The sequence below is a fragment of the Rahnella aquatilis CIP 78.65 = ATCC 33071 genome (genome assembly GCF_000241955.1).
Taxonomy (GTDB): Bacteria; Pseudomonadota; Gammaproteobacteria; order Enterobacterales; family Enterobacteriaceae; genus Rahnella; species Rahnella aquatilis.
The window spans coordinates 399,573-457,243 of record NC_016818.1; the positions used below are offsets into that span (position 1 = coordinate 399,573).

Annotated in this window: 52 protein-coding genes, 7 tRNA genes and 4 rRNA genes (2 of these 63 cut by a window edge); 34 read left to right on the forward strand and 29 right to left on the reverse strand. The window is 51.0% G+C overall.

Annotation, left to right across the window (positions count from 1 at the left end; genetic code table 11):
• From RAHAQ2_RS01855 to RAHAQ2_RS01875, 5 genes are all read left to right on the forward strand, one after another.
• A protein-coding gene (locus RAHAQ2_RS01855; protein WP_002919219.1) for a DNA-directed RNA polymerase subunit alpha crosses the window boundary here: on the forward strand, positions 1-639 show its 3' portion. Its footprint begins 351 nt before the window's first position; 639 of the gene's 990 nt are visible here — the last part of the coding sequence; its start codon lies off the left edge, out of view; the stop codon is at positions 637-639.
• 40 nt (positions 640-679) lie between these two features.
• Positions 680-1,069 (forward strand): 50S ribosomal protein L17, encoded by a 390-nt coding sequence (gene rplQ / locus RAHAQ2_RS01860; RefSeq protein WP_013573706.1) that lies wholly within the window; start codon positions 680-682, stop codon positions 1,067-1,069.
• Positions 1,070-1,244: 175 nt separating this feature from the next.
• Positions 1,245-1,613, forward strand: a complete 369-nt coding sequence (locus RAHAQ2_RS01865; protein ID WP_037040664.1) for a DnaJ family domain-containing protein — start codon at positions 1,245-1,247, stop codon at positions 1,611-1,613.
• A gap of 2 nt (positions 1,614-1,615) precedes the next feature.
• Positions 1,616-2,032, forward strand: coding sequence for a Zn(2+)-responsive transcriptional regulator (gene zntR, locus RAHAQ2_RS01870; protein WP_014333608.1), 417 nt, complete (start codon positions 1,616-1,618; stop codon positions 2,030-2,032).
• 106 nt (positions 2,033-2,138) lie between these two features.
• Positions 2,139-2,339, forward strand: coding sequence for an alternative ribosome-rescue factor A (locus RAHAQ2_RS01875; RefSeq protein WP_014333609.1), 201 nt, complete (start codon positions 2,139-2,141; stop codon positions 2,337-2,339).
• A gap of 24 nt (positions 2,340-2,363) precedes the next feature.
• Here RAHAQ2_RS01875 and mscL read toward each other — a convergent pair whose 3' ends face one another.
• From mscL to def, 5 genes are all read right to left on the reverse strand, one after another.
• On the reverse strand, positions 2,364-2,780 hold the full coding sequence (gene mscL / locus RAHAQ2_RS01880) for a large-conductance mechanosensitive channel protein MscL (protein ID WP_014333610.1): 417 nt from the start codon (positions 2,778-2,780) through the stop codon (positions 2,364-2,366).
• A gap of 112 nt (positions 2,781-2,892) precedes the next feature.
• On the reverse strand, positions 2,893-4,269 hold the full coding sequence (gene trkA, locus RAHAQ2_RS01885; RefSeq protein WP_014333611.1) for a Trk system potassium transporter TrkA: 1,377 nt from the start codon (positions 4,267-4,269) through the stop codon (positions 2,893-2,895).
• A 60-nt stretch (positions 4,270-4,329) separates the two neighbouring features.
• Positions 4,330-5,619 (reverse strand): 16S rRNA (cytosine(967)-C(5))-methyltransferase RsmB, encoded by a 1,290-nt coding sequence (gene rsmB, locus RAHAQ2_RS01890; RefSeq protein ID WP_014333612.1) that lies wholly within the window; start codon positions 5,617-5,619, stop codon positions 4,330-4,332.
• A 75-nt stretch (positions 5,620-5,694) separates the two neighbouring features.
• Positions 5,695-6,654: a methionyl-tRNA formyltransferase gene (gene fmt, locus RAHAQ2_RS01895; RefSeq protein ID WP_193785495.1), complete on the reverse strand. Its 960-nt coding sequence runs from the start codon at positions 6,652-6,654 to the stop codon at positions 5,695-5,697.
• Position 6,655: 1 nt separating this feature from the next.
• Positions 6,656-7,168, reverse strand: a complete 513-nt coding sequence (gene def, locus RAHAQ2_RS01900) for a peptide deformylase (protein ID WP_014333614.1) — start codon at positions 7,166-7,168, stop codon at positions 6,656-6,658.
• Between the two features lie 128 nt (positions 7,169-7,296).
• Here def and dprA point away from each other — a divergent pair, with 128 nt between their 5' ends.
• The 5 genes from dprA to aroE are packed head-to-tail and all read left to right on the forward strand — an operon-like array spanning position 7,297 to position 10,889.
• Positions 7,297-8,466, forward strand: a complete 1,170-nt coding sequence (gene dprA / locus RAHAQ2_RS01905; protein WP_014333615.1) for a DNA-protecting protein DprA — start codon at positions 7,297-7,299, stop codon at positions 8,464-8,466.
• Entirely contained in the window at positions 8,438-8,911 is a 474-nt protein-coding gene (locus tag RAHAQ2_RS01910) for a DUF494 family protein (RefSeq protein ID WP_014333616.1), read from the forward strand. The genes dprA and RAHAQ2_RS01910 overlap by 29 nt, the downstream gene beginning before the upstream one ends.
• A gap of 24 nt (positions 8,912-8,935) precedes the next feature.
• On the forward strand, positions 8,936-9,496 hold the full coding sequence (locus RAHAQ2_RS01915; protein ID WP_014333617.1) for a DNA topoisomerase family protein: 561 nt from the start codon (positions 8,936-8,938) through the stop codon (positions 9,494-9,496).
• Positions 9,489-10,058, forward strand: a complete 570-nt coding sequence (gene tsaC / locus RAHAQ2_RS01920; RefSeq protein ID WP_014333618.1) for an L-threonylcarbamoyladenylate synthase type 1 TsaC — start codon at positions 9,489-9,491, stop codon at positions 10,056-10,058. The genes RAHAQ2_RS01915 and tsaC overlap by 8 nt, the downstream gene beginning before the upstream one ends.
• Positions 10,059-10,061: 3 nt before the next feature.
• The gene (gene aroE / locus RAHAQ2_RS01925; RefSeq protein WP_014333619.1) at positions 10,062-10,889 is read left to right on the forward strand and encodes a shikimate dehydrogenase; all 828 of its coding nucleotides are present in this window, start codon (positions 10,062-10,064) and stop codon (positions 10,887-10,889) included.
• A 51-nt stretch (positions 10,890-10,940) separates the two neighbouring features.
• Here the strand turns inward: aroE and RAHAQ2_RS01930 are convergent, their stop codons facing one another.
• Positions 10,941-11,483: a gamma carbonic anhydrase family protein gene (locus tag RAHAQ2_RS01930; RefSeq protein ID WP_014333620.1), complete on the reverse strand. Its 543-nt coding sequence runs from the start codon at positions 11,481-11,483 to the stop codon at positions 10,941-10,943.
• 522 nt (positions 11,484-12,005) lie between these two features.
• Here RAHAQ2_RS01930 and RAHAQ2_RS01935 point away from each other — a divergent pair.
• From RAHAQ2_RS01935 to rrf (RAHAQ2_RS01965), 7 genes are all read left to right on the forward strand, one after another.
• Positions 12,006-13,548, forward strand: a 16S ribosomal RNA gene (locus tag RAHAQ2_RS01935).
• 71 nt (positions 13,549-13,619) lie between these two features.
• Positions 13,620-13,696 (forward strand) — tRNA-Ile (locus RAHAQ2_RS01940).
• 133 nt (positions 13,697-13,829) lie between these two features.
• A tRNA-Ala gene (locus RAHAQ2_RS01945) sits at positions 13,830-13,905 on the forward strand.
• Positions 13,906-14,114: 209 nt separating this feature from the next.
• A 23S ribosomal RNA gene (locus tag RAHAQ2_RS01950) occupies positions 14,115-17,023 on the forward strand.
• A 137-nt stretch (positions 17,024-17,160) separates the two neighbouring features.
• Positions 17,161-17,276: ribosomal RNA gene (rrf, locus tag RAHAQ2_RS01955) — 5S ribosomal RNA — on the forward strand.
• A gap of 50 nt (positions 17,277-17,326) precedes the next feature.
• Positions 17,327-17,402, forward strand: a tRNA-Thr gene (locus RAHAQ2_RS01960).
• A 36-nt stretch (positions 17,403-17,438) separates the two neighbouring features.
• Positions 17,439-17,554, forward strand: a 5S ribosomal RNA gene (rrf, locus tag RAHAQ2_RS01965).
• Together the 16S, 23S and 5S rRNA genes with 3 tRNA genes alongside form the textbook arrangement of a ribosomal RNA operon.
• 137 nt (positions 17,555-17,691) lie before the next feature.
• Here the strand turns inward: rrf (RAHAQ2_RS01965) and actP are convergent.
• The 3 genes from actP to acs are packed head-to-tail and all read right to left on the reverse strand — an operon-like array spanning position 17,692 to position 21,684.
• Positions 17,692-19,326, reverse strand: a complete 1,635-nt coding sequence (gene actP / locus RAHAQ2_RS01970; protein ID WP_231572473.1) for a cation/acetate symporter ActP — start codon at positions 19,324-19,326, stop codon at positions 17,692-17,694.
• Positions 19,327-19,355: 29 nt separating this feature from the next.
• The gene (locus RAHAQ2_RS01975) at positions 19,356-19,667 is read right to left on the reverse strand and encodes a DUF485 domain-containing protein (protein ID WP_014333622.1); all 312 of its coding nucleotides are present in this window, start codon (positions 19,665-19,667) and stop codon (positions 19,356-19,358) included.
• Between the two features lie 55 nt (positions 19,668-19,722).
• Positions 19,723-21,684 carry an acetate--CoA ligase gene (gene acs, locus RAHAQ2_RS01980; protein ID WP_014333623.1) on the reverse strand — a complete coding sequence of 654 codons (1,962 nt, stop codon included), beginning with the start codon at positions 21,682-21,684 and terminating at the stop codon, positions 19,723-19,725.
• Positions 21,685-22,190: 506 nt separating this feature from the next.
• On the opposite strand from acs, the gene RAHAQ2_RS01985 reads away from it, so the two are divergent.
• From RAHAQ2_RS01985 to RAHAQ2_RS02005, 5 genes are all read left to right on the forward strand, one after another.
• The gene (locus tag RAHAQ2_RS01985; protein ID WP_014333624.1) at positions 22,191-22,769 is read left to right on the forward strand and encodes a fimbrial protein; all 579 of its coding nucleotides are present in this window, start codon (positions 22,191-22,193) and stop codon (positions 22,767-22,769) included.
• A 101-nt stretch (positions 22,770-22,870) separates the two neighbouring features.
• Positions 22,871-25,372 carry a fimbria/pilus outer membrane usher protein gene (locus RAHAQ2_RS01990; RefSeq protein ID WP_014333625.1) on the forward strand — a complete coding sequence of 834 codons (2,502 nt, stop codon included), beginning with the start codon at positions 22,871-22,873 and terminating at the stop codon, positions 25,370-25,372.
• A gap of 89 nt (positions 25,373-25,461) precedes the next feature.
• The gene (locus RAHAQ2_RS01995) at positions 25,462-26,157 is read left to right on the forward strand and encodes a fimbrial biogenesis chaperone (RefSeq protein ID WP_377435450.1); all 696 of its coding nucleotides are present in this window, start codon (positions 25,462-25,464) and stop codon (positions 26,155-26,157) included.
• Positions 26,158-26,166: 9 nt separating this feature from the next.
• Entirely contained in the window at positions 26,167-27,138 is a 972-nt protein-coding gene (locus RAHAQ2_RS02000) for a fimbrial protein (protein ID WP_014333627.1), read from the forward strand.
• A gap of 27 nt (positions 27,139-27,165) precedes the next feature.
• On the forward strand, positions 27,166-27,438 hold the full coding sequence (locus RAHAQ2_RS02005; protein WP_014333628.1) for a helix-turn-helix domain-containing protein: 273 nt from the start codon (positions 27,166-27,168) through the stop codon (positions 27,436-27,438).
• A 25-nt stretch (positions 27,439-27,463) separates the two neighbouring features.
• Here the strand turns inward: RAHAQ2_RS02005 and RAHAQ2_RS02010 are convergent, their stop codons facing one another.
• From RAHAQ2_RS02010 to aspA, 10 genes are all read right to left on the reverse strand, one after another.
• Positions 27,464-28,021: a FidL-like protein gene (locus tag RAHAQ2_RS02010; protein ID WP_014333629.1), complete on the reverse strand. Its 558-nt coding sequence runs from the start codon at positions 28,019-28,021 to the stop codon at positions 27,464-27,466.
• Positions 28,011-28,886: a winged helix-turn-helix domain-containing protein gene (locus RAHAQ2_RS02015; RefSeq protein WP_238532056.1), complete on the reverse strand. Its 876-nt coding sequence runs from the start codon at positions 28,884-28,886 to the stop codon at positions 28,011-28,013. The genes RAHAQ2_RS02010 and RAHAQ2_RS02015 overlap by 11 nt, the downstream gene beginning before the upstream one ends.
• Before the next feature lie 254 nt (positions 28,887-29,140).
• On the reverse strand, positions 29,141-30,166 hold the full coding sequence (locus tag RAHAQ2_RS02020) for a S66 family peptidase (protein WP_014333631.1): 1,026 nt from the start codon (positions 30,164-30,166) through the stop codon (positions 29,141-29,143).
• A 90-nt stretch (positions 30,167-30,256) separates the two neighbouring features.
• A complete protein-coding gene (locus tag RAHAQ2_RS02025) occupies positions 30,257-31,573 on the reverse strand; it encodes an MFS transporter (protein WP_014333632.1) in 1,317 nt (438 codons plus the stop codon).
• The gene (locus RAHAQ2_RS02030; protein WP_014333633.1) at positions 31,566-32,726 is read right to left on the reverse strand and encodes a mandelate racemase/muconate lactonizing enzyme family protein; all 1,161 of its coding nucleotides are present in this window, start codon (positions 32,724-32,726) and stop codon (positions 31,566-31,568) included. The genes RAHAQ2_RS02025 and RAHAQ2_RS02030 overlap by 8 nt, the downstream gene beginning before the upstream one ends.
• A gap of 390 nt (positions 32,727-33,116) precedes the next feature.
• Positions 33,117-33,192: transfer RNA gene (locus tag RAHAQ2_RS02035), tRNA-Phe, on the reverse strand.
• Between the two features lie 129 nt (positions 33,193-33,321).
• Positions 33,322-33,897: a division control transcriptional repressor DicD gene (gene dicD / locus RAHAQ2_RS02040; protein ID WP_014333634.1), complete on the reverse strand. Its 576-nt coding sequence runs from the start codon at positions 33,895-33,897 to the stop codon at positions 33,322-33,324.
• 43 nt (positions 33,898-33,940) lie between these two features.
• Positions 33,941-35,671, reverse strand: a complete 1,731-nt coding sequence (locus tag RAHAQ2_RS02045) for a protein-disulfide reductase DsbD (RefSeq protein WP_014333635.1) — start codon at positions 35,669-35,671, stop codon at positions 33,941-33,943.
• 172 nt (positions 35,672-35,843) lie between these two features.
• A complete protein-coding gene (locus RAHAQ2_RS02050) occupies positions 35,844-37,145 on the reverse strand; it encodes an anaerobic C4-dicarboxylate transporter (RefSeq protein WP_014333636.1) in 1,302 nt (433 codons plus the stop codon).
• Between the two features lie 135 nt (positions 37,146-37,280).
• Positions 37,281-38,717: an aspartate ammonia-lyase gene (gene aspA / locus RAHAQ2_RS02055; protein ID WP_014333637.1), complete on the reverse strand. Its 1,437-nt coding sequence runs from the start codon at positions 38,715-38,717 to the stop codon at positions 37,281-37,283.
• Positions 38,718-39,089: 372 nt separating this feature from the next.
• On the opposite strand from aspA, the gene RAHAQ2_RS02060 reads away from it, so the two are divergent.
• From RAHAQ2_RS02060 to RAHAQ2_RS02075, 4 genes are all read left to right on the forward strand, one after another.
• Positions 39,090-39,581 carry an FxsA family protein gene (locus tag RAHAQ2_RS02060; protein WP_014333639.1) on the forward strand — a complete coding sequence of 164 codons (492 nt, stop codon included), beginning with the start codon at positions 39,090-39,092 and terminating at the stop codon, positions 39,579-39,581.
• Between the two features lie 215 nt (positions 39,582-39,796).
• Positions 39,797-40,090, forward strand: coding sequence for a co-chaperone GroES (locus RAHAQ2_RS02065; RefSeq protein ID WP_009636718.1), 294 nt, complete (start codon positions 39,797-39,799; stop codon positions 40,088-40,090).
• Positions 40,091-40,143: 53 nt separating this feature from the next.
• Positions 40,144-41,790, forward strand: a complete 1,647-nt coding sequence (gene groL / locus RAHAQ2_RS02070; RefSeq protein ID WP_014333640.1) for a chaperonin GroEL — start codon at positions 40,144-40,146, stop codon at positions 41,788-41,790.
• Positions 41,791-42,086: 296 nt separating this feature from the next.
• Positions 42,087-42,431: a DUF4156 domain-containing protein gene (locus tag RAHAQ2_RS02075; protein WP_014333641.1), complete on the forward strand. Its 345-nt coding sequence runs from the start codon at positions 42,087-42,089 to the stop codon at positions 42,429-42,431.
• A 188-nt stretch (positions 42,432-42,619) separates the two neighbouring features.
• Here RAHAQ2_RS02075 and epmB read toward each other — a convergent pair whose 3' ends face one another.
• Entirely contained in the window at positions 42,620-43,648 is a 1,029-nt protein-coding gene (gene epmB / locus RAHAQ2_RS02080) for an EF-P beta-lysylation protein EpmB (RefSeq protein WP_014333642.1), read from the reverse strand.
• 38 nt (positions 43,649-43,686) lie between these two features.
• On the opposite strand from epmB, the gene efp reads away from it, so the two are divergent.
• The 3 genes from efp (at position 43,687) to RAHAQ2_RS02095 (ending at position 44,730) form a co-directional block, all read left to right on the forward strand.
• Positions 43,687-44,253 carry an elongation factor P gene (gene efp / locus RAHAQ2_RS02085; RefSeq protein WP_013573742.1) on the forward strand — a complete coding sequence of 189 codons (567 nt, stop codon included), beginning with the start codon at positions 43,687-43,689 and terminating at the stop codon, positions 44,251-44,253.
• Between the two features lie 95 nt (positions 44,254-44,348).
• Complete coding sequence (locus tag RAHAQ2_RS02090) at positions 44,349-44,477, forward strand: entericidin A/B family lipoprotein (RefSeq protein ID WP_013573743.1); 129 nt, start codon at positions 44,349-44,351, stop codon at positions 44,475-44,477.
• Positions 44,478-44,595: 118 nt separating this feature from the next.
• Positions 44,596-44,730 carry an entericidin A/B family lipoprotein gene (locus tag RAHAQ2_RS02095; protein WP_014333643.1) on the forward strand — a complete coding sequence of 45 codons (135 nt, stop codon included), beginning with the start codon at positions 44,596-44,598 and terminating at the stop codon, positions 44,728-44,730.
• Positions 44,731-44,819: 89 nt separating this feature from the next.
• Here the strand turns inward: RAHAQ2_RS02095 and blc are convergent, their stop codons facing one another.
• From blc to frdA, 5 genes are all read right to left on the reverse strand, one after another.
• Positions 44,820-45,344, reverse strand: a complete 525-nt coding sequence (gene blc, locus RAHAQ2_RS02100) for an outer membrane lipoprotein Blc (protein ID WP_014333644.1) — start codon at positions 45,342-45,344, stop codon at positions 44,820-44,822.
• A 124-nt stretch (positions 45,345-45,468) separates the two neighbouring features.
• Positions 45,469-45,828 (reverse strand): fumarate reductase subunit FrdD, encoded by a 360-nt coding sequence (gene frdD, locus RAHAQ2_RS02105; RefSeq protein ID WP_014333645.1) that lies wholly within the window; start codon positions 45,826-45,828, stop codon positions 45,469-45,471.
• 9 nt (positions 45,829-45,837) lie between these two features.
• Complete coding sequence (gene frdC, locus RAHAQ2_RS02110; RefSeq protein WP_014333646.1) at positions 45,838-46,248, reverse strand: fumarate reductase subunit FrdC; 411 nt, start codon at positions 46,246-46,248, stop codon at positions 45,838-45,840.
• A gap of 11 nt (positions 46,249-46,259) precedes the next feature.
• On the reverse strand, positions 46,260-46,994 hold the full coding sequence (locus RAHAQ2_RS02115) for a succinate dehydrogenase/fumarate reductase iron-sulfur subunit (RefSeq protein ID WP_014333647.1): 735 nt from the start codon (positions 46,992-46,994) through the stop codon (positions 46,260-46,262).
• The gene (frdA, locus tag RAHAQ2_RS02120; RefSeq protein ID WP_014333648.1) at positions 46,987-48,786 is read right to left on the reverse strand and encodes a fumarate reductase (quinol) flavoprotein subunit; all 1,800 of its coding nucleotides are present in this window, start codon (positions 48,784-48,786) and stop codon (positions 46,987-46,989) included. The genes RAHAQ2_RS02115 and frdA overlap by 8 nt, the downstream gene beginning before the upstream one ends.
• A gap of 283 nt (positions 48,787-49,069) precedes the next feature.
• Here frdA and epmA point away from each other — a divergent pair, with 283 nt between their 5' ends.
• A complete protein-coding gene (gene epmA / locus RAHAQ2_RS02125) occupies positions 49,070-50,047 on the forward strand; it encodes an elongation factor P--(R)-beta-lysine ligase (protein WP_014333649.1) in 978 nt (325 codons plus the stop codon).
• Positions 50,048-50,157: 110 nt separating this feature from the next.
• Here epmA and mscM read toward each other — a convergent pair whose 3' ends face one another.
• From mscM to rsgA, 3 genes are all read right to left on the reverse strand, one after another.
• Positions 50,158-53,529, reverse strand: a complete 3,372-nt coding sequence (gene mscM, locus RAHAQ2_RS02130; protein ID WP_014333650.1) for a miniconductance mechanosensitive channel MscM — start codon at positions 53,527-53,529, stop codon at positions 50,158-50,160.
• A gap of 46 nt (positions 53,530-53,575) precedes the next feature.
• Positions 53,576-54,520, reverse strand: a complete 945-nt coding sequence (asd, locus tag RAHAQ2_RS02135; protein ID WP_014333651.1) for an archaetidylserine decarboxylase — start codon at positions 54,518-54,520, stop codon at positions 53,576-53,578.
• 182 nt (positions 54,521-54,702) lie between these two features.
• The gene (rsgA, locus tag RAHAQ2_RS02140; protein ID WP_014333652.1) at positions 54,703-55,740 is read right to left on the reverse strand and encodes a small ribosomal subunit biogenesis GTPase RsgA; all 1,038 of its coding nucleotides are present in this window, start codon (positions 55,738-55,740) and stop codon (positions 54,703-54,705) included.
• Between the two features lie 126 nt (positions 55,741-55,866).
• Here rsgA and orn point away from each other — a divergent pair, with 126 nt between their 5' ends.
• From orn to RAHAQ2_RS02160, 4 genes are all read left to right on the forward strand, one after another.
• On the forward strand, positions 55,867-56,412 hold the full coding sequence (gene orn / locus RAHAQ2_RS02145) for an oligoribonuclease (RefSeq protein WP_014333653.1): 546 nt from the start codon (positions 55,867-55,869) through the stop codon (positions 56,410-56,412).
• Between the two features lie 317 nt (positions 56,413-56,729).
• Positions 56,730-56,805 (forward strand) — tRNA-Gly (locus RAHAQ2_RS02150).
• 59 nt (positions 56,806-56,864) lie between these two features.
• A tRNA-Gly gene (locus tag RAHAQ2_RS02155) sits at positions 56,865-56,940 on the forward strand.
• 60 nt (positions 56,941-57,000) lie between these two features.
• Positions 57,001-57,076, forward strand: a tRNA-Gly gene (locus RAHAQ2_RS02160).
• 314 nt (positions 57,077-57,390) lie between these two features.
• Here the strand turns inward: RAHAQ2_RS02160 and queG are convergent.
• A protein-coding gene (gene queG, locus RAHAQ2_RS02165; RefSeq protein WP_014333654.1) for a tRNA epoxyqueuosine(34) reductase QueG crosses the window boundary here: on the reverse strand, positions 57,391-57,671 show its end. 874 nt of this gene lie beyond the right edge of the window; 281 of the gene's 1,155 nt are visible here — the last part of the coding sequence; its start codon lies off the right edge, out of view; it ends in the stop codon at positions 57,391-57,393.

Sequence of the window (57,671 nt, forward strand, 5' to 3'; positions counted from 1 at the left end):
GATGGTGATGTCGAAATCGTCAAGCCGCAACATGTCATCTGCCACCTGACCGATGAAAACGCTGCAATTAGCATGCGTATCAAAGTTCAGCGCGGTCGTGGTTATGTGCCGGCGTCTGCCCGAATTCATTCGGAAGAAGATGAGCGCCCAATTGGTCGTCTGTTAGTAGACGCATGCTACAGCCCTGTAGAGCGAATTGCCTACAATGTTGAAGCAGCGCGTGTAGAACAACGTACTGATTTGGACAAGCTGGTTATCGAAATGGAAACCAACGGTACGATCGATCCTGAAGAGGCGATCCGTCGTGCGGCAACCATTCTTGCTGAACAACTTGAAGCTTTCGTTGATTTACGTGATGTACGTCAACCGGAAGTCAAAGAAGAGAAGCCGGAATTCGATCCAATCCTGCTGCGCCCTGTTGACGATCTGGAATTGACTGTCCGCTCTGCTAACTGCCTTAAGGCAGAAGCAATCCACTACATCGGTGATCTGGTACAGCGTACCGAGGTTGAGTTACTTAAAACACCTAACCTGGGTAAAAAATCTCTTACTGAGATCAAAGACGTACTTGCGTCCCGTGGTTTGTCTCTGGGCATGCGCCTGGAAAACTGGCCACCAGCAAGTATTGCTGACGAGTAACCGGATCACAGGTTAAGGTTTTACTGAGAAGGATAAGGTCATGCGCCATCGTAAGAGTGGTCGTCAACTGAACCGTAACAGCAGCCACCGACAGGCTATGTTCCGTAACATGGCCGGCTCTTTGGTTCGTCATGAGATCATCAAGACGACCCTGCCGAAAGCGAAAGAGCTGCGTCGCGTTGTTGAGCCGCTGATTACTCTTGCCAAGACCGACAACGTTGCAAATCGTCGTCTGGCATTCGCCCGTACTCGTGATAACGAGATCGTGGCAAAACTGTTTAATGAACTGGGCCCGCGTTTCGCGAGCCGTGCTGGTGGTTACACTCGTATTCTTAAGTGTGGCTTCCGTGCAGGCGACAATGCGCCGATGGCATACATCGAGCTCGTTGATCGTGCAGAGTCAAAAGCAGAAGTAGCAACTGCTGAATAATCTGTAGATGCATGAAAAAACCGGGCTTTTGCCCGGTTTTTTTACATCTGAAATGCACTGTTCTAATCCCTCTTTCTTCTCCAGCTTTAACTATTCTAAATTCCACTATCTTTTACAACACGCGGCTTCCAGCTATGATCTAGAATGGCTTGTCCAATGCGACAAAGGCGAAATCATGTTTCTAATTGATCAATGGGTTGAAAAGCACATCAATGATGCCCAGGAAAAGGGTGAGTTTGAGAACCTTCGGGGAAGTGGACGCCCCCTTATCCTGGATGATGACAGCGCAGTTCCAGATGAGCTCAGAACTTCCTATCGTATCTTGAAAAATGCAGGCTATTTGCCACCTGAGTTGCAGGATCGAAAAGAGGCGATCGAGCTGGATCACTTACTGAACACTTTAGACAGCGATGATCCGAAGTTTCTTCCCGCAGAAAAGCGTCTGAAGGTTTTACAGATGCGCTTACAGCAGGCAGGGATGAACACTGGCTTCCTTCATGGGCATTATGAAAATGCATTGAAGGATAAATTCAGAGGAAAATAGGCATGTATAAAATTGGTGAACTTGCCAGACTGGCAAATGTGTCCACAGATACTGTTCGTTACTATGAAAAACAGGGCATGATGAGTACAGGGGCTCGTAATCTGTCGGGCTATCGCCAGTATGACGAAAGCGATGTGCAGCGTTTACGCTTCATTCGCTATGCCAAATCGACAGGTTTTACACTCGATGCTATCAAGGAGCTACTTTCTATTCGGATTGATCCTTTGCATCATACTTGTCAGGAGTCAAAGTCTATCGTGGATGAACGACTCGCAGAGGTTGAGCATAAATTACAGGAGCTTAATCAGATGCGTGAATCACTACAAAGACTAAGTGCTGCCTGCTGTGGTTCTGCGCATACTAGTGTCAGTTGCTCTATATTAGAAGCATTGGAAGATGGCGCGGGCAAGGTAACATGAGCAGGATTAGCCTTCAGGGGGTTTACAAACCGCTTTCACAGTAATAATTATAGCAGTATGATATGCGCGAATTTTGTTCAACTTTATGAAACCATTTCGAGGATTTATGAGCCACTATAAGCATCAAAAAGGCGTCATTCAAGATAACGCATTACAGGCGCTTCTTCATGATCCACTGTTTAAACAACGTGTTGAGAAAAATGAAAAAGGGAAAGGGAGCTACCGTCGTAAAGAGAAAAATGGGAAGAGGAGTTATCTGGAGGGCAGTGTTGAGTGTTTGTTTGAGTATTCAACACTGCCCTTCTAATCAGTCTTAGTCGAGTGTTATCGATTACAGTTTGGGTGTCTGCTGCTCTTTAAGCAAATCACGAATTTCCGCTAACAGAGTTTCTTCCGCTGTTGGTTTAGGGGGGGCAGCGGGCTTATCTTCCTGCTTACGACGCATTTTATTCATCAAGGTAATTGCACAGAATATGGCCAGTGCAACAATGATGAAATCAAATACGTTCTGAATGAATACCCCATAATGCATGACTACTGCGGGTGCTGCTCCCTGAGCTTCCCTGAGGACAAAGGCGAACTGCTTAAAATCGACTCCGCCAATCAACAAACCCAGTGGTGGCATAATGATATCAGCGACAAATGACGATACTATTTTGCCAAAAGCGGCGCCGATGATAACACCGACTGCCAGGTCGACCACGTTGCCGCGCATGGCAAACTCACGAAACTCTTTCATAAAACTCATAAATACTCCTTGGCAAATTCATTAAATATGTCAAATCAAGTAAAGACTATTTACAGGGTCTCCGCTACAAAAGTCTCCATTAACGTTAAATTCGATAAACAATAGAGGCAATTTATAAGAAGAATGGGCTTGGCTGGAACAGCCGTTCAACATCCCTGACAAACTTCTTATCGGTAATAAACATCACAACGTGGTCACCCTGTTGGATCCTGCTGGTGCCGTTGGCAATAATCACCTCATTACCGCGCACAATAGCCCCAATTGTGGTACCTGGTGGCAGTTTGATTTCTTCCACTGTACGGCCAACCACTTTTGATGTCGTCTCATCGCCATGTGCAATCGCTTCAATGGCTTCAGCGACACCGCGTCTCAGCGATGAAACACTGACGATGTCTGCTTTTCGGACGTGTCCAAGCAACGCTGAAATCGTTGCCTGCTGAGGAGAAATCGCAATATCGATGACACTGCCCTGCACCAAATCGACATATGCACTGCGCTGGATAAGAACCATCGCTTTTTTCGCGCCCATTCTCTTGGCCAGCATTGCCGACATGATATTCGCTTCATCGTCATTAGTAATGGCGATGAATACATCCACTTGTTCAATATGCTCTTCAGCCAGCAATTCCTGATCAGAGGCGTCACCATAGAAGACGATCGTATCTTGCAGTATTTCTGCAAGCTCTGCGGCTCGCTGCTGATCTCGTTCGATGAGTTTTACGCTGTAATTCTTCTCAAGCCGTTGTGCAAGCCCCGCCCCGACATTGCCGCCACCAACGATCATGATTCGTTTGTAAGGCTTTTCGAGCCTCTGAAGCTCGCTCATGACTGCACGGATATGCTGAGAAGCTGCCACAAAGAATACTTCATCACCGGCTTCAATGATGGTTGAGCCCTGTGGTCGAATCGGACGATCCTGGCGGAAAATGGCTGCAACTCGCGTTTCAATGTGCGGCATGTGTTCGCGCATTGAAGAGAGTGCATTACCGACTAAAGGTCCACCATAATAAGCTTTTACTGCTGCAATACTGACTTTTCCTTCTGCGAAATTCACTACCTGTAACGCACCCGGATACTCAATGAGTTTGTAGATATAATCAGTGACCAGTTGCTCTGGGGAAATCAGATGGTCGATAGGCACGGCTTCCGGATGGAAAAGTTTTTCAGATTCGCGGATGTATTCAGTTGAACGGATACGGGCAATGCGGTTTGGTGTGTTAAACAGCGAATAGGCAATCTGGCAGGCGACCATATTGGTTTCATCAGAATTCGTCACGGCTACCAGCATATCGGCATCTTCGGCACCGGCTTCGCGAAGTACGCGAGGGTGAGAACCGTGCCCCTGGACTACGCGCAGGTCAAACTTATCCTGAAGCTGACGCAGTCGGACAGTATTCGTGTCGACAACCGTAATGTCATTGTTTTCACCTACCAGGTTTTCGGCGAGTGTTCCACCAACCTGCCCGGCCCCGAGAATTATTATTTTCATATGACTCTCTGCTTTGCCACGAAGGTATCAGCCTGAGTAAACAGTACTGATACGAGATGATCAGCTTTTGATAAGTTTAGCGTAATAGAATCCATCACCATCTTCAGCATGTGGAAGATTCTGTCGACCCGGTTTTTCCATCGTTCCGGTTTCAACCAGCGTAGCATCCTGATGTGATTCCAGGAATGAAGCTATTTGCTGGCAGTTTTCATCCGGCAAAATCGAGCAGGTTGCGTAAACCATGACACCTTTGCTTTTTAGCCGTGGCCAGACGGCATGAAGGATTTCTTTTTGGAGGCTGGCGAGTTCAGCAATATCACTGTCCCTGCGCAGCCATTTGATGTCAGGATGTCGGCGGATAACACCCGTCGCTGAACAGGGGGCATCAAGAAGAATACGGTCAAAAATGCGATCACCGGCCCAAACCTGTGGCTCGCGGCCATCGCCTTGCTTCACTTCTGCATTAAGTTTCAAACGCTGAAGATTTTCATGAACGCGTTTCAAACGTTGCTCGTCCACATCAACAGCGAGAACATGTGCTTTAGGGGCGGCTTCCAGGATATGAGTAGTTTTCCCACCCGGAGCGCAGCATAAATCGAGGATCAATTCGCCATTTTGTGGATCCAGCAGATCAACACTACCTTGCGCCGAAGCATCCTGAACGGTGATCCAACCTTCAGTGAACCCCGGAAGCAGGCTTACCTGACATGGCGTGATCAGACGTATTGCATCACCATATTCCGGATGGGGAACCGCTTCAATCTGGGATTCATTTAGCAGGTGTAAGTATTCATCGCGTGTGTGATGCAGTCTGTTGACACGCAGCCACATCGGCGGCCTTTGATTATTGGCATCAACGATATTTTCCCAGTCATCGGGGTAAGCTTTCTTCAGGCGGTTAAAAAGCCAGCTCGGGTGAAGGTGACGGCTGTCATTGTTGAGCATGCGTTGAAGCAATTCTTCCTGCTGCCGCTGGAACTGACGCAACACGCCGTTGATCAGGCCTTTTAACTGAGGACGTTTTAGCGCAACGGCACCGTTAACAGTTTCAGCCAGTACGGCGTGTGCCGGAATCCGGGTATGGATCAACTGATACAGACCCACCATCAGTAAGTAATGCAGTGTTCTTTGCTTACCTGTGAGAGGTTTTGCCATCAGTTGCTGCAAGCACCATTCCAGTTGTGGGAGCACGCGAAGCGTACCAAAGCACAGTTCCTGAAGGAGTCCGCGATCTTTTTCTGAGACGTTTTTCTGCAGGCCAGGAAGAACTGTGGACAGGGATAATCCTTTGTCCAAAACCTGGCTGATGGCTTGAGCAGCAATGCTACGGAGATTATAGGCTGTTTTCATAGTCAAAAAAGCTGACCGGAGCCAGCATTATCAAAGAGATAAGGCCCGACGAAATATCGGGCGTAGTCGTTATGGTCAGACTAAACGCGTGCCTTCGATAAACCATTCGCGACGAGAGTTCAGCAAATCCTGTGCGGACATTGCTTTTTTACCTGAGGGTTGCAACTGGGTGATGTTCAGGATGCCATCGGATGTCGCAATCTGAATACCCTTTTTGTCTGCAGCAACAATAGTCCCGGGTGCCGCGCTGTTTTTACCTGGCAAACATTCTGCCTGCCAGACTTTCACCGGCTGTTCTTCAATCATGAAAAAGCTGACAGGCCAGGGATTAAACGCGCGAATGCAGCGTTCCAGTTGTTCGGCTGACAAGTTCCAGTCTAAGCGGGCTTCTTCCTTGCTAAGTTTCTCTGCGTAGGTCACGTCCTCTTCACTTTGCACTTCAGGTTTTACTGTGCCATTCGCCAGTTGCTTAAGGGTTTCAAGCAGACCTTGCGGGCCCAGTTCAGCCAGTTTGTCATAAAGCGAAGCACTGGTATCTGCGGGGGAAATATCACACTCGACTTTATGCAACATGTTACCGGTATCAAGCCCGACATCCATCTGCATGATGGTGATACCCGTTTTTGCGTCACCTGCCCACAGAGAGCGCTGAATCGGAGCTGCGCCCCGCCAGCGTGGCAATAAGGAACCATGCACATTGATGCAGCCCAATTTCGGCATACCAAGCACGGCTTTAGGTAAAATCAGACCGTAAGCGACGACAACCATAACATCAGCTTGCAGCGCCGAAACCAGAGATTGATTTTCTTCGGGGCGCAAAGATTTAGGCTGGAACACCGGGATGTCGTGGGTTTGAGCCAGAACTTTCACCGGGCTTGCGGTCAATTTATTTCCGCGGCCGGCCGGGCGATCAGGCTGAGTAAAAACACCGACAACCTGATGTTCTGATGATAAAAGCGCGTCAAGATGACGCGCTGCAAAGTCGGGTGTACCGGCAAATATGATTCGCAAAGCAGTGTCCTGTGTTACACGAATATTAGTCAGCCCGCGCGTTCAGCTTGGCCATTTTTTCCATTTTCTGGCGAATACGCTGACGTTTCAAGGGAGACAAGTAATCCACGAATAATTTACCTACCAGATGATCCATTTCATGCTGGATACAAATTGCCAGCAAGTCATCGGCTTCAAGCTCGAAGGTTTTACCGTCACGGTCAAGCGCACGGACTTTTACTTTTGCAGCACGTGGCACCAGCGCCCGTTGATCGGGGATCGACAGACACCCTTCTTCAATCCCGGTTTCGCCGCTTTTTTCAAGCAATTCAGGATTAATGAGAACCAGACGCTCATCGCGGTTTTCAGAGACATCAATCACGATGATGCGCTGATGAATGTCGACCTGAGTTGCAGCAAGACCAATCCCTTCCTCTGCATACATGGTTTCAAACATATCATCCACGATCTGCTGGATTTCGGCGTTAACTTCTTTGACCGGTTTTGCAGTTATGCGAAGCCGCTCGTCTGGGAAATGTAATATCTGTAATACGGACATATTTTTCTGGATCTTTATTCAATTGATTGAAGATATATAGACTCTATTCTAGACATTTCCTGCTCCGATTGACAGCATCCTCTGCCAATTGTATTAGTCGCTGAAAGGCCTTGAGAAGGGAATGGATAATGACATTACAGGAAGCATGGATACGTTTGTCGGTGGTTAAACGCCTCGATCCCCAACGCGCCATGGGGATCATTCAAACCTTATTTTACCGGGGGGCTTATTCGTCCTCAGAATTAGCAAACAGCGAGCTTTCTCCCGAACAAATAGCTGATTTTCAGCATATTAATCAGCACTGGTTATCTGCAACACTGAAATGGCTGGAAGGAGAGAATTGTCATCTCATTACTTTTAGCAGTGAGTTTTATTCTCCACTGTTGGCACAAATATCCTCCCCGCCTCTGATTTTGTTTGCAAAGGGGGCCGCTGAATTACTGCTATCGCCGCAAATTGCCATGGTAGGGAGTCGCGATTACACACATTATGGCGAACAATATGCGCAGGTCTTTGCGGGAGGTCTGGTCAGCAGCGGTTTTACTGTGACAAGCGGGCTGGCGATGGGAATTGATGGAATCAGCCATAAGGCAACATTAGACGCTCAGGGTAAGACAATTGCGGTGCTGGGAAGCGGACTGATGAAGTGCTATCCATCCTGTCATCTGAAGCTTGCAGCCCGTATTCTCGAGGAGGGCGGGGCACTGGTGTCTGAACATCTGGTGACAGCACCGCCTTTAGCCGCTAACTTTCCCCGCCGTAACCGGGTTATCAGTGGGTTGAGTGCGGGTGTACTCGTTATCGAAGCTACGCTGCGTAGCGGATCATTGATTACTGCGCGTTATGCACTGGAGCAAGGAAGGGAAGTTTTCGCATTGCCAGGCCCGCTGGGAAGTGCAACCTCCGAAGGAACACACTGGCTGATTCAGCAGGGAGCTTATCTGGTGACTGAGCCTAATGATATCGCCGATCATATAGGGAGCGGGCTGACCTGGTTCCCCAATATCAAAGCAGCAGAATCCTTAAAAAGGCCGCAGGATAGTCGCTCAACTGCGTCAGAGGCGATTATTTGTGCGTCAGATAGCGAAGTTGAATTGCCATTTGCTGATGTGTTGGCTAACGTAGAATATGAGGTGACATCTGTTGACGTCGTCGCCGAACGTGCCGGCCAACCTGTGCCAGAAGTCGTAGGCAAACTACTCGAACTGGAGTTAGCAGGATGGATCGCAGCTGTACCCGGCGGCTATGTCCGAATTAAGAGGGCAAGCCATGTTCGACGTACTAATGTACTTATTTGAAACTTACATTCACAACGAAGCGGAGATGAATGTTGACGAGGATAGGTTAACGGATGACTTGACCGAGGCTGGTTTTCACCGGGCTGATATTCACAATGCGCTGAATTGGCTTGAAAAACTTGCGGATATGCAAGAGGGTGGAACCCCATCTTATATGCTGGATTCTGATCCTTCAGCATTACGTGTTTATACCGATGAGGAAACAAGTCGGCTAGATAGCAGTTGTCGGGGTTTTTTGCTGTTTCTGGAACAAATCAAAGTATTGAATTTCGATACCAGAGAGATGGTTATCGATCGTGTTATGGCTCTGGACGCTGAAGAATTCGATCTTGAGGATCTGAAGTGGGTCGTGCTGATGGTTCTGTTTAATATTCCCGGATATGAAACAGCGTATCAGCAAATGGAAGAGCTATTATTTGAAGTTAATGAAGGTTATCTGCATTAAAAGATAACAGGTAAAACGTAACATATGACAAAAGCAGCACTTTTTGCTGATAAGCAAAATGGATCCTGTCCGGAATGCGGGGCCGATTTGGTGATCCGTAGTGGTCGCCACGGCCCTTTTCTCAGTTGTTCATCCTACCCACAATGTCAGTATATTCGTCCTCTGAAATCACAGGCGGATGGGCATGTTGTAAAAGTCCTGGAAGGACAGGCATGTCCTAAATGTGACTCCACTTTAGTGCTGCGGCAGGGGCGTTACGGCATGTTTATTGGTTGCAGTCAGTACCCTGAATGCGATCATATTGAAGCTATCGATAAACCAGAAGAAACGACTATGGGATGCCCGCAATGTGGAAAGGGGCACCTGTTACAACGCAAATCACGTTTCGGCAAAGTGTTCCATGCCTGTGACCGTTATCCAGATTGTCAGTTTGCCATTAATAATAAACCGGTAGCCGGGGAGTGTGAACACTGCCATTACCCGCTATTGATGGAAAAGAAAACGGCTCAGGGAATGAAGTTATTCTGTGCCAGTAAATTGTGCGGCAAAGCCGTAGAAATAAAAGATAACGAACAAGATGAATAAAGAGACAGAAAAATCATTGAATACAGTGCTTGAGGCATTGCGCGGGCAACATGTTATTGCTTATCCAACGGAAGCGGTTTTTGGTCTGGGATGTGATCCTGATAGCGAACAAGCGGTCGAGGCCTTACTGGCGCTGAAAAAACGTCCGAAAGATAAAGGACTCATTCTGATTGCTGACAATTATCAGCAGCTCCTTCCTTATATCGATGACTCATCATTAACGGAGCAGCAGCTTGCGCATGTCGTTTCATTCTGGCCCGGGCCCGTAACCTGGGTAATGCCTGCAAAATCCTCGACGCCTGATTGGCTGACGGGCCGTTTTACCTCGCTGGCGGTGCGTGTCACAGATCATCCTCTGGTAAAAGAACTCTGCCAAAAATTTGGAAAACCGCTGGTTTCAACCAGTGCCAATTTGAACGGGCAATCTCCTTGCCGTTTGTCTGAAGAAGTCAGGCTCCAGTTTGGAAAAGATTTTCCCGTGCTGGATGGCGATGTGGGAGGAAGAGATAATCCATCTGAAATTCGGGATGCCCTCACTGGCAACCTTATTCGTCAAGGCTAACAAATGAAAGTCACGCCATCTTTCGCGGTATTTGGGAATCCGATCGGCCATAGCAAATCCCCCCGCATTCATGCGCTTTTCGCCCGGCAGACGGGTATCGATCATACATATGGTACGGTTCTGGCCCCGCAGGAAGAGTTTGAAGAGACGCTGCGATCCTTTTTTGATAACGGGGCGCTGGGGGCAAATATTACAGTACCTTTCAAAGAGCGCGCTTTTGCTGAGTCAGATGAACTGACTGAGCGGGCTGCCATGTCTGGTGCTGTGAATACGCTTAAAAAGTTCGAAGATGGGCGATTGCTTGGGGATAACACTGACGGAATCGGCATGTTGAGTGACCTTGAGCGACTGGCGCTTTTAAAGCCGGGAGACCGGGTTCTTTTGATCGGTGCCGGTGGCGCTGCGCGCGGGGTGATACTTCCTTTACTGTCCTATGGCTGTCCGGTTGTTGTTACTAACCGAACATTTGAACGCGCGCTGCACCTGAGCCATATTTTCGAAAAGAAAGGCGATATACGGTCCATTGCTTTAGCTGATCTGGCTGATGAATCTTTCGATCTGATCATTAATGCCACTGCGTCGGGTATCAAAGGTGAGATCCCGATGCTCCCCGAAAGCGTGCTGACGAGGCAGACCCGCGTTTATGACATGTATTATCAGGCGGGTTTAACACCTTTTATCTCTTGGGCGAAAAATAATGGGGTAATTCATTATGCAGACGGGCTGGGGATGTTGGTGGGGCAGGCAGCGCATGCTTTCTATTTGTGGCATGGTGTGATGCCACAAATAGAACCTGTGCTTGAGCAATTAAAGAAAGACTTGCTGGTATGATCGGAAATGCCTGAACAGTCGGATTTGTTTCTGTTCAGGCAATATACTTCTTTACTGTTCCTGTGAAAGATAGAGATCTTTCCATGTCACATAATTATTAGAAGAGTACGTCAGCCCGGCGAGTTCATCAGAAGTCAGCTCTCGGACCTGCTTAACAGGACTTCCTAAATAGAGATAGCCACTTTCGAGTGTCTTCCCTGGTGGAACCAGGCTACCGGCGCCAATCATGACATCGTCTTCGACGATAGCTCCGTCCAGCAATATTGACCCCATCCCGACCAGAACTCTGTTCCCGATCGTGCAACCATGCAGCATCGCCTTATGGCCGACGGTGACATCTTCCCCAATAATAAGAGGATGCCCCTCAGGATTCTGTCGCGACTGGTGGGTAACATGGAGCACACTTCCATCCTGCACGTTGGTCCGACAGCCTATAACCACATTATTAACATCCCCACGTATGACGACCAGCGGCCAGATACTGACGTCATCGGCCAGATCCACATCGCCAATAACCACGCTTGAAGGATCCACCATCACTCGTTCGCCCAATGTTGGTATTAATTCCTGATAAGAACGTAAAGCCTGAGACATCTGAAGCACCCCAAAAGTGAGTTTTAATCTTGGCAATATAGTTCGGGTCGGGGGAAATACCAATTCTGGGGCGATTAGAACGACGTTAAAACCCGCGGATCGGCTGAGATCTCTGCGAAGGGCTCGAAAAATACGCAGTCGATCCTTTTATTGGAAAAAAGGCTTGTGCAAAAAATTCGGATCCCTATAATGCCGCTCCATCGACAGGGAACAACGTGAACAACATCACGAAGTGACCGGGTCGGAAAGATTAAAAACAGTGATGACCGGGTAAAATAAACGGTTGACACTGAATGAGGAAAGCGTAATATACGCCACCTCGAGTTAGCAAGCGAAAGCGCGTAACTCACTGCTCTTTAACAATTTATCAGACAATCTGTGTGGGCACTCACAAGACGATATCAGCCACCTCGGTGGCAAAAAATATCAAGTCTTAGAGTGACCAAGCAGTAATTCATTTAGTTGAATTATTACGAAGTAATCTCTGAGCACCGCTTCACTTGTTGAAGCAAATCGAACTTTTAATTGAAGAGTTTGATCATGGCTCAGATTGAACGCTGGCGGCAGGCCTAACACATGCAAGTCGAGCGGCAGCGGGAAGTAGCTTGCTACTTTGCCGGCGAGCGGCGGACGGGTGAGTAATGTCTGGGAAACTGCCTGATGGAGGGGGATAACTACTGGAAACGGTAGCTAATACCGCATGACCTCGAAAGAGCAAAGTGGGGGATCTTCGGACCTCACGCCATCGGATGTGCCCAGATGGGATTAGCTAGTAGGTGAGGTAATGGCTCACCTAGGCGACGATCCCTAGCTGGTCTGAGAGGATGACCAGCCACACTGGAACTGAGACACGGTCCAGACTCCTACGGGAGGCAGCAGTGGGGAATATTGCACAATGGGCGCAAGCCTGATGCAGCCATGCCGCGTGTGTGAAGAAGGCCTTAGGGTTGTAAAGCACTTTCAGCGAGGAGGAAGGCATCACACTTAATACGTGTGGTGATTGACGTTACTCGCAGAAGAAGCACCGGCTAACTCCGTGCCAGCAGCCGCGGTAATACGGAGGGTGCAAGCGTTAATCGGAATTACTGGGCGTAAAGCGCACGCAGGCGGTTTGTTAAGTCAGATGTGAAATCCCCGCGCTTAACGTGGGAACTGCATTTGAAACTGGCAAGCTAGAGTCTTGTAGAGGGGGGTAGAATTCCAGGTGTAGCGGTGAAATGCGTAGAGATCTGGAGGAATACCGGTGGCGAAGGCGGCCCCCTGGACAAAGACTGACGCTCAGGTGCGAAAGCGTGGGGAGCAAACAGGATTAGATACCCTGGTAGTCCACGCTGTAAACGATGTCGACTTGGAGGTTGTGCCCTTGAGGCGTGGCTTCCGGAGCTAACGCGTTAAGTCGACCGCCTGGGGAGTACGGCCGCAAGGTTAAAACTCAAATGAATTGACGGGGGCCCGCACAAGCGGTGGAGCATGTGGTTTAATTCGATGCAACGCGAAGAACCTTACCTACTCTTGACATCCACGGAATTCGCCAGAGATGGCTTAGTGCCTTCGGGAACCGTGAGACAGGTGCTGCATGGCTGTCGTCAGCTCGTGTTGTGAAATGTTGGGTTAAGTCCCGCAACGAGCGCAACCCTTATCCTTTGTTGCCAGCGAGTAATGTCGGGAACTCAAAGGAGACTGCCGGTGATAAACCGGAGGAAGGTGGGGATGACGTCAAGTCATCATGGCCCTTACGAGTAGGGCTACACACGTGCTACAATGGCATATACAAAGAGAAGCGAACTCGCGAGAGCAAGCGGACCTCATAAAGTATGTCGTAGTCCGGATTGGAGTCTGCAACTCGACTCCATGAAGTCGGAATCGCTAGTAATCGTAGATCAGAATGCTACGGTGAATACGTTCCCGGGCCTTGTACACACCGCCCGTCACACCATGGGAGTGGGTTGCAAAAGAAGTAGGTAGCTTAACCTTCGGGAGGGCGCTTACCACTTTGTGATTCATGACTGGGGTGAAGTCGTAACAAGGTAACCGTAGGGGAACCTGCGGTTGGATCACCTCCTTACCTCAAGATACGCATTGTGCAGTGTCCACACAGATTGTCTGATAGAAAGTAACGAGCAGAAATACCTTAATAGGCTTGTAGCTCAGGTGGTTAGAGCGCACCCCTGATAAGGGTGAGGTCGGTGGTTCAAGTCCACTCAGGCCTACCAATTCGTCCTCATGCTGCGTTGTCGTCACACTCGTTTGCGGTTGCAAACGTCGTATGAACTCCGCCTTGCCTGAGAACAAATTGGCTGACTCATCTTGCTGATGAGTGATTAAGGTATCTGTAAGTGACTGTATGGGGCTATAGCTCAGCTGGGAGAGCGCCTGCCTTGCACGCAGGAGGTCAGCGGTTCGATCCCGCTTAGCTCCACCATTACCGTACAGCCCCTAAATAATACTTCAGAGCGTATTGGAAACAGTATGCTGCGAAGTATTTTGCTCTTTAACAATCCGGAACAAGCTGAAAATTGAAAGTTTACAGCTGAACATCACTCTCCGTAGCAGTACTGAGTGGTGGATTAGTCTGTAACAGAGTCTCTCAAATAATCGCAATGCGACGGTGGAAACACCTTCGGGTTGTGAGGTTAAGCGACTAAGCGTACACGGTGGATGCCTAGGCAGTCAGAGGCGATGAAGGGCGTGCTAATCTGCGAAAAGCGTCGGTAAGGTGATATGAACCGTTATACCCGACGATACCCGAATGGGGAAACCCAGTGTGCTCCGGCACATTATCATTACATGAATACATAGTGTAATGAGGCGAACCGGGGGAACTGAAACATCTAAGTACCCCGAGGAAAAGAAATCAACCGAGATTCCCCCAGTAGCGGCGAGCGAACGGGGAAGAGCCCAGAACCTGAATCAGTTTGTGTGTTAGTGGAAGCGTCTGGAAAGTCGCACGGTACAGGGTGATAGTCCCGTACACAAAAATGCACAGGCTGTGAGTTCGATGAGTAGGGCGGGACACGTGACATCCTGTCTGAATATGGGGGGACCATCCTCCAAGGCTAAATACTCCTGACTGACCGATAGTGAACCAGTACCGTGAGGGAAAGGCGAAAAGAACCCCGGCGAGGGGAGTGAAATAGAACCTGAAACCGTGTACGTACAAGCAGTGGGAGCCTACTTTGTTGGGTGACTGCGTACCTTTTGTATAATGGGTCAGCGACTTATATTTTGTAGCAAGGTTAACCGAATAGGGGAGCCGTAGGGAAACCGAGTCTTAACTGGGCGTCAAGTTGCAAGGTATAGACCCGAAACCCGGTGATCTAGCCATGGGCAGGTTGAAGGTTGGGTAACACTAACTGGAGGACCGAACCGACTAATGTTGAAAAATTAGCGGATGACTTGTGGCTGGGGGTGAAAGGCCAATCAAACCGGGAGATAGCTGGTTCTCCCCGAAAGCTATTTAGGTAGCGCCTCGTGAACTCATCTTCGGGGGTAGAGCACTGTTTCGACTAGGGGGCCATCCCGGCTTACCAACTCGATGCAAACTACGAATACCGAAGAATGTTATCACGGGAGACACACGGCGGGTGCTAACGTCCGTCGTGAAGAGGGAAACAACCCAGACCGCCAGCTAAGGTCCCAAAGTCATGGTTAAGTGGGAAACGATGTGGGAAGGCATAGACAGCCAGGATGTTGGCTTAGAAGCAGCCATCATTTAAAGAAAGCGTAATAGCTCACTGGTCGAGTCGGCCTGCGCGGAAGATGTAACGGGGCTAAACCATGCACCGAAGCTGCGGCAGCGACGCTTATGCGTTGTTGGGTAGGGGAGCGTTCTGTAAGCCGTCGAAGGTGGACTGTGAGGTCTGCTGGAGGTATCAGAAGTGCGAATGCTGACATAAGTAACGATAATGCGGGTGAAAAACCCGCACGCCGGAAGACCAAGGGTTCCTGTCCAACGTTAATCGGGGCAGGGTGAGTCGACCCCTAAGGCGAGGCTGAAAAGCGTAGTCGATGGGAAGCAGGTTAATATTCCTGCACTTGGTGTTACTGCGAAGGGGGGACGGAGAAGGCTAGGCTGGCCGGGCGACGGTTGTCCCGGTTCAAGCGTGTAGGGGGTGTGACCTGGTAAATCCGGTTGCATATTAACCCTGAGGCGTGATAACGAGCCACTACGGTGGTGAAGTAGCTGATGCCATGCTTCCAGGAAAAGCCTCTAAGCTCCAGGTAACACGAAATCGTACCCCAAACCGACACAGGTGGTCAGGTAGAGAATACTCAGGCGCTTGAGAGAACTCGGGTGAAGGAACTAGGCAAAATGGTGCCGTAACTTCGGGAGAAGGCACGCTGGCGCGTAGGTGAAGGGACTTGCTCCCGGAGCTGAAGCCAGTCGAAGATACCAGCTGGCTGCAACTGTTTAATAAAAACACAGCACTGTGCAAACACGAAAGTGGACGTATACGGTGTGACGCCTGCCCGGTGCCGGAAGGTTAATTGATGGGGTCAGCCGCAAGGCGAAGCTCTTGATCGAAGCCCCGGTAAACGGCGGCCGTAACTATAACGGTCCTAAGGTAGCGAAATTCCTTGTCGGGTAAGTTCCGACCTGCACGAATGGCGTAATGATGGCCAGGCTGTCTCCACCCGAGACTCAGTGAAATTGAACTCGCTGTGAAGATGCAGTGTACCCGCGGCAAGACGGAAAGACCCCGTGAACCTTTACTATAGCTTGACACTGAACATTGAGCCTTGATGTGTAGGATAGGTGGGAGGCTTTGAAGCGTGGACGCCAGTCTGCGTGGAGCCAACCTTGAAATACCACCCTTTAATGTTTGATGTTCTAACTCGGCCCCGTAATCCGGGGTGAGGACAGTGTCTGGTGGGTAGTTTGACTGGGGCGGTCTCCTCCTAAAGAGTAACGGAGGAGCACGAAGGTTAGCTAATCACGGTCGGACATCGTGAGGTTAGTGCAATGGCATAAGCTAGCTTGACTGCGAGAGTGACGGCTCGAGCAGGTACGAAAGTAGGTCATAGTGATCCGGTGGTTCTGAATGGAAGGGCCATCGCTCAACGGATAAAAGGTACTCCGGGGATAACAGGCTGATACCGCCCAAGAGTTCATATCGACGGCGGTGTTTGGCACCTCGATGTCGGCTCATCACATCCTGGGGCTGAAGTAGGTCCCAAGGGTATGGCTGTTCGCCATTTAAAGTGGTACGCGAGCTGGGTTTAGAACGTCGTGAGACAGTTCGGTCCCTATCTGCCGTGGGCGTTGGAAGATTGAGAGGGGCTGCTCCTAGTACGAGAGGACCGGAGTGGACGCATCACTGGTGTTCGGGTTGTCATGCCAATGGCATTGCCCGGTAGCTAAATGCGGAAAAGATAAGCGCTGAAAGCATCTAAGCGCGAAACTTGCCTCGAGATGAGTCTTCCCTGTGGCTTTAAGCCACCTGAAGGGACGTTTAAGACTAAGACGTTGATAGGCTGGGTGTGTAAGTGCAGCGATGCATTGAGCTAACCAGTACTAATGACCCGAGAGGCTTAACCTTACAACACCGAAGGTGTTTTTGATTTGAGAGACAGACTCGAGAGAGTAGATTTTCAGCGAATTGTTCCGGTATTGGTTCGTATGGCGGCGTGTGATGAGAAATTATGACACGACGCGGTATGAATGAAACAGAATTTGCCTGGCGGCAGTAGCGCGGTGGTCCCACCTGACCCCATGCCGAACTCAGAAGTGAAACGCCGTAGCGCCGATGGTAGTGTGGGGTCTCCCCATGCGAGAGTAGGGAACTGCCAGGCATCAAATTAGTAAAGTTTACTCTTAAGTGAACTGTTATAAGAATAAGCGTGCTGATATGGCTCAGTTGGTAGAGCGCACCCTTGGTAAGGGTGAGGTCCCCAGTTCGACTCTGGGTATCAGCACCAGTAATAAGCGTAGAGTTCGGTAAATTACAGAATTTGCCTGGCGGCACTAGCGCGGTGGTCCCACCTGACCCCATGCCGAACTCAGAAGTGAAACGCCGTAGCGCCGATGGTAGTGTGGGGTCTCCCCATGCGAGAGTAGGGAACTGCCAGGCATCAAATAAGCCAAAAGCCCTGCACAATGTGCAGGGCTTTTGGCTTTTCTGCGTCGAATGTATTTGTGATTAAACACGTAATATTCAAACTAAAGGCCATCCCTCTGGATGGCCTTTTCTTTTATGCACGCGATATATCAGTGATTTGAGCTTTGGGAAATCCCGATCCCTGTTTGTGACCGTACAAACTGAGGATAGAAGCGTTCCCTTTCTTTCTGTCCTTCAAGTGAGTTGTCTGTAATCGAGAAGAACCAGGTGCCCACAAAAGCAACAATCATTGAGAACAGCGCAGGGTATTCGTAAGGATATATCGGCTTGGCATGCCCTAAGATCTGGACCCAGATAGTTGGCCCGAGGATCATTAATATGACTGCTGTAAGCAATCCGAGCCACCCACCTACCATTGCCCCGCGCGTTGTCAGTTTAGACCAGTACATCGAGAGCAGAATGATGGGGAAATTGCAGCTGGCAGCAATGGAGAACGCTAATCCTACCATGAAGGCAATATTCTGTTTTTCAAAAAGAATACCCAACGCGATGGCAACGATACCAAGGAGGATAACGGTGATCTTTGAAACCCTTAACTCATCTCGTTCTGTCGCTTTGCCGTCTTTGATGACGCTGGCATACAGATCGTGAGATACCGCTGAAGCTCCTGCCAACGTTAGGCCAGCAACAACTGCTAAGATTGTTGCGAAAGCCACGGCAGAGATAAAACCGAGGAAGAAGCTCCCACCAACTGCATCCGCTAAATGCACAGCGGCCATATTATTACCGCCGAGTAAGATGCCGCTGGCATCTTTAAACGCCGGGTTTGAGCTGACAAGAACGATAGCACCGAAACCGATAATGAAGGTCAAAATGTAGAAGTAGCCAATAAAGCCGGTGGCGTAGAACACGCTTTTTCGGGCTTCTTTGGCATCATTAACGGTGAAGAAACGCATCAGGATATGCGGTAAACCTGCTGTACCGAACATCAGTGCGAGTCCCAGAGAAAGCGCTGATATTGGGTCTGAAACTAATCCTCCCGGGCTCATGATCGCAATCCCTTTAGAATGCACTGCAACGGCCTGAGTAAAGAGTGTATTGAAGTTGAAGCCGACGGATCTCATGACCATAATCGCCATGAATGTCGCGCCAGCCAGCAGCAGTATAGCTTTGATGATTTGCACCCAGGTCGTTGCCAGCATCCCGCCAAACAACACGTAGAGCACCATCAGGATCCCAACCAGGATCACTGCGACATGATAGTTAAGCCCAAACAATAGCTGGATTAACTTACCGGCACCGACCATTTGTGCGATCAGATAAAGTGCGACGACCACCAGTGAACCGCAGGCTGAAAGCAGCCGGATTGGTTTTTGTTTCAACCGGTACGATGCGACATCTGCGAAGGTATATTTCCCCAAATTACGCAGGCGTTCGGCAATCAGGAACAAAATGATTGGCCAGCCGATCAGGAAACCGATGGAATAAATCAGGCCGTCATAACCGGATGTATAAACCAGTGCGGAGATACCCAGGAAAGAAGCGGCAGACATGAAATCGCCGGCAATTGCCAGACCGTTTTGCAGGCCTGTAATACGGCCGCCAGCGGTGTAGTAGTCCTGGCGGGAGCGGGTACGCTTTGCTGCCCAATAGGTGATATATAAGGTCGCGCCAACAAACAGCACGAACATTACGATAGCTTCAATGTTAAGAGGCTGACGATTGACTTCCCCGGCGATGCCTTCCGCAGCAAACAAACTGAACGGGAAGGCGAGGGATAACATCAGTAAAGAAAGAGAGCCGCGACGTGCGATCATGGCTTCACCTCGCGGATAATATCTGCCGTCAGGCGGTCAAATTCGCCATTTGCACGAACGACATAAATCCCTGTCAGCACGAATGAAATAACGATCAGCCCCACGCCCACGGGAATACCGCGGGTAATGGTGGCTCCGTCATAAAGAGGTGTTCCCAGCCACTGCGGAACGAACGCAATCAGTAAAATGAAAGCGACATACAGAACCAGCGTGATGCCTGACAGCAGCCAGGCAAAACGACTGCGTTTTTGCACCAGTTCCCTGAAGCGCGGATTACTTACAACTCTCTGATAAATGAGATCATTCATCTCAGTGACTCCTGTGAGGCATTGATAGAGTTCACCGCGCCAGGGCGGTGAAAAATTACGACGGCACTTTCATTGATTGTTTTTCTTCCAGCAATTTATCGACTACGCCCGGATCCGCCAGCGTAGAGGTATCTCCCAGATTGCTTGTGTCGCCGGCTGCAATTTTGCGCAGAATGCGACGCATAATTTTGCCGGAACGGGTTTTTGGCAACGAATCTGTCCAGTGAAGAATGTCAGGCGTGGCAATGGACCCTATCTCTTTACGCACCCAGTTGCGTACTTCGGTATAGAGTTCCGGTGACGGTTCTTCGCCGTGATTCAATGTGATGTAGGCGTAAATAGCCTGACCTTTAATGTTATGCGGAATCCCCACAACGGCGGCTTCTGCAATTTTGGGGTGAGAAACTAATGCTGATTCAATTTCAGCCGTCCCAAGACGATGCCCGGAAATATTGAGCACGTCATCAACGCGGCCGGTAATCCAGTAATAACCGTCTTCATCACGACGGGCACCGTCACCGCTAAAGTACATATTTTTAAACGTAGAGAAATAGGTCTGCTCGAAACGTTCATGATCGCCAAACAGAGTACGTGCCTGACCTGGCCATGAATCGGTGATCACCAGATTGCCTTCACATGCGCCTTCCTGAGGAACGCCTTCGTTATCTACCAGAGCAGGCTGAACACCGAAGAACGGACGTGTTGCCGACCCTGCTTTGAGCTCAGTGGCACCCGGCAGCGGGGTTATCATGAAACCGCCGGTTTCTGTTTGCCACCAGGTGTCGACGATCGGGCATTGGCTGTTACCGATAGTTTTGTAGTACCACTCCCAGGCTTCCGGGTTAATCGGTTCGCCAACCGACCCCATGATCCGCAGTGACGCACGGCTGGTGCCTTCAATAGCTTTATCCCCTTCAGCCATCAGTGCGCGGATCGCCGTAGGCGCGGTATACAGGATATTCACCTTATGCTTATCAATAACCTGTGCCATACGGGCTGGTGTCGGATAATTTGGCACACCCTCAAACATCAGGCTGATGGCTCCGCATGCCAGCGGGCCGTAGAGCAAATAGCTATGGCCCGTTACCCAGCCAACATCGGCCGTGCACCAGTAGATATCGCCATCATGGTAGTCAAAGGTATATTTGAACGTCAGGGCCGCGTAGACCAGATAACCGCCCGTGGTATGCAATACACCTTTCGGTTTACCCGTGGAGCCTGAGGTATAAAGGATAAAAAGCGGATCTTCTGCTTTCATTTCTTCGGGCGGGCAATCTGCAGAAACCCCTTCAATCGCATCATGCCACCAGATGTCACGGCCCTCTTTCCATTCCCCTTGTTTGCCAGTGCGTTTGAAAATGATGGAATGCGTGATGCTGGTGACCGCCGGGTTTTTCAGCGCATCATCCACATTTTGTTTCAGCGGAATGGTACGCCCGGCACGCAGCCCTTCGTCGGCGGTAATCACCAGTTTGGCATTGGAATCGACAATGCGACCGGCCACAGCTTCCGGGGAGAAACCGGCGAAGATAACGGAATGTACTGCGCCGATACGGGCACAGGCCAGCATCGCGACAGCCGCTTCCGGCACCATGGGCATGTAAATGGCGACAACATCCCCTTTTTTAACGCCCAAACCTTTTAAGACATTGGCGAACTGACAAACATCATGATGAAGTTGTTTGTAGGTGACGTATTTATTTTCAGCTTTCGGGTCATCGCCTTCCCAAACCAGCGCGGTCTGATCGCCTTTGTCAGTTAAATGACGATCCAAACAGTTGGCCGCAAGATTCAGAGTGCCATCCTCAAACCAGCGAATATCGACATTCCCCGGCGCAAATGAAGTGTTTTTCACTTTTGTGAAAGGTTTAATCCAGTCGAGCACTTTGGCCTGTTCACCCCAAAATGCGTCAGGATCTTCGACAGACTGTTGATAATACTGCTGATATTTCTCAGGTGTGATCAGGGTTCGTTCTGCCACCGAGGCAGGAATAGGGTGCTTATAAACATGGCTCATGGTTTTTCTCCTTTAATTTGTTAATGATATGTCAATCAAAGGTTAAGTGTAGTTTGCGGTATGGCTTTGTTTGTTTTCTGGGGGGCAGATCACGCAAGCGGAGAAAAAACAGCGGGATATATTCATTTTTCATGCGGAGCAGTCCACATAAGTTCAGGAGGGAGGAGGAAAGCGAGAAAGTTAAAAATCATGATTTTTAATGTAATTAATTGGTTAAAGAAAGCTTAATTCAAGATGAGGTGCGGGGATTTTCTTATCTATTGCGGAACATTTAATATCAAATATTTTAACCTCTGAGTTAATTTACTTTCATAAATCTCAGGTTTAAAGATTAATCTGAGAGTAAAACTCTTAATATTTGCAATTAGCAAATTATTATAACGTTAAATTAAAAATATCAGTATATTGATCTGGTAAGAGAGGGGTGCTCTCTTCGGTACAGCGAAAAATATCGCTTAATAGCTGTTTAATGCTTAATAGCTACCGTTAAATCTCAAGGACTCATTATGTTTAACGCCAAAAAAAAGACACTGATTATTGCTTTATCTGCCTTTATTTCTGCATCGGCTTTTGCGGATGATACAACTCCTCCGACAGGAGCCGATCAGGGTTCAGGCCGTATTCATTTCACCGGGACGGTGATTAATGCACCTTGCTCAATTGCGGCGGGTGATGAAGACATTAATGTAAACATGGGGCAGGTCGCGAATAAGGTGCTCGAAAGCGGCAATAAATACTCTCAGAACGTGAACTACACCATTCATTTACAAGACTGCGATCTGACCGCACAGACTGCGGGCACTGTTGAATATCCGGCGATGTCCAAAGTCGCCGTTTCTTTTGCCGGTACGCCTGACAGCAGTGCCGCAGAACTGCTGGCCAACACCGGCAGCGCGAAAGGCGCAGGCATCCGCCTGATTGACGCCAACGGCGATCTGCTCAAAGTGGGTGACACTTCCAAAGATATCAATCTGGTCACTGGCAATAATGAGCTGGTATTCGCCGCACGCGTGGAAGCCAACTCTCAGCCTGTATCAACCGGTACTATCGTTTCTCAGGCGACTTACGCCCTGAACTATAAATAAATATCGCTGCTATTTAGGGGAGTTTTCTCCCCTTTATTTTTCGGCCGTGCCAGCGCCGGGGATTGGTGTGGATTACTATTTTAGTAAGAAGTGATTTTATTATGTCGTTAGCGATGAATAGAACATCGGCTGAAATAAAAAATGCTCTATGGTTTATTTTCCTTCTGTCGGGATGCTTTATTTCAGTCAGAAGCTTCGCAGTGGAATTTAACGTTAACTTCATTGATTCTGCCGATCGCAATAACGTCGATCTGTCACGATTTCAGGTGGCCGATTATATCGCGCCCGGCGAATACCTGCTGGATGTGGTGCTCAATGGCCGTACGCTCGGCGAACAGAGCGTGATTCACTATATTCCCACTGCAGATAAAAAAAACAGCCGCCTGTGTTTACCGCCCGCACTGGTTGATAAATTCGATCTCACCAAAGACGCACGCGAAAAGCTGACTCTGTGGCATCACGGCGAATGCACGTCTCTCGATCAGCAGCAGGAAGTCACTGCACGTTACGATCAGGCAAAACAAACGCTGAACATCAGCATTCCGCAGGCCTGGCTAATCTTTCACGACCAAAACTGGGTGCCACCTTCGCAGTGGGACGATGGCGTCAACGGCGCATTGCTCGATTACAATCTGCTCGGCAGCAAATACATGCCGCAGTCCGGCGACAGCACCACCAGTTTCAGCAGTTATGGCACCACCGGTTTTAACGTCGGGGCGTGGCGCGCCCGTGCCGATTATCAGTATTCTTCGTCGCGCACATCGGGCATGCCAGCCAGTGACAAATTCACCTGGACGCAGACCTATTTGTACCGCGCGCTGCCTTCTGTTGGCGCACGTCTGACTGGCGGGCAGACTTATTTCAGCTCCGATATTTTCGATTCATTTCGCTTTCTCGGCGTCTCGCTGAACAGCGATCAGCGCATGTTGCCGCCGTCACTGCGCGGGTATGCGCCGCAGGTCACCGGCATCGCCAAAACTAACGCTAAAGTGAGCATCAGTCAGAACGGACGGGTGATTTATCAGACCAATGTGTCACCGGGTCCCTTTGTGGTTCAGGATCTGACCGAAGCGGTACAGGGTGCGCTGGACGTCAAAATCGAAGAAGAAAATGGCAGCGTGACGACTTATCAGGTGACCACCGCAACCATTCCGTTTCTGACCCGAAAAGGCCAGGTACGTTTCAAAACCGCCATGGGTAAACCGACCACCGGTAGCAGCAATCACGTCTTGCAGCCGGGTTTTTACAGCGGGGAAATGTCCTGGGGGGCGCTGAATGATTTCTCGCTTTACGGCGGTCTGATCACCACCACCGGTAACTATCAGGCGCAGGCCATCGGCGTCGGGCAAAACCTGCAAAAACTCGGTGCCGTATCTTTTGATGTCACGCGCTCCTCGGCGACCGTGCCGGTGGCAGGGAAACAAACCGGACTGAGTTACCGCGCCAACTATTCCAAGCGGTTTGACTCGACCGGCAGTCAGATTACGTTTGCCGGATACCGCTTCTCGGAAAAAACGTTTATGTCGTTCAGCCAGTATCTCGACAAGGTGAATGGTGACGGCTATTCCCGCGATGATAAACAAACTTACACCGTGACAGCCAATCAGTATCTGCCATGGCCCGCAATTACGCTTTATCTCTCGGCGACGCACAAGGTCTACTGGAATGAGAGTGCGAGTAATAATTACAGCGTATCGGTCAGCAAGATTTTTGATATCGGCCGCTTTACCGGCATCTCAGCCACCTTTTCCGCCAGCAAGCTGAATTACCGTGATACCGATGAGAACCAGATGTTTCTGTCGCTCAGTTTGCCCCTGTCGTCAGGGCAGCAAATCAGTTACGACGCCCAGCAGGATTCGCAAAGTGGTTTCTCGCAAACGGCGTCGTATTACAACAGCCAGGATCCGAACAATAGCTGGCGTGTGGGTGCGGGCGGGAGCAGCCCGGATCTGCAAAAAGGCAACGGCGTGTTCCGCGCCAACTACCAGCACATGTCGCCGTACGGTCAGCTTGGCGCGAACGGCAGCGTGAAAAATAACGATTACCGCTCGGTGAACGCCAACTGGTACGGCTCGTTTACCGCAACGGCGGCGGGTGCAGCATTGCATCAGAGCAGCGCCGGCAGCGAGCCACGCATGATGGTATCAACCGGCGTGAAAGGCATTCCGATCAGCGATGGCGCGTCAGTGACCAATGATTACGGCATTGCCGTGGTGAACGGCGTATCCAGCTACCAGACCTCCGATATCCGCGTTGATGTGAATAATTTGCCGGACGACGTGGAAGTTTACAGCTCGGTGGTCAGCAAAACCCTGACGGAAGGTGCAATAGGCTTTCGCAAAATCCGCGCCATTAAGGGCGAACGCCTGATGGCGGTAATACGTCTCGCCGATGGCAGCCACCCGCCGCTGGGCGCTGCCGTTACGGACAACAGTTCCGGGTTTGAGGCGGGCCTGATTGGCGACGGTGGTCTGGCGTATCTGGCCGGAGTCTCCGGTGAGAAATCCCTTACCGTCCGCTGGGGAGACGGACAGCAATGTCAGATCCAGGTGCCACCGCAGCCCGTGACATATTCAGGGCAGGTATTGCTGCCTTGCACCTAATAATTAAAAACGATTTCACCAAAACAGATCATGAAAGGAATAACCCGATGAACATGCATTTATTACGGTTTTTGGCGGCATTACTGCTGATGACGGGCGCGGCTTATCCGGCTTGTGCCGCAGTCAACCTTGACCGGACGCGCATCATTTATAACGCCAGTGATAAATCCGTCAGCGTGATGCTGGAAAACCAGAGCAAAGATTTACCGTATCTGGCGCAGGTCTGGCTGGAGAACGCGAAGGGCGAAAAAATCACCTCTCCGCTGGTGGCGTTGCCGCCGATGCAGCGCATTGATGCAGGTCAGAAAAGCCAGATCCGCATCCTGCAATTACCCGAAACCGCTGGTCTGCCGAAAGATCGCGAATCGCTGTTTTATTTTAACGTGCGTGAAGTGCCACCAAAGAGTGACATGGCGAACGTGATGCAGGTGGCGATCCAAAGTCGGGTGAAGCTATTTTTCCGTCCGGCGGAAATCAGGAGTCTGGTGAAAGGCAACTGGCAGGAGCAACTGCAGGTTATCCGTCTCAGTGACGGATTGAAACTGACCAATCCGACGCCCTTTTACATCACCGTCGGTTATTTGGGTAAAGATAACAAAGGCAATATTCCTGGTTTTGACAGTGTGATGCTGGCTCCGTTTGCTACCGAAAACCTCAGCGGCAGACAGTATGTTAGCCAGCAATACAGCCTGGGCTACATGGATGATTACGGCGGTTTGCAGGTGAACGAGTACCACTGTCAGACACAACAATGTCAGCGCATCAGCAAAGATGCGAAACGCTAAGGAGAAGTGATGGCTGGTATTCACAGATTTCAGGCGGGCCGGATGGCGTTTCTCCTGCTGCTGCTGTTTTTTTGCCGCAGCGCACTGGCGCTCGATTGTGTCGAAAAAGGTACCGGTATTGTGGACAAACCGGCCATTCCCGTCGGGCAACTGGCGATCCCGGCGAACGTGCCAGCCGGCACGAAAGTCTGGGAATCAAACGATATCAATGTCACGGCCTATTGCGACAACGTGCTGGGTTCAATCATTGACGTGGTGCACTTCTATTTTAATCCTAAATCCCAGTCGATTGGCGAGGGGCTGCTGCTGGGCGTCAGTTACAACGGGCAGGATCTGGAGCAGAACGAACAGCGTCTGAGTACCAACAGTACGCCGATCAAAAAAGGGCAGAATGTGACGGTGAATGTCACATTCCGCCTGTATATCAAAGTCAGTGGAAATGCGCCTTCCAGCGGCCATTATCAGGGTACCGACCAGTTTACGGTTTTCCAGCTCGATGGAAGCCGGGGTATTAACAAAACGCCGGGCGCAAAAAACCTTAAATACAATCTCTCAGGGTTACAGGGGATCCGCTTTCTGGCCTGCGGCTCTGATTTGAAAGTCTATCCTGAGTCTCAGATTGTCGATTTTGGGGCGATTCAAAGTACCACGTTGTCCCGGTCGTCCGGCATTTCACTGCCGTTTGCCATTAAAGCGGTAAAACAAGGCTGCCTTGATAACTTCTCGTTACAGGCGGAATTTTCCACCGCCAGCCCGCTGCTGGACGACACGGCGATTGACCTGTCCAACGGCGCGAAGCTGATGCTCTATAACGACCAGAATAAAGCCATCACTTTCAACCGTTATGATGACTTTGCTGAGCTGAACAATGTGAATGAAGTGACCAAAAACTTTACGGCGAAACTGAGTGCGATCCCGGGGAAAACGCTTTCTCTCGGGCGGTTTGATGCGTCCGTGATCGTCAAGATCAACTACTACTGACGACGGCTTAAGGAAAGGGAGAACGGTATGCTTAGAACGGCAAAATTGCGGGCGCAGGCGCTTGAGGAACCGGTTTATAAGGCCCAGGCTCCGGAGCTGATCGCAGAGACTCACATTCATGCCCTGCTGCAAACTCTGCGCGAAGATGCAGGGCTGAGTAAGACAGAACTGGCCAGACGGCTGGGCGTTACACCACCGGCCATTACCCGCCTTGAAAAGCGGCCGGCTCAGGCCAGTTTTTGTACCCTGTCTCGTTACGCACAGGCCTGCGGGTTTCGTCTTTACCTCTGCTATAAATAAGCAAATGGTTGCAATGTGATTGTATTCAAAAGATTTTTTTGAACACGCACAACGCAACCGGAGACTGGTTGCTTTCAATCAACAAGGTATTGTCGTCGTATTTCTTCAGCGCCAGTGTGTCAGTATGGCCGGTCAGAAAAAAACTGTTCAGCAGCAGAAGAGACGAAATCTGCCAGTCCATATTGTCTACACTGTCGATATTTATCTGACTGCTGGTGAGCGAATAGGTACTGGAGTGAGTACTTTCGTGAATATAGTCATAATAAATATTTCTCAGCAATGTTTTTCGTTGCGTAATATTCCCTTTTTCGTCATACAAATATCCCGTTCCACTGAGTGAAACTAAAATCTTGTGGTTGTCAAGAAAACTGAAATAGAGTGTGCTCACCAATTTTGCGCTTTGATTATCATATCGTGCTTCTACAATCATATTTCCACGGCATGGAATGTTAACAGGGAATACCGCCCTGTCCTTTTTGACGGAAAAGCCATGCAGAATAAAGAGCAATATAAATACAGTCGGAATTAATGGAAGGACAATGATCTTCCATCCCTGAAAAATACGTTTTCTATCACTGATCATGCGTAGTCCTGTCATTTGTATAATAGCTTATGCAAATGTTAGCTTTATCATTATCATCGGTAAGGCACTGCGCCATGAAATCACGAACTGAGCCGGTATTGACAGGCGAGGTAAAACGCTCACTTTGGAATATGAAAATATCTCCCGGTTTGCAGGTGATATTATTTTTTTGCAGAAAGGTCTCGGCCAGTTCAATAAAATCGCGCTGACGGGACAAAACTACGGGTGCGGTCGAATACAAATCACAGGCACCGAGTCTGGCGATTTTCAGCTGCGTTTTCGGATCCTGTAAATCGTGGTACACAATGAAAAATGCCCATATGGTTAGCGCCATCGTCACCAACAGACTGATCATAAAGCCGTGCCGGAACCTGTTTGTACGGTTTTCAGATTGTGTTTTTAGCTGAACGGGTATTACCGTCGGCCTGATAGTTTCTTCCTTCTGCTCTGTTTCAGTCAGCCGGTTTTCCGGCGTTTTGCTGACCTGCACGTTGTGGATCTGAATTTTCTTCTCAGAAATTTCATGCGTAAAGTAAGGTTCAATAATAATGTGTTTACGGATAGTAAAACCGACTTTAGGTACGGTAACGATAAACTCGTTCGGGTAACCTAACGTCACCATCACTTTGCGTAATTTGCTGATGCAATGGTTAAGATTATTATTACTTGCAGTCAGTCCATAGTCATCCCAAACTTTTTTAAAAAATATTTCACGCTCAACAACAATACCCTTTTTCTCTATTAGTAATAATAATATCCTGCGCGCAGGATTAGAAATGGCGATCTTGTTTTCTGAATCACCCGGTAATGAAATTGTGTTATCTTCAGGGTTGAAGAGTATTTGATTTTCAATCAGATAATTCATGTGCATTTCACGCCTCCCTGTTAAGAATATCCTGCTTCCACACCTGTTTCATGTCATGAGAACAATGTGCACCTTGCACGCATTCTTCATTTATATGCCATGCGACAGGTCAGTCAGTATAAACCGTTCTATTTCAAAAACAGATTTCTGTCGTAAATGTTTACAGAGCAGCGGTTTGACATGTAATGGGGGAAAGTGTGCGAAAAGATATAAATCACGTACGGATTTTTAGTAGTACGTGATTTTTTTGATTATTACCGCAGGTACGGGCCGGGAATGTCGATGTGCTGCTGAGAGAAATCGACAGCAATACGGGTACCCAGAGGAAGCGTTAACATCGGATGGGTATGGCAGCAGTCGAAGCCATCAACCAGCGGAATGTCTTGTCCGTTCAGCACTTCAAGCAACACATCCGCTGGTTGTCTTCCTGAACCCGCATCATCAAACAATTCGTGTTTTCCCAGCAGAATGGCGCTCACACGGTCGAAAATCCCGTTCAGTTTCAGCATCGAAAAAGAACGCTCTACAGTCGCGATATCTTTCAGGCTGTCCTCGATAAACAAAATATCGCCCTGACGGATTTCCGGCATATAAGGGCTGCCCCAGATGCCAGACAGCGTATTCAGATTGCCGCCGATGACTCGTCCTTCAATACGGCCCCTGCCAAGAAAACGGCAGGTATTGGCGTATAACGCTTTCGCCCTTACCGGCGTGACATCATTCCAGTTGAGCTTTTCGTCCGTCCAGTGTTGGGGTAAGGCATAGCGGTAAGGTTCACTGTGGCGGGTCATCAGGATGTCAGCAAAAGACGCGTAGGTTTCATCAACCAGCGGCGGAAATTCACCAAAAGAAGCCACCAGCGCCGGGCCGTAAAAGGTGATTAACCCTGTTTTCGCATAAATCCCGGCCAGCAACGCCGTCGTGTCGGAATAACCGATGATGATTTTCGGATCGGCACGCAAAGCATCGTAATCCAGATAAGGCAGCAGGGAGTTAGTGTTGTTGCCACCAATCGTCGACATGACACAACGCACCTGCGGGTCACGGAACAACTGATTCAGTTCTTCCGCGCGTGCCTGAATGGAGCCGGAACGATAGTGATCATATTGCCCGGTCATTGTGCCCGCTTTCAGCACAAATCCTTTATCTTCCAGGAACTTCTTCCCACGCAGATAGCGGTTCGGGGCGGTGGCAGTCACCGGTGATGATGCAGAGAAAAAACCAATGGTATCGCCGGTTTTCAATGCAGGAGGGAACAGCGGAAGTTCTGACGAAGGCATTTTACATCCTATAAATCTGCTCAATGTTCAACCTGCAATGTATCAATTCAATTGCAGGTTGAACAGGGACCTACAGGATAAACCGGGGGATTAATGACCGGTGGCGATTTCTTCCGGCGGTGCTTTTTTGCCAAATAATTCATTCACTTTGTTCTGGCGAACCAGAATAGCCATGGCAATGACCCCGACGATCGCCAGCCCGCTCGAAAGGATGAAGGCTGACTGATAACCCCCGCCGTACTGGATTAAAAATCCGGTGATACTGGGGGACAAAATCCCGGCCAGATTCGCCAGTAAATGCACGAAACCGCCCGCCGTGCCGATACGGTGCGCCGGAACGATATCCTGTAACAATGACCAGCATGCCTGTGGCGTCATGTAAGCAAAAATACTGGCAACTGTAATCAGTGTCACGGCGCCTGCGGTGTTTTGGGTATAAGCCGTCATCAGCACACAACCGGCAGCAACAATCAGACCGGCGAAAATCACCGCTTTGCGCGAGAAGAGGAAATTACCGCTACGACGGTAGAGGATATCGGCAACGATCCCGCCCCCTATGAAACCCGCGGTTGCGCCCAGCCAGGGCAGAATACCAATAATACTCATGCTTTTAATGTCGAGATGCTGGAAATCGGTGAGATAGCTTGGCAGCCATGACAGGAAGAAATACTGGATGTAGTTGAAGCAGAAAAAGGCCGCAGCCACCCCCAGCACCGGCTTGGAAAACACGTAATACCACAGACTGTGGGCATCTTTTTCTCTGACGCCGTTTGTCACTGGTGTCGCCGGGCGATCGCTGGCAATCAGACGTTTTTCTTCCTCTGAGACTCGCGGATGCTGTTCTGGCTTATCGCGGAAAAAAGTCATCCATGCCGCCAGCCAGACGAAGCCCAGCGCGGCAATCACCACGAAGGCGATACGCCAGCCGAAATGCAATCCGACCAGCCCGACAACCGGCGCGGCGATGGCGGCCCCCAGCGGTTGCCCCGCATTGGTGAAACCGACCGCGCGGCCGACTTCCTTGCGCGGGAACCAGTTGGAAATCGACTTGTTAGTAGTAGTGCCCATCGGGCCTTCGCCGATACCAAACATGACGCGCACGACCAGTAAATGGGCGAAACCGCTCACCAGTGCGGTTGCGCCACAAAATACAGACCAGAATGCGGCAGCGAAGGCGAAGACTTTTCGCGGACCAAATTTGTCTGCACTCCATCCGCCAATAAAGCAAAACAGGCAGTAGCCGATAAAGAAGGCGCTGAACAAAATCCCCATCTGGGCATCATTGATATGCAGGTCGCTTTTGATCAGCGGTGCCATTACCGATAACGCTGCCCGGTCCAGATAATTGAGTATGCCGGCAAAGAATAGCAGCAGGGCGATCACGACACGGTAATTAGATTTATACATGAGCGGTCTCCGCGTTCAGAGAAAGAGTATTCGAGCTGATAAGGTACTTCTGAAGGGTGGAAAGTGACGGCTCAAACCCCAACCCCGGCATGTCCGGCAACAGCATATGCGGTTTGAAATTCAGTTGTGAATAAAGGGTTTCCTGCCACTGAATGTATGGCACTTCCAGGCTCACGCTGTCGTCGAGCATAGCGACCAGTTGGGCGGTGGCCATCAGGCCGGCACCGTAATAAAAACAGTGCGGAACAACGCGGATGTGGTATTGCTTCGCCAGCGTAAATACTTTCAGCATAGCGGTAATACCGCCGACTTTACTGACGCTGGGCTGCGCGATATCGATTGCGCGGTGTTCGAAATGTTCGGCGAAGCCCTGAACGCCTGCGGCATTCTCTCCTGCGGCAATGCGCGTGCCTTGTTTGCGAACTTCCGCCAGCCCGGCTAAATCATCCGGTGGCCAGACCGGTTCTTCCAGCCAGCCCAGATTTAGAGAAAGCAACGCCTGCGCCTGTTTCGCCGCTTCTTCCACGTTCCACGGGCAATTCACATCCACCATCAGTTCAGCATCGGCGGGCAATATCTCTCTGGCGGCGGCGATGGCGGAATAGTCGGTTTCATGCAATTTGATGGCGCGGAATCCGGCCTGATAAGTGCTCAGCACTTTCGCCGCCACCCGTTGCGGATGGTTGCCATAACTGACCAGGCTGGCGTAAACCCCGATTTTCTGACGTTTTGCGCCCAGCATTTGCCAAAGCGGTTGCTTGCGTGCTTTTGCCAGCAAATCCCACAGCGCAATATCCACCGCGGAAAGGGCAAACATCACGGGGCCTGTGCGGCCGAAAGCATGAAAATTCACCTCGGCCTGCTGCATCAGTGCGGCAATTTCCTGCGGACTTTGCGGGCAACGCTGGCCGAGGAAAAACCGTCCAACCAGCCCGTTTAACGCGGTTTCTGTCATCGGGTTACAAAGGTGCCCGAATCCTTCACCCCAGCCGTGTAAGCCTGTGTCGGTACTGATTTTTACCAGCAATGTTTCCATTCTGGTGAGTTCGGGAGACGCCGCGTTATAGGCATCCGTTTGTGTCTCTGGCGTTTTTCCTCTGCCGCTGCTGAAAGGGATCGCAACGCGCAATACCTCAATCTTGGTTATTTTCATGAGACGTTCCTGTTTTTGTAGGGCTTCTGAGAAACTTATCAGCCTAAGGAATCAGTCTAAAACGCAGGGAATAAGGCCGTTAACGGACGTCAGCCTAACTTTTAATCAGGATTAAACGGGAATTTTGTGCAAATGAACGAGGTGGTGAGAAGGGCGTCACGAAAGTGGGGATTGGAAATTTGCCAAACGGCAGAAAGCAAAAAACCCGCCATAGGCGGGTTTCTTTAAATATGGTGCCCGGACCCGGACTAACGCCGCAGGCGTTTGAACAACGGCTATGCCGTTGGCCCGCAGGGCGAGCCTGTTAAGGCGAGTCATCGAACGACGTTCGATGGAGAGTCCGTAGCGCAGAAAGCAAAAAACCAGCCGTTAAGCTGGTTTCTTTAAATATGGTGCCCGGACTCGGAATCGAACCAAGGACACAGGGATTTTCAATCCCTTGCTCTACCGACTGAGCTATCCGGGCAACGGGGCGCATTAAACCGTATTGGGCATGTTCCGTCAACGGCTTTGTCATCTAAAACACATAAAAGACGTTTGTTTGCTGCCTTTTCATTCAAAAAGGGTGAAATCGCCGGACAGCAATAAGGGAAAGTCAGGAAAGTGCCCCATGTTCACGGCAGCGGGCGATGTTCAGTACATCCTCTGCCAGACGGCGTGCGACTTCCACATCGTTCAGCTGGCGCTTAACGAGCAGTTTACTCAGGCAACCTTCGAGGATCAGTTCCATCTGCTGAGCGACCATTTCCGGGTCATCCGAGCCCATTTCCTGCAAAAGCGACAAAGTATAGTCATAGGAGGCCCGTTTTTGCTGTTGAGCCAGTTGATGAATCGGCGTATCGCTGTCAGGGAAAAACGTGCAGGCGGCGATAAACAGACATCCCGGATAGCGCTGCTGCCGCACCTGCTCATCCAGCACTTTATAACGAGCCAGCAATTTCTGTGGCGCGGAAAGAGATTCATCCAGCATCAGCTGACGTCGCCAGATATCAATCTGTTCGCCGTGATAACGCAGGCTGTCATAAAGCAGGGCTTCGGCATCCGGCCAGAAACGGCGTAATTCACTGAGCGGAACATCGACCAGTTCGGCGACAGTTTCCAGTGACAATGTTGCAAGGCCACGTTGTTCCAGGAAATTAAGGGTTTTATCGAGAACTTGTTCACGTAGCACGTTTGCCTCCTCACAATTCGCGTACTTCAAAATGTAGTGTCGTTTACGGGTGGACTTTCTGCAAATGCGCGCTGAACTCCGCTGCATCCATAAAACCCGTCACCCGTGATTGTGGCAACTCATGACCATCCGGCCCGAAGAATATAATCGTCGGCAGGCCAAGAACATTCAGACGTGCTAACAACGCCTTCTGCTCAGGAGAATTTTGGGTGACATCTGCCTGCAGCAATACAGTGTCCGACAGTTCATTCTGCACTTCTGACGCTGAGAAGGTATATTTTTCAAATTCTTTACAAGCCACGCACCAGTCGGCGTACAAATCCAGCATGATACGTTTTCCCTGCGCGCCCTGAAGGGCCGTATCCAGCTCCGCGACGTTATGGATCTTCTGGAAATTGAGTGCATGCGTCTGTGCCATCGTATTACCGGCTGGCGCAAATGCCCAGTCCTGCAAGGGACGGCTGACGATCAGCACCGCAGCAAGAAACGCAATTTGCAGGATGCGCACCATGCCATGCTGACTTTTCAGGCTGAGTAACAAGGCCCAGCCGAAGAAAGCTACGCCGAGCAGACTCCACAAACGAAGCCCCCAGATATCGCCTGTCACACGTTCGAGCAGGAATACCGGCAGCGCCAGAATGACAAAACCAAATCCTTCTTTGACATATTGCATCCACGGTCCGCTGCGGGGCAGCAATTTATTGCCGAACATCGTGACGATAATAAGCGGGATGCCCATGCCCAGCGCATACAGATACAACGTGCCCGCACCGGCCAGCAGATTGCCGCTTTGGGCGATATACAGCAGGATCGCACTGAGCGGCGCGGTGGTGCAGGGCGAACAAATCAATCCGGCGAGTGCGCCCATGATAAAGACGCCGGGCAGTGAGCCGCCTTTTTGTCCATTACTCCATAGCGCCAGACGGGTCTGCACCGAGGAAGGGAGTTGCAGGCTGAAGGCACCCAACATCGACAACGCCAGCGCAATGAACATCACCGACAGGACGATCAGTACCCACGGGCTTTGCAACGCGGCCTGAAACTGTAAACCTGCTGCTGCGACGACCATGCCGAGCAGTGTGTACGTCAACGCCATACCCTGCACGTAAAACAGCGACAGCATGAAAATGCGTTTCATGCTGTGAGGGCGCTGACGCCCGAGAATGATGCCGGAAATCAGCGGATACATCGGCAGCACACAAGGCGTAAAGGCAATACCGATGCCGATCAGTAATGCCCACAGCGGAGAAAATGGCAGTGGTGTGGATTGCTTTTCTGGCGTCGCGATAACCGGTGCGGTATCTGTGGCAGGCGTGCTGAGAGGGGAGAGTTCGGTGACGGCACTCAGCGGTACTTCGCGGGTTTCCGGCGGATAGCAGAAGCCTGCGGCGGCGCATCCCTGATAAGTCACGCGAACGGTCGCATCAGCACCAGCCTGTCGTAACGGAACCGTCAGGCTCAGGGCATTCTCATAAACTTCGCTGTCACCGAAAAACTCATCATGATGATCGCGTCCTTTTGGCATCAGGAATGCCGCCAGCCGGGCATTCTTCGGTTCCAGTTCAATTTTGCTGCGATACAAATAATAGCCGTCGCGGATTTGCCAGTTCAGTTTAAGGTCGTGACCTTGCTGCCGGAAATCAAAACTGAATGCCTGATCGACGGGCACAAACTGCGCCACGGCGGGTTTGCCAAATAGAGAAGCATTGGCCTGAAACGGCAAAAGGCACAGGCTGCAAAGCAGAAAGAAGAGTCGAAAAATGCGGTGATCCATGCGGAGTAAAATTCTCTTTGTCGCGGCAGATGAACAGCCACTGAGTGAACCGACAGAAGATGCGCACGGCGTCATGCCATAACGCGTTGATGAACTGTGAGTATACCCTGAGCGATCGCAGAGCAGAAAGCCCCGCTGTGCTTAACGGGGGCCGCAGCCCCCGGAAAAACTGTCAGAGAATAATACTGCCGAAACCAAATCCGAAAAGTACCGCCAGGAACACGCCGATGGTGCCGGGGATAAAGAACGGGTGGTTGAAGACGAAGCGTCCGATGCGGGTCGTGCCGGTGTCATCCATTTGCACGGCAGCCACCAGCGTCGGGTAAGTTGGCAGAATGAATAAGCCAGAAACGGCCGCAAAGGATCCCACGGCTGTCAGCGGCGACACACTCAGCGCCAGCGCCATCGGCAGCAGGGCTTTGGTCGTCGCTGCCTGCGAATACAACAGCGCCGAACTGAAGAAGAAAATCACCGCCAGCAACCACGGATGCGCCTGGATCAGGCCGCCTGCCGTTTCTTTGATCCAGCCGAGATTGGCCTGCACAAAGGTGTCACCCAGCCAGGCTACACCGAGGATACAAATACAGGCGCTCATGCCGGACTTGAACGTGCTGGAGGTCAGAATGGCGTCGGTATCAATACTGCACAGCAAGGTGATTAATGTGGCGACACTGAGCATGATAATCAGGATAGCGCTGTTGGTGGTCATCACCGGTTGCGCGACCCAGCCCAGGCTCGGGCTGTTAATGACTGCATAAGCGACCACCGTCAGTACGCCGAGCAGGAACAGCAGCACCGAGAGTTTGGCGCCGCGTTTGATCTCCGGCACTTTATCGCCCCGCAGTTGGATAAGACCTTCTTCATACCGTTTGAGATAAACCGGGTCATTGGACAGCTTTGAGTCAAAGCACCAGCTGACAATCAGCGACATCAGGATCACGGCGGCCAGCGTGGCCGGGATCATCACCATCAGCAGATGCAGATAACTGACACCATGACCTTCCATGGTGGACGCCATATACACTACGGCGGCCGAAATCGGCGAGGCGGTGATCGCTATTTGCGCGGCGACCACGGCTGTCGAGAGCGGACGACAAGGCTTAATGCCCTGTTCTTTAGCTACTTCAGCAATGACCGGTAACGCCGACAGTGAGATGTTGCCGGTGCCCGCCATAATCGTCAGAAAATAGGTAACGATGGGCGCGAGGAGGGTGATGTGTTTAGGATTGCGCCGCAGCAGTTTTTCGGTTTGTTGCACCAGATAATCCATCCCGCCTGCCACCTGCATGGTCGAGATCGCAGCGATCACCGCCATGATGATGGAGATGACATCAAAAGGGATGGTTCCCGGTTTAACGCCTATCAGTGCGAGCACCAGAACGCCAAGCCCGCCGGCGAAACCAATGCCGATGCCGCCTAAGCGCGCGCCGAGGAAAATCGCCGCCAGTACAATAATAAATTCGATAATTAACATGGTTGTCCGTCCATATTCCCAGCACTCCTTAAGGAATTGATAATTAATTGTTGTGTAATTGTTGTGTCGTGCAAAGTAAAAAGGCCCGCTGTTCTGCAGAACAACGAGCCTTTAAAAGGTCAGTATTTGAGTCTGTTACTGTTCATTTTCATCGGTATAGCGTTTGGCTTTGTAAGCCGGATGTTTCAGGTTTTCGATAGAGAAAATGTCATCCAGTTCTGCCTCCGTCAGCAGGCCGCGCTCGAGCACCACTTCCCTGACGCTCTTACCGGTTTCAGCACAAATCTTGCCGACGATATCGCCATTGTGGTGGCCGATGAACGGGTTAAGGTAGGTGACGATGCCGATAGAGTTGAAAACGTAGAACTCACACACTTCTTTGTTCGCTGTAATGCCATTGATACATTTTTCGAGCAGATTGTAGCAGGCGTTAGTCAGGATATGCACTGACTCAAACATCGCCTGGCCAATTACCGGTTCCATCACGTTCAGCTGGAGCTGGCCTGCTTCTGCCGCCATGGTGACGCAAACGTCGTTACCGATGACCTTAAAACATACCTGATTCACTACTTCAGGGATCACCGGGTTCACTTTGGCTGGCATGATAGAAGAACCCGCCTGCAATTCCGGCAGGTTGATTTCGTTCAGACCTGCGCGCGGTCCGGAAGAGAGCAGACGCAGGTCGTTACAGATTTTAGAAAGCTTCACGGCCAGACGTTTCAGCGAGCTGTGGACCATCACGTATGCGCCACAGTCCGACGTCGCTTCAATCAGGTCTTCAGCCGGTACGCAGGCCAGATTGCTGACTTCTGCCAGTTTTTCTACCGCCAGTTGCTGATAACCTTCCGGCGTATTCAGGCGGGTACCGATTGCCGTCGCGCCGAGGTTCACTTCCAGCAGTAATTCGCCGGTACGCATCAGGTTGCGGGTTTCTTCTTTGAGCAGCACGTTAAACGCGTGGAATTCCTGACCGAGCGTCATCGGAACGGCGTCCTGCAATTGTGTGCGGCCCATCTTGATGATGTTTTCGAATTCTTTCGCTTTACGCTCAAAACCGTCGCCCAACTGGGAAATGGCATCAACCAGCTTCAGCAAGGACGCATACACGGCGATACGAAAACCGGTCGGGTAGGCATCATTGGTGGACTGGCATTTGTTCAGATGATCGTTTGGATTGAGGAACTGATAATCGCCTTTCTGGTGTCCCATCAGTTCAAGACCGATGTTCGCCAGCACTTCATTCGTGTTCATATTTACCGAGGTTCCCGCGCCGCCCTGATAGACGTCGATAGGGAACTGGTCCATGCATTTGCCTTTATCAAGCACTTCGTCGCACGCCTGAATAATGATATCCGCAATATGGCGTGGGATGGTACGCAACTCTTTATTAGCCAGAGCCGCCGCTTTTTTCACCATCACCATGCCACGAACAAACTCAGGGACATCACTGATCTTGGTGTTGCTGATATAGAAGTTTTCAATCGCCCGCAGGGTGTGAATGCCGTAATAAGCTTCTGCCGGTACTTCGCGCGTGCCCAGCAGGTCTTCCTCGATACGAATGGTGTTTGACATGAGAACCTTCTCTTCGGTACTAAAGCGTTATGCGATGTTTAAAATTATGTTACTTACTGTGGTGAATTTAAAACGATCAACCGTTGTTTTGGCTACGAAGGCGATCATATGCTGCTTCAGACGAATTGCACGTACTAAGATCACTATCCTGCCCTATTACTGTGCAAGTTTTTAGTATCTGTGAGAATTCTCACAATTCATTTACCTGCTCAATTAAATCAGGTCTGATGCTTGAAATCATGATGGATGAGCACCATCTCAGTGTAGTCAGCCTGCATTTCTTTGATAGCAAAGATCCCGAGCAGGCACTTATTCAGGGTCTGGAATGTCGCTGCGACAGCGCTTGCGGAGCCAAATTACAAGGAGAATGCGGTGCGCTGGTTACCGTTACTACTGTTATTCCTGCTGGCTTACATTGAAATCACCTTATTTATTAAGGTGGCTGCGGTGGTTGGCGTGGCAACAACGCTGTTGCTGGTTGTCTTTACCTCTTGCGTGGGTGTCTCCCTGGTGAAGAATCAGGGCATGAAAACCTTTATGCAGTTGCAGCAAAAACTGGCGGTCGGGGAAAGCCCGGCGGCCGAGATGGTCAAAAGTGTTTCGCTGGTGATTGCCGGCTTCCTGCTGCTGGTACCGGGCTTCTTTACTGATTTCCTCGGTTTGCTGCTCCTGCTGCCACCCATTCAGAAACGACTGACGCTTAAACTGATGCCGCACCTGAACATTGTGCGTTCCGGCGGCAACTGGGGAAGCAGTGCGCCAACCGGAAATACCTTTGATGGTGAGTTCCAGCGGACGGATGAAACACAGGAACGTCTGGTTTCACCTAAAAAAGATGACGACACAGAGCACCGTGATCGCTAATCTCTGTGGCCTTGATTGTTAAAAAATTGTTGGGAAGCACGGCGAAGGCCGATTTTTAGCGACCGGAGCATTGAAAGAAAAAGCAAAATTTTTTTCTGTTCTTCCCCTTGAAGGGCTGTGTATCGCCCCCATTAAACAAACCACGAGGCCGGGCAAGCTTTGCCGGGCATTCAACCCTAAAAATAGATATGGACCCGCTCACAGGAGAGTTATCAATGAAAATTCGTCCATTGCATGACCGCGTTATCGTCAAGCGTAAAGAAGTTGAATCTAAATCCGCTGGCGGCATCGTTCTGACTGGCTCAGCTGCGGGTAAATCTACCCGTGGCGAAATCCTGGCTGTCGGCCATGGTCGCATTCTGGAAAACGGTGAAGTGAAAGCGCTGGACGTGAAAGTTGGCGACATCGTCATTTTCAACGACGGTTACGGCGTGAAAGCTGAGAAGATCGACAATGAAGAAGTGTTGATCATGTCCGAGAGCGACATTCTGGCCATTGTTGAAGCCTGATTGTCCCCCGACCCACTTTTTTCTGAACAGAACGAATTTAAGGGAAATTAAAAATGGCAGCTAAAGAAGTAAAATTCGGTAACGACGCCCGTGTGAAAATGCTGCGTGGCGTAAACATCCTTGCTGATGCAGTAAAAGTGACCCTGGGCCCTAAAGGCCGCAACGTGGTTTTGGACAAATCTTTCGGCGCACCAACCATCACTAAAGACGGCGTGTCCGTTGCGCGTGAAATCGAACTGGAAGACAAGTTCGAAAACATGGGCGCACAGATGGTGAAAGAAGTCGCGTCCAAAGCGAACGATGCAGCGGGTGACGGTACCACTACCGCAACCGTTCTGGCGCAGGCAATCATCACTGAAGGCCTGAAAGCTGTTGCAGCGGGCATGAACCCGATGGATCTGAAACGTGGTATCGACAAAGCTGTTATTGCTGCGGTTGAAGAACTGAAAAAATTATCTGTCCCTTGCTCTGACTCTAAAGCCATTGCACAAGTGGGTACCATCTCTGCTAACTCCGATGAAACTGTCGGTAAACTGATCGCTGAAGCTATGGAAAAAGTGGGCAAAGAAGGCGTCATCACTGTTGAAGAAGGCACCGGTCTGCAAGACGAGCTGGATGTGGTTGAAGGTATGCAGTTTGACCGCGGTTACCTGTCTCCTTACTTCATCAACAAACCAGAAACCGGTTCAATCGAACTGGAAAGCCCGTTCATCCTGCTGGCTGATAAGAAAATTTCTAACATCCGCGAAATGCTGCCAGTACTGGAAGCCGTTGCTAAAGCCGGTAAACCACTGCTGATCATTGCTGAAGACGTTGAAGGCGAAGCCCTGGCGACTCTGGTTGTGAACACTATGCGTGGCATCGTGAAAGTGGCTGCGGTTAAAGCACCAGGCTTCGGCGACCGTCGTAAAGCTATGCTGCAAGACATCGCAACCCTGACTGGCGGTACTGTTATCTCTGAAGAGATCGGTCTGGAACTGGAAAAAGCCACCCTGGAAGATATGGGTCAGGCTAAACGTGTTGTTATCAACAAAGACACTACCATCATCATCGATGGCGTTGGCGAAGAAGCAACCATTCAGGGCCGTGTTTCTCAGATCCGTCAGCAGATTGAAGAAGCAACTTCTGATTACGATCGTGAAAAACTGCAAGAGCGTGTGGCTAAACTGGCAGGCGGCGTAGCCGTTCTGAAAGTGGGCGCAGCGACTGAAGTTGAAATGAAAGAGAAGAAAGCTCGCGTTGAAGATGCCCTGCACGCAACCCGTGCTGCGGTAGAAGAAGGCGTGGTTGCTGGTGGTGGCGTGGCGCTGGTGCGTGTTGCTCACACTCTGGCTAACCTGACTGGCGACAACGATGACCAGAACGTGGGTATCCGTGTTGCGCTGCGCGCGATGGAGTCTCCACTGCGTCAGATCGTAGTCAACGCCGGTGAAGAAGCCTCTGTTATCGCAAACAAAGTGAAAGCGGGCGAAGGCAGCTTCGGTTACAACGCTTATACCGAAGAATACGGCGACATGATCGCAATGGGTATCCTGGATCCAACTAAAGTAACCCGTTCTGCTCTGCAGTACGCGTCTTCTGTAGCTGGCCTGATGATCACCACCGAGTGCATGATCACCGACCTGCCGAAAGACGATAAAGTCGATATGGGCGGTGCTGGCGGTATGGGTGGAATGGGCGGCATGGGCGGCATGATGTAATCATCCCCCCTGCGTTCATCCGCGGGTATGCGAAATCAGCGAGTTTTTTGCTCCTGAATTCACGTACTGAAGAAACCCGGTCTGAAAAGGCCGGGTTTTTTTATTTGACCCTTTTTTATCAGGTTCAGTAAGATAACTCTCATTGTCTCCACCCTTTAACGTGTAGACTCGTTTCTGCGTGGGTTTCGGATTTTTACCGATAGCGTAAACTTGGGTATGCGTGGCAGCGGATGCCTAAGAGAGCCAGGTGTTTTCTGATAGGCTTTATGTGATTACAAAAACAAATGGGGAAAGTGATGCGGATTAAAATGTTACTGGGCCTGTCAGCTATCGCGCTGCTCGCCGGGTGCAGTACCACTCATCAACTGGATGCAGCGGGCCAGCAGGTGAAATTCACGGACGATAAACCAGGCGCAAATTGTCAGTTACTGGGTGAAGTCACCGGTGCCCAAAGCAACTGGTTCTCCGGCACCGGTGGTGACGGCAGCTCCATGCGTGGCGCCGCGAATGACCTGCGTAACAAAGCGGCAGCCATGGGCGGCAACACCATTTATGGTGCAAACAGCCCGTCCCAGAACTTCCTGTCCAGCTTTGCTCCGGTTGACAGCAAAATGGTCGGTCAGGTTTATAAGTGCCCATAGTCGCCTGAGCGATAAAAATACTAAAGGGATGCCAATGGCATCCCTTTTTGCATTCCCCTTTCATACTTCAAGCTGCAGGCACGTTGGCGACGTTCAGTCACCCGAATCACTTACCTGAGTATGTTCATCGGGACTCCATCACTTGCCGCCTTCCTGCAACGTGAATTATTTTGGGGTAGATTAGTCTGTTATGACTGCTTCAGTCGCAAATCCAATAGGGTTTTGCTCGGCTCACCGCCAATCTCGCGGGTCAGTTTCGGTACCATATAACCTGACACCTTACTCATCAGCCCTTTCATGATGACGCGCGCTTCGTCGTCGTTCACCATGAAATGCGCCGCACCTTGTACTTTATCCAGCACGTGGATGTAATAAGGTAAAATACCCGCCTCAAACAGCGCGTTGCTCAGTGCAGCAAGTACATCGGCAGAATCATTTACCCCACGCAACAACACGCTCTGATTGAGCAGCGTCACGCCATGGTGTTTCAACTTCGCCATGCTGGCGCGCAATGCATTATCAATCTCATTGGCGTGATTGATATGTGTCACCATCAATACCTGAAGGCGTGATTTTTCAAGGCGCTGGCACAAGTTATCCGTGATACGTGCGGGAATAACAACGGGCAAACGGGTATGAATACGCAGCCGCTTAATGTGTGCGATCCCTTCGAGTTCACCGATCAACCAGTCGAGTTCATGATCTTTTGCCATCAGCGGATCGCCGCCGGAGAAAATAATTTCATCGAGTTCCGGGCGTGTGCGGATATAATCCAGCGCCTGAACCCAGTTGGCCTTATTTCCCTGGTTGTCCTGATAGGGAAAATGACGGCGGAAACAGTAGCGGCAATTTACCGCACATCCGCCTTTCACCAGTAACAGGGCGCGATTGCTATACTTGTGCAACAGACCCGGAACAACGCTACGTTGTTCATCAAGCGGGTCGGTGGTAAAGCCCGGCGCGGCGATAAATTCCTCGCGTGCGGTTAATACCTGAAGCAATAAAGGATCCTGTGGATCGCCCGGCTGCATGCGTGCCACAAAGGCGCGGGGTACACGAAGCGGGAACAAACGACGGGCTTCACGCCCATTTTGCAGTTCTGCATTGTCGTTAAGTGCCAGAAGAGTAAGCAGTTCATCCGGGTCAGTGATAACATCGCCGAGTTGATACAACCAATCTTCTCTAAATGGCGCGTTTAGGGTTACAATGTTTGCCATTTTTTTGGCTAATACCAGTTTAAAATTAGAGGGCCATCATGGCGACTTATTCTAGCAACGATTTCCGTCCGGGTCTTAAAATCATGTTCGAGGGCGAGCCTTACGCTATCGAATCCAGCGAATTCGTAAAACCAGGCAAAGGCCAGGCTTTCGCACGCGTTAAAATGCGTCGTCTGCTGACCGGTTCCCGTGTAGAAAAAACCTTCAAATCTACCGACTCGTGCGAAGGCGCAGATGTTGTAGATACCAATATGAACTACCTCTACAACGACGGTGAGTTCTATCACTTCATGCACCCTGAGACTTTCGAACAGCATCAGGTTGAAGAGAAAACTGTTTCCGACGCCTCTAAATGGCTGCAGGACAACGCAGAATGTATCGTGACGCTGTGGGATGGCCGTCCTATCGCTGTTCAGCCACCGAACTTTATCGAAGCTGAAGTTGTTGATACCGATCCGGGCCTGAAAGGTGATACCGCAGGTACAGGCGGCAAGCCTGCAACCCTGAGCACCGGCGCTGTGGTTAAAGTGCCATTATTCGTGCAGATCGGCGAAATCGTCCGTTGTGACACCCGCTCTGGCGAATACGTTTCCCGCGTTAAATAAGTTCTCAATACTTATTACGCCGGATGAAAGCTGCCGCAGGTGAATGCCTGTCGCAGCTTTCCGGCCCCAACTTGTTGAATGGGATTATGTTTACCATGTTGAAGAAGATGATGTTTATCGTGGTTTCAGTGATGTTGCTGGCTTCGTTATCCGGCTGCAACACGGTTCATGGTTTCGGTGAAGACATCCAGCATCTGGGTGGCGCGATTTCCAAAGCAGGCTGATCCCTTCAGCCTCGTTTTACCAAATGTCCTAAAATCCTGCCTTATCCCTTCTATATCCAGAAAGTTAGCTACACTAAAAGTGTCGTACTTTACATTCTCTTATAGGAAGGAAATTTATATGCTGAAGAAAAGTATCCTCGCTATCTTGTCTGTTCTTGTTCTGTCTTCTGCGTTAACTGCCTGCAATACCACGCGTGGCGTGGGTGAAGATGTGTCTGCGGGTGGGCAGGCAATTCAGAAAAGCGCGCAATAGCGGGCGAATAACGTTAAGTAAACTGATGTCTGCCTGCACGTTGATGCAGGCAGTGTTGTTTTTATGGCACGCGTTTTAGGATGTAAAAATCAGGGTTGTTTCACCCATACCAGTTTGCTGGTATCAAACCCGTACTGCTGCGCTGTTTGCAGAAGTTGTTGTTTTACGCTGTCATCCAGCGTCGGTGTACGTGACAGGATCCACAGATAGCTTTTATCCGGCCCGCAGACCAGCGCGTAGCGATAATCTTTATCCAGTTCAATGACGTTATAGCCGCCATAGAACGGGCCGAAGAATGACACCTTGAGCGCCGCCCGCGCCGGCGATCCGGTGAAGTAACCTTTGCCTTCACTTTCCTGCCATTTATTCTTCTGCGGATTAAACCCGCGATTAATCACTTTTACGCCGCCATCATCGCGCAGGCTGTAATTGGCGGTAACGCGTTCCAGACCGCTTTCAAAACTATGGTCCAGTCTGGCGACTTCATACCAGGTACCGAGATAGCGGGTGAGTTCGAAATTATTGACGACTTTGACGTCAGCAGGCGGCGTTACGCTGCACGCGACCGACAGAAGTGCTGTGATGATAACGCTGAGCTTTGACCAGATACGCATAGAGTTTCCTTCCTTAGTATGTTCTCTAAGTGTAGGTAACAAAAAAGAAAAAGGGAAAACCTGCGGATAAAGAATGAAAACAGCGGCCAGAGAGATGGCCGCTGGAAAGTCAGATCTCTGCGGATCAGAGGCGGATCAGCACGATAAGGGTGACGATACTTAAGATCGTCGCCAGTCCGTAGAACACCCATTTTCCGGCCGGAACGTGGATCTTCAGGTCGTGCATGCAGTGATGGATCCGGTGAAGACCGCACCACAGAGGCAGCACGATCATCAGCAGCAGGAACAGACGCCCGATCCCGCTCTGTGCAAATGCCAGTACGCGCGGATAACTCAGTGCGTCACCGGGGAAGAAACCCAGTGGCAACAGGAAGCATACCAGCAGAATCATCACCGGCGCGAAAATCGCGCTCCACATACCGCCCGCACCAAACAATCCCCAGAACACCGGCTCGTCTGAACGTTTAGGAAGAGTATTTTTCATGTCGCCTCCTTAAAGAAACAGTGCGATAACGAGAACAACCAGCGTCACGACGATCGTCACGCCCCAGAAACCGGCAATCACCGGTTCCGGCCCCATCTTTTTGCCTTTTACCACAACGATGGAGGCTTTCGGTGCCAGTTCGAACCAGGTTTTGGTATGCAATAAAGCGGCAAGCAGGGCGATCAGATTAATCAGCAAGACCACCGGATTTTGCAGAAAATTCACAAAACCTGCCCAGCTTTCAGGCCCGTTACGTAACGAGCAAACCCCTGCCAGCAGTAAGAGACTGAACCACACAGCCGGAACCGCCGTGCCCTCACGCAGCATATAAAAACGGTAGAACGGTAAGCTTTTCCACCAGCTGGCTTTCATCTCATGCACGTAGGGTTTACGTTTGCTGCCCGTGCTTTGCGTTGTCATATTGTCCTCCCTCATTGCGGTCTCAGCCTCGCGATCATGAAGTCTTTGGCGCTTTCGACTTTACCTTGCTGAATGGCGGCAGCGGGGTCGACGTGCTTCGGACAGACTTCGGAGCAATATCCGACGAACGTACAGCTCCAGACACCGTTCTGACCATTAAGCTGCGGCATGCGTTGTGCCTTGCCGTGGTCACGGTTATCGAGGTTATAGCGATGCGCCAGCGTAATAGCGGCCGGTCCGATGAATTCCGGATTCAGGCCAAACTGCGGGCAGGCGGCGTAACACAAACCGCAATTGATACAGCCGGAGAACTGGTGATATTTCTCCATTTGCGCCGGGGTTTGCTTACCCGGACCTTCGCCAACCGTGCGGGTATTGCCGATGATGTAAGGTTTGATGGCTTCCAGGCTTTCGATAAAATGGGTCATGTCGACGACCAGATCACGCTCAACCGGGAAGTTCGCCAGCGCTTCCACCTGCATCCCTTCCGGATATTCCCGCAGGAAGGTTTTGCAGGCCAGTTTCGGCACCTTGTTGATCATCATGCCGCAGGAGCCGCAGATCGCCATCCGGCACGACCAGCGATAGGAAAGGTCAGCGGCCAGATGATCTTTGATGTAACCCAGCGCATCGAGCAGTGACGTTGTTTCATCGAAAGGCACGTCATACACCACCGGATGCGGCGCGCTGTCCGTTTCCGGGTTGTAGCGCATGATTTCAACCTTCAGGCTGCGCATTTTAGCCACGTGATTGCTCCTTATCTTTTTTATCGTGAGTCTCAGATTCCCCGCCGTACACGCGTTTTGCCGGTGGCAGCGTGGTAATTTTCACGTCGCCATATTCCAGACGCGGGGCAGAGTCTGGCTGATAAAAGGCCAGAGTATGTTTGAGGAAATTCACGTCATCGCGTTCGGTACAGCCTTCATCAAGACGCTGATGGGCGCCGCGTGATTCGCGACGGTGCAGGGCGGAATGTGCCATACATTCTGCCACTTCCAGGCCATGCCCCAGTTCGATGGTGTACAACAGGTCGGTATTGAAAACGCTGGAGGTATCCTGAATTTTCACCCGTTTGAAGCGTTCTTTCAGTTCGGCCAGCTTATCAATGGTTTTTTGCATCAGCTCGGTTGTGCGATAAATCCCGCAACCTTCTTCCATCGCCAGACCCATTTCGTCACGGATGGCCGCCCAGCTTTCGTCGCCTTCCTGTGCCATCAGCGCGGCAACACGGCTTTCGATATCACGAACCTGTGCTTCCAGGGCATCGTTGTTGCCGGTGTCTTTGGCTTGTACAGCGCGTTCTGCCGCTTTTTCACCTGCCATACGGCCAAACACCACCAGTTCTGCCAGCGAGTTTGAGCCGAGACGGTTTGCGCCATGCAGACCGACGGATGAACATTCACCGACCGCAAACAGACCTTTGATACGGGTTTCGCATTGTGCATCAGTTTCGATGCCGCCCATGGTGTAATGCGCGGTAGGGCGAACAGGGATCGGGTCCGTAATCGGATCGACGCCAACGTAAGCTTTGGCCAGTTCGCAGATGAACGGCAGGCGTTCACGCAGTTTTTTCTCGCCGAGATGACGTAAATCCAGATACACCACGTCGCCACGCGGCGTCTCGATGGTCCGTCCGGCGCGCCATTCGTGCCAGAACGCCTGCGAAACTTTGTCGCGCGGACCGAGTTCCATATATTTATTTTTCGGCTCGCCCAGCGGCGTTTCCGGCCCCATGCCGTAATCCTGCAGATAACGGTAACCGTCTTTGTTGACCAGAATACCGCCTTCACCCCGGCAGCCTTCTGTCATCAGAATGCCGGAACCCGGCAGGCCGGTCGGGTGATATTGCACGAATTCCATGTCACGCAACGGAATGCCGTGGCGGAACGCCATGCCCATGCCGTCGCCGGTGACGATGCCGCCGTTGGTGTTGTAACGGTAAACACGGCCTGCACCGCCGGTCGCCATGACCACGGCGTTGGCACGGATTTGTACGCGGGTGCCTTCCATCATATTGATGGCAACCACGCCGCGCACCTGGCCTTCATCGACCAGGATATCGAGAACGAAATGCTCGTCGAATCGTTTGATTTGCGGATATTTCAGCGAGGTCTGGAACAGGGTGTGCAGCATATGGAAACCGGTTTTATCCGCCGCAAACCATGTGCGTTCGATCTTCATTCCGCCGAAGCGGCGGACATTGACGGAACCGTCATCCTTACGGCTCCACGGACAACCCCACAGTTCAAGCTGGGCCATTTCAGTCGGGCATTGATGAACGAAATGATCTACCACGTCCTGCTCACACAGCCAGTCACCTCCGGAAACGGTATCCTGGAAGTGAAAGTCAAAGCTGTCGTGATCTTGCGTCACGGCGGCAGACCCGCCTTCGGCAGCGACCGTGTGGCTGCGCATTGGGTACACTTTCGAAATCAACGCGATATTCAGGTTGGGATTGGCTTCCGCTGCGGCTATTGCTGCGCGTAAACCCGCCCCACCTGCACCTATAATTGCAATGTCGGCGTTAAAGGTTTGCACTGCATTCCTCCACTATCATCAATGAGATCGGGTTTGAAACACCCGCGAAAAGCTCTTCATAATCGAAGAGTTAGTGAACCCCGATGACATACAGGCGCTGTCCCGGTGGCTGATATTCTTATTGTTTGTAAGGGAATTATTATACCAAAGGGGTAGAAGTGGTAATTTGATGTGAACGCAGGTTTAAGCTTTCTCTGCATTGCGCTTTGCGAAATGAGATATTTGTTTGCCTGCGGGGATGCAGGTAGACTGCATGACTTTTCAGAATTTGGAGTAAATCACCATGAGCGAAACAGCAAGCTGGCAACCCAGTGCTCCCGTCGCCAATTTGTTGAAACGTGCGGCTATCCTCGCTGAAATCCGACGTTTCTTTGCCGATCGCGGCGTACTGGAAGTGGAAACGCCAGCGATGAGTCAGGCCACGGTGACCGACATTCATCTGGTACCGTTTGAGACACGTTTTGTCGGGCCGGGTGCGGCTGAGGGCATGACGCTGTATCTGATGACCAGCCCGGAATATCACATGAAACGTTTGCTGGCAGCGGGCAGCGGGCCGATTTATCAGATGGGACGCAGTTTCCGTAATGAAGAAGCCGGACGTCATCACAATCCGGAGTTCACCATGCTGGAATGGTACCGTCCGCGTTATGACATGTACCGTCTGATGAATGAAGTGGATGATTTACTCCAGCAGGTTCTCGATTGCGATAGCGCTGAAACCCTGTCTTATCAGCAGGCGTTTACCCGCCATCTCGGCGTGGATCCGCTATCCGCCGACAAAACGGAACTGCGTGAAGCGGCGGCGAAACTGGATTTATCCAACATTGCTGACACCGAAGAAGATCGTGACACCTTGTTACAGTTGTTGTTTACGATGGGTGTCGAGCCACACATTGGTCGCGACAAACCAACGTTCATTTATCACTTCCCGGCGACGCAGGCGTCCCTGGCAGAAATCAGCACGGAAGATCACCGTGTGGCCGAGCGTTTCGAGGTGTATTACAAAGGCATTGAGCTGGCGAATGGTTTCCGTGAACTGACGGATGGCCGTGAACAGCGTCAGCGTTTCGAACAGGATAACCGCAAACGCGCGGCGCGTGGCCTGCCGCAGCATCCGATCGATAACAATTTGCTGGATGCGTTAGAGCACGGTATGCCGGAGTGTTCCGGTGTGGCACTGGGCGTTGATCGCCTGATTATGATTGCGCTGGGTGCTGCCAGCCTGAGTGATGTGCTGGCCTTCCCGGTGACGCGTGCCTGATCATGATTCTGCTGTTCAGCCCTGACCTCAGGGGCAGGACTTTGTCAATAATCTGAAAGGGCAGAAGGATCTGCCCTTTTTGCTTTTCTTTTGCCTTTTTCTTTTTGCTTTTATAAATCACCCGGTGAGCGCGAACTGTTTCCGCTGCGACCACTGCCGCTGCTGCTGGTAAAGGTCGCGTTATTGCCATTTTGCGCGCGGTGCAGCGTTTCCATACGCACCTGGAATGGCGGGAACGGCAGCGTAATGCCATGCTCGCGGAATCCGGCCAGGATCAACTGGTGAATTTCATGGCGCAGCGGCATACGGTGTGCCATTTCAGCAGCATGCATACGCAGCTCGAAAATCTGAATCCCCTGCTGGAGATCCACCAGATAGGCTTCCGGCGCAGGCATATCCAGCACCAGCGAACAGCGGTGCGCGGCGCTGAGCAGAATTTCGGTCACTTCTTCACTGTTGGCTTCCGACGGCGCAGGGACGGTCAGCACCACACGGGTCACGGAATCCGACAACGACCAGTTGATGAACTGCTCGGTGATAAAGGCCTTGTTCGGCACGATAATCTCCTTGCGGTCCCAGTCGGCGATCGTTGTGGCGCGGGTATTGATCCGGGTAATGCTGCCGGTCAGGTTGCGGATCGTCACGGTATCGCCGATACGGATCGGTTTTTCAAACAAGATGATCAGGCCGGAAATAAAGTTGGCGAAAATCTCCTGTAAACCAAAGCCCAGTCCGACACCCAGCGCAGCCACCAGCCATTGCAGTTTTGCCCATTCGATCCCGATCAGCGAGAAGCCCGTCAGGCCGCCAATCAGCAACAACACGTATTTGGTGACGGTCAGTACGGCATAACCGGTTCCCGGCGTCAGATCCAGATGTTGCAGCAGCGCCAGTTCCAGCAGCGCGGGCAGATTACGCACCAGTTGCGTGGTGATAATCAGCACAAGAATGGCGATCAGCACCGATCCGAGGGTGATCGGCTGCATACTCTCTACGCCCTGAACCGTAGAGGCAACCTGCCAGAGATGAATATTTTCCAGGAACGAGAAGGCCGAGTGGATCTCAGACCACAGGAAGATCACCGAGATCAGAGCGATCAACGTCAGCAGGGAACGCACCAGTCGCAGCGATTGCGCGGAAATGGCATCCAGATCCACCACCGGTTCTTCAATCTCAACAGTCCCTTCATTACTGGTACTGACCTGATGGGCATCGTCCTCACCGCGGGCGCGCTGATTCAGAATTTCCGCCCGACGCTGCTTGGCGCGTTCGAAGGCGATACGACGACGCTGAATCAGCATCCAGCGGCGGATAATGTGGTAAATTACCAGTAACACGAACCAGATAGCGACCGAGGTTTCCAGACGTGCCAGCAGCGCCTGTGAGGTCGCGAGATATCCCATCAGCGAGGCCATCGCAGCCATAATGGGCGCCCCAAGCAGCATCCACCACAGTGTCTTATTAATGACGTTTTCGCTGTTGCCTTTTTTATCGTGATAGAGCGGAATACCTGCACGTTTCAGGCTGTTGGTGACCAGCGCCACCACTATACAAAGCAGGACAAAGCACAAGCGCCCCAGCGTGTTGGAGAACTCGCGATCATTCAGATTATCGAAGGTAATCAGCGCCATAATTAGCGGCACCAGCACCCAGATCGACAGCGCGTAATAGCGAAGGGCACGTGACACCGCCCGTTGTGGCCAGCCGAAATGCGCCACAAACAGTCCCTGGGGATGCGCCAGCGCAGCGCTGACCATAAACGCCCACAGGATCGGCAGGGTCGCGGTGACACCATCGCCTATCGCGACCGCAATCGGATACGGCCACGCGCTTTGCAGCCCGAAGCCCAGCGCGGCCCACAGTACCGGCAGCGGCATTGCCACCAGAATCGACCAGAACACAGTGCGCAGGGTCAGTGAGAAATGATCTTGTGTGACTTTGCCCACTTTACTGCTGGCCCGTTCCAGAAATGCGTAATAGTGCTTGCGGGAACTGATGCTGATAATCACCAGGATCAGCGCACCAAACAGCGGCAGCAGCGTTTCTTTGCTGGTGACCATCATCATGGACGCACCGCCAAGCTGGCTCAGTGAATCCAGCGAGACCAGACGTTTCAGGTCATGTGCGACCTGCACCGGGTAAGAAATGCCGATCGCGCTGACGTCTGCCACCCAGAACAGATAACGGTGGGCGGCGTCATGTACGTCATTCAGCGCTTCTACCAACTGGCTGTTTGCCACTTTCAGCTTAGTCAGTTCAAGAATTTGGGTATCGCAGCCCGAGAGCAGGGAATTGAGCAGTTCACGCTGCGTCCGCAACTGCGCATCCAGAATTTTTTGCTGATCCGCGGTTAGCGGCTTGCCGTCATCCTGCCGCGCCTGACGGTAAATAGCCTGCTTATCCAGCAAATCTTCATAGTGCAGACGCTGAACGCGTAACTGGCCCATATCGCGGTCAAGCTGCTGCGGTTTCGGCATTTCCGGCAGACGCGCAACCTGCGCCCTCAGCGTTTCGCCAAGTAAATTAGACGCACCAAGCCACTGCGCCTGTTCTCGAATGGTATTAATCGCCTGACGTACCTGCTGAGTTTGCGCAGCGGCCTGACGTTGCTGAGAGGAAATCAGGTCCATCCGCTGGGCCTGTTGATTCAGTGCCAGCGACAACTCTCGGTTGGACTGTAGTTGCTGACTGATTGAATGCGGCAATTCGCCACTCTGTTCGGCCAGCAACTCGGTTTTTTCCAGCGCCTGTTCGGCTTCCTGCTGGCGTTGATTATTCAGCGTGTTGCGTAAAGTCTGTAATTGCTGATCAAGAAAATCGGCGCGCTTTTTGTAGAGATCAGTGCGCATCCGGGACAGTTCCTGCCGGTTATTGGCAGAAAGCTGGGCCAGCTCCAGTTCATCAACCTTGGCTTTGCGTGCTGCGGATTCGGCCTGAAGCGCGCTGAGCTGTGCCTGCGCCAGCGGAGAAGAGGAGGTTGCCGCTGCTGTCGCCGCCTGTATGCGCTGATCGATGTCGCTCAGCGCGTTACGGGCTTCGGATTGCTGTTGCGGGATCAAACTCAGTGAGTCGCTGATGTCGCGGGAACGGTCCTGCTCCTGGCGCAACTGGCGGGTTTCTTCCAGTTGCTGGCTGCTGACTTGCAGGATCTGCTGCTCGAGCTGAGCGGTTGAGATACTGTTATTCAGCGCGGGCGGTTTGTCAGGCTGATTTTGCAATTCCTGGCGCAGGGCCTGCGTCAGTTTTGGAAAGTCATCAATGACCTTTTGATATTCCGCCGTGCGCCCGGCTGAAACGCTGGCTTCATTCAGCCAGTTGAGCGCGCTTTGCAGCGCCTCAACCACCTGTGTCTGATTGGCCATTTCTTTATTGGCTTCCGCCTGTTTCAGCTCCTGTTTGAGCTGATCTTCAGTCGGTGCTGCCCCTGCCATCAATGGCAGGGACAGCAATAAACTCATCAGCAGGGCAGGGATCAGGCGCACTCGGTCACATCCTTTTTTCAGTTCTTTATATCAGTTCAGGTCGAACTCAGAAGTCTTTAGGAACCTGAGGTTCGGCCGTGGCAACACCGGCAGGGGCTTCCGGTTCAGGTTCCGGCGTTGCCGCTGCACGCAGCGCCTCAGCGAACGGTTCACCCATGCGGGTCACGGTGCCATTGCTCAGATTCGGCATGAAGCGAATTTGATGAGCGGCAAACAAGTTGATCACTGTGGAACCCAGTTTGAAACGGCCCATTTCCTGACCTTTTTCCAGCGTGATGGCACCTTCTTCACCGGCTGCCGGATAAGTCCAGCGTTTGATGATGCCTTCGCGCGGCGGTGTGACGCAGCCTGCCCAGACGGTTTCAATGCTGCCGACAATCGTTGCGCCCACCAGAATCTGCACCATCGGCCCGAATTCAGTATCAAAAACGCAGATGACGCGTTCGTTACGGGCGAACAGATTTGGCACATTCGCGGCGGTCAGCGGGTTGACGGAGAACAAATCACCCGGCACATAAATCATTTCACGCAGCACGCCGTCGCACGGCATATGCACCCGGTGATAATCGCGGGGTGCCAGATAAATAGTGGCAAACTGGCCGTCTTTGAATTGCTCTGCCAGCAGATAGTTACCTGCCAGCAGTGCTTCTAAACTGTAAAAATGACCCTTGGCCTGGAACAATTTATCATCGGTAATTGCCCCTAACTGGCTGACTGCGCCGTCGGCTGGCAGGCAAAGCATATCGAGACCGCTGACCACCGGACGCGCGCCATCGCGCAGCGGACGCACGAAGAATTCGTTAAACGTGGCGTAAGATTTAAGATCCGGATTTTGCGCTTCTTTCATGTCGACGTTATAAAAACGCGCAAACCCTTTGATCACCCAATGCGTCAGCGTGGCAGCACGTTTATCTGCTCCCCAGCCCGCCAGACGGGTCAGTCCTTGTTTAGGAAGTAAGTATTGAAGTTTGATTTTGATACTGTCCAGCACGGGGAAAACCTCTTGGATGGTATGAATGACCGGCGTTACCGGCCATTTTGCAGGAGACCCTAAATTCTGTTCAGGGTCACGCAGTGTTGTATGGCGGAGGATTGTAACGGGGTGAAATCAACGGTTCAACTTCCGTTAACGTCACCTGTTTGCCATTCACATATTAAATCAACTGATTAGCATTACAGCGTGTCGAAGTTTTTACGTGTTTTTACGTCTTCCATGCTTTCCAGAATGCGGTGATAGTTGTCGAAGCGTTCTTCGGCTATTTCACCACGGTCTACGGCGTCACGGATTGCACAGCCGGGATCACTGCCGTGTTTGCAGTCACGGAATTTGCAGTAGCCAAGGAAAGGACGGAATTCGACAAAACCCTGGGTGATCTGCTCTGGCGCAAGGTGCCATAAACCGAATTCACGCACACCCGGCGAGTCTATAACATCGCCGCCATGCTGGAAGTGATACAGACGCGCTGCGGTGGTGGTGTGTTGACCCAGACCTGAGTTGTCAGAGACCTCATTCACCACAATTTGTTTTTCATCCGGTGGCAGCAGGGCGTTCAGCAGGCTCGATTTTCCCACGCCGGACTGACCGGCGAAAATACTGATGCGGTCAGTCAGCGCCTTTTCAAACGCAGGCATGCCTTCGCCGGTCTGGCTCGACACTTCGAGTACGCGATAATTGATATTGCGGTAGATATCCATCATGCCCTGAACGAATTTACGGCCTTCATCGTCGAGCAGATCGATTTTGTTGAGCACAATCAGCGGCTCAACTTCAACCGTTTCGCATGCCACCAGATAACGGTCAATTATATTGAGCGACAGTTCCGGCAGAATGGCAGAGACAATGACGATCTGGTCAATGTTCGCGGCAATGGGTTTGACGCCATCATAGAAATCCGGGCGTGTCAGAACGGAGGTTCGTTCGTGGACCGCCTCGACAATGCCTTTCACACTGGTATTTTCGCCGGCGCGCCATACGACGCGGTCACCGGTGACCAGAGAACGGATGGTACGGCGGATATTGCAACGGTGCTGGCTGCCGTCGGCCGCTTCAACGTCCGCATGCATGCCGAAACGGCTGATAACGACACCGTCCTGCGGTTCGCCATGCAGAGAATCGTCCAGTTCTTTGCGTTTATCGGTCTGGGTCAGACGACGCTGATGGTTAGTCTGAACGCGACGTTGTTGCCCTTTAGACAGTTTTGATTTAGTCACTGCGCCTCACTTGACTGGCTTTAATCGCTCGGTGCGACCAAAACGACTATGATACCAGCTATTTTATAGTAATTGCCCGAATGACGGAGAACTCCGTTATATCTCTACTTTGTAACAGGACACATCATGGCTGCTAATGACTCGAACTTAATTTGGATCGACCTGGAAATGACCGGTCTGGATCCGGAACGTGACCGTATTATTGAGATTGCGACGCTGGTGACCGACGCGCATCTGAACATTCTGGCCGAAGGTCCGGTCATGGCAGTGCATCAGTCTGACGCTCAACTGGCGCTGATGGATGACTGGAATGTGCGTACACACACCGGCAGCGGTCTGGTTGATCGCGTCAAAGCCAGTCCGTTTGATGATAATGCGGCGCAGCAAAAAACCATCGAGTTCCTGCGCGAGTGGGTACCTGCGGGTAAATCGCCGATTTGCGGTAACAGCGTCGGTCAGGACAGACGTTTTCTGTTTAAGTACATGCCGGAGCTGGAAGAATATTTCCATTACCGTTATCTGGATGTCAGTACGCTCAAGGAACTGGCGCGTCGCTGGAAACCGGAAGTGCTGGCAGGTTTTAAGAAGCAAAATACCCATCAGGCGCTGGATGATATCCGTGAATCCGTTGCCGAGCTGGCGTACTACCGCGAGCATTTTATTAATCTTTAATCTCCGTCATCCTTCAAGCTGCAGATGCGTTGGCTGCACTCGCTCCCCTGAATCACTGACTGATGTCAGCTCATTGGGATGAACGAGTTTGCCGCCTTCCTGCAACTCGAATGATTTAGGAGAATTATTTTAAAAATCTTTAAAAAGGCCTGCGGAGCATGAAATCATTGTGTTTCGCTGATTAACTCACCGCTTTGATGGTTTAATCGGCACTTGAGCGAAAAATTCATTTTTTTGCTTTCAGGGGCTTGCGGCTAAAAGGATTTCTCGTATAATGCGCACCCCGTACCGATGAAGAATTTCGTTGCGTGCGCAGAGCGGGAATAGCTCAGTTGGTAGAGCACGACCTTGCCAAGGTCGGGGTCGCGAGTTCGAGTCTCGTTTCCCGCTCCAAATTTTTAAGTTGTTTAGATTTAAAGATTTAAGACGTAAAAAATGCAGTGCCATGCGACGCGGGAATAGCTCAGTTGGTAGAGCACGACCTTGCCAAGGTCGGGGTCGCGAGTTCGAGTCTCGTTTCCCGCTCCAAAATTTCAAAGGCTGTACGTTTTAGCAAAAGACAGTACAGCAGATGCCAGACATCTCAATGCGGGAATAGCTCAGTTGGTAGAGCACGACCTTGCCAAGGTCGGGGTCGCGAGTTCGAGTCTCGTTTCCCGCTCCAATTTTCTTCTTCAGTTCAAAATCATTTCTCAATGCTTTCTTCCTGCATCTTCTGTGCATAAATGACCTGATCATTACACGATTTGTAGTAATGTTTTAAACAGACTTATCCACAGGTTTAGGTTTTTTTTTGAACTGTCCGTTTTTTGCGCTCACCATATTGCTAAAATTTAATTCATTGATTCAAATAAAAATTAATTTATAACGAAACGTTATGATGATCACTTGCTCTTTTTTTTGCACTTGATTGGCAAAGCATTTTTATTTTTATGCACAGAAAATATCGCTTTTCAAATTAAGTGCTTTGGGGAATCGTTATGCATCCCTTGGCAGACCCTTTTCAACAGCGCGGATCAGGCGTTTTTGCTGTGAAGATTGCACTTCTACCCGATGTTCATTCCTTCTGGCTACCTGCTGTGCGATTGCCCAGCTGATATGTTCATCCAGCAACGCATTTTCCCCTTCCCGCGACTGTAATGTATTAAGTACCTCTTCTGAGTAGGGCGCATTACCCAGCGCCACGGCAATATTGCGCAGCCAGCGCAAATGTCCGATACGTCGGATCGGCGAACCTTCCGTGATGCGCAAAAACTTTT

Bases quoted from the DNA above. Each gene is read 5' to 3' on its own strand.
- rplQ (WP_013573706.1), top strand. From the start codon at position 680: ATGCGCCATCGTAAGAGTGGTCGTCAACTGAACCGTAACAGCAGCCAC.
- RAHAQ2_RS01865 (WP_037040664.1), top strand. From the start codon at position 1,245: ATGTTTCTAATTGATCAATGGGTTGAAAAGCACATCAATGATGCCCAG.
- zntR (WP_014333608.1), top strand. From the start codon at position 1,616: ATGTATAAAATTGGTGAACTTGCCAGACTGGCAAATGTGTCCACAGAT.
- RAHAQ2_RS01875 (WP_014333609.1), top strand. From the start codon at position 2,139: ATGAGCCACTATAAGCATCAAAAAGGCGTCATTCAAGATAACGCATTA.
- mscL (WP_014333610.1), bottom strand. From the start codon at position 2,780: ATGAGTTTTATGAAAGAGTTTCGTGAGTTTGCCATGCGCGGCAACGTG.
- trkA (WP_014333611.1), bottom strand. From the start codon at position 4,269: ATGAAAATAATAATTCTCGGGGCCGGGCAGGTTGGTGGAACACTCGCC.
- rsmB (WP_014333612.1), bottom strand. From the start codon at position 5,619: ATGAAAACAGCCTATAATCTCCGTAGCATTGCTGCTCAAGCCATCAGC.
- def (WP_014333614.1), bottom strand. From the start codon at position 7,168: ATGTCCGTATTACAGATATTACATTTCCCAGACGAGCGGCTTCGCATA.
- dprA (WP_014333615.1), top strand. From the start codon at position 7,297: ATGACATTACAGGAAGCATGGATACGTTTGTCGGTGGTTAAACGCCTC.
- RAHAQ2_RS01910 (WP_014333616.1), top strand. From the start codon at position 8,438: ATGTTCGACGTACTAATGTACTTATTTGAAACTTACATTCACAACGAA.
- RAHAQ2_RS01915 (WP_014333617.1), top strand. From the start codon at position 8,936: ATGACAAAAGCAGCACTTTTTGCTGATAAGCAAAATGGATCCTGTCCG.
- tsaC (WP_014333618.1), top strand. From the start codon at position 9,489: ATGAATAAAGAGACAGAAAAATCATTGAATACAGTGCTTGAGGCATTG.
- aroE (WP_014333619.1), top strand. From the start codon at position 10,062: ATGAAAGTCACGCCATCTTTCGCGGTATTTGGGAATCCGATCGGCCAT.
- RAHAQ2_RS01930 (WP_014333620.1), bottom strand. From the start codon at position 11,483: ATGTCTCAGGCTTTACGTTCTTATCAGGAATTAATACCAACATTGGGC.
- actP (WP_231572473.1), bottom strand. From the start codon at position 19,326: ATGTTATCCCTCGCCTTCCCGTTCAGTTTGTTTGCTGCGGAAGGCATC.
- RAHAQ2_RS01975 (WP_014333622.1), bottom strand. From the start codon at position 19,667: ATGAATGATCTCATTTATCAGAGAGTTGTAAGTAATCCGCGCTTCAGG.
- acs (WP_014333623.1), bottom strand. From the start codon at position 21,684: ATGAGCCATGTTTATAAGCACCCTATTCCTGCCTCGGTGGCAGAACGA.
- RAHAQ2_RS01985 (WP_014333624.1), top strand. From the start codon at position 22,191: ATGTTTAACGCCAAAAAAAAGACACTGATTATTGCTTTATCTGCCTTT.
- RAHAQ2_RS01990 (WP_014333625.1), top strand. From the start codon at position 22,871: ATGTCGTTAGCGATGAATAGAACATCGGCTGAAATAAAAAATGCTCTA.
- RAHAQ2_RS01995 (WP_377435450.1), top strand. From the start codon at position 25,462: ATGACGGGCGCGGCTTATCCGGCTTGTGCCGCAGTCAACCTTGACCGG.
- RAHAQ2_RS02000 (WP_014333627.1), top strand. From the start codon at position 26,167: ATGGCTGGTATTCACAGATTTCAGGCGGGCCGGATGGCGTTTCTCCTG.
- RAHAQ2_RS02005 (WP_014333628.1), top strand. From the start codon at position 27,166: ATGCTTAGAACGGCAAAATTGCGGGCGCAGGCGCTTGAGGAACCGGTT.
- RAHAQ2_RS02010 (WP_014333629.1), bottom strand. From the start codon at position 28,021: ATGATCAGTGATAGAAAACGTATTTTTCAGGGATGGAAGATCATTGTC.
- RAHAQ2_RS02015 (WP_238532056.1), bottom strand. From the start codon at position 28,886: ATGAATTATCTGATTGAAAATCAAATACTCTTCAACCCTGAAGATAAC.
- RAHAQ2_RS02020 (WP_014333631.1), bottom strand. From the start codon at position 30,166: ATGCCTTCGTCAGAACTTCCGCTGTTCCCTCCTGCATTGAAAACCGGC.
- RAHAQ2_RS02025 (WP_014333632.1), bottom strand. From the start codon at position 31,573: ATGTATAAATCTAATTACCGTGTCGTGATCGCCCTGCTGCTATTCTTT.
- RAHAQ2_RS02030 (WP_014333633.1), bottom strand. From the start codon at position 32,726: ATGAAAATAACCAAGATTGAGGTATTGCGCGTTGCGATCCCTTTCAGC.
- RAHAQ2_RS02045 (WP_014333635.1), bottom strand. From the start codon at position 35,671: ATGGATCACCGCATTTTTCGACTCTTCTTTCTGCTTTGCAGCCTGTGC.
- RAHAQ2_RS02050 (WP_014333636.1), bottom strand. From the start codon at position 37,145: ATGTTAATTATCGAATTTATTATTGTACTGGCGGCGATTTTCCTCGGC.
- aspA (WP_014333637.1), bottom strand. From the start codon at position 38,717: ATGTCAAACACCATTCGTATCGAGGAAGACCTGCTGGGCACGCGCGAA.
- RAHAQ2_RS02065 (WP_009636718.1), top strand. From the start codon at position 39,797: ATGAAAATTCGTCCATTGCATGACCGCGTTATCGTCAAGCGTAAAGAA.
- groL (WP_014333640.1), top strand. From the start codon at position 40,144: ATGGCAGCTAAAGAAGTAAAATTCGGTAACGACGCCCGTGTGAAAATG.
- RAHAQ2_RS02075 (WP_014333641.1), top strand. From the start codon at position 42,087: ATGCGGATTAAAATGTTACTGGGCCTGTCAGCTATCGCGCTGCTCGCC.
- epmB (WP_014333642.1), bottom strand. From the start codon at position 43,648: ATGGCAAACATTGTAACCCTAAACGCGCCATTTAGAGAAGATTGGTTG.
- efp (WP_013573742.1), top strand. From the start codon at position 43,687: ATGGCGACTTATTCTAGCAACGATTTCCGTCCGGGTCTTAAAATCATG.
- RAHAQ2_RS02090 (WP_013573743.1), top strand. From the start codon at position 44,349: ATGTTGAAGAAGATGATGTTTATCGTGGTTTCAGTGATGTTGCTGGCT.
- RAHAQ2_RS02095 (WP_014333643.1), top strand. From the start codon at position 44,596: ATGCTGAAGAAAAGTATCCTCGCTATCTTGTCTGTTCTTGTTCTGTCT.
- blc (WP_014333644.1), bottom strand. From the start codon at position 45,344: ATGCGTATCTGGTCAAAGCTCAGCGTTATCATCACAGCACTTCTGTCG.
- frdD (WP_014333645.1), bottom strand. From the start codon at position 45,828: ATGAAAAATACTCTTCCTAAACGTTCAGACGAGCCGGTGTTCTGGGGA.
- frdC (WP_014333646.1), bottom strand. From the start codon at position 46,248: ATGACAACGCAAAGCACGGGCAGCAAACGTAAACCCTACGTGCATGAG.
- epmA (WP_014333649.1), top strand. From the start codon at position 49,070: ATGAGCGAAACAGCAAGCTGGCAACCCAGTGCTCCCGTCGCCAATTTG.
- orn (WP_014333653.1), top strand. From the start codon at position 55,867: ATGGCTGCTAATGACTCGAACTTAATTTGGATCGACCTGGAAATGACC.